Here is a 57671-nt window from a genome sequence, read left to right as displayed (position 1 = left end):
GCTTCATTGTACGTTTTATCGTATGGGTATTTGTAGCCGGCTTACTTTTCCATTTCATTATGGGTATTAAGCATTTACTTGCTGACCTTGGTTTTGCTGAAGAACTGCAAAGTGGTCGTGTAGCAGCTACTATTTCATTGATCTTGGCTGCGATTTCAATTGTCGCATCATTTGTATGGATTGTTCTCTAATGAAAAGTGCTACAGGTTTAACGGGTTCAGGTTCTCGCGATTGGTATATCCAACGTGTAAGTGCTGTTGTATTAGCTGTTTATACTGTTGTGGTATTGGGTTGGATCCTTTTTCATGGTGGATTCAATTACGAACAATGGTACGGCTTCATGATGACATTACCAATGAAGATTTTATCTTTATTGGCAGTCTTATCTCTTGTCACACACGCTTGGATCGGCATGTGGCAGGTATTCACTGACTATGTGACTACTCGTCAAATGGGTCCTTCAGCTTCAGGCTTGCGTTTGGTGCTGACTTCAGCAGTGATCATTGCTGTATTTGCATATGCAATCTGGGCGATCCAGATTTTTTGGGCGAATTGATAGGAAACAATCATGGGCGCTATAACCCCTAAAGAAGATTACACAAATATTCCACATCAAACTTTCGATGCAGTCATCGTAGGTGGTGGTGGTTCAGGCATGCGCGCTTCTTACCAACTTGCTCAAGCGGGTTTGAAAGTTGCGGTACTGACTAAAGTATTCCCAACACGTTCACACACTGTTGCGGCACAGGGTGGTATTGGTGCATCTCTTGGTAATATGCAAGAAGATAACTGGCACTATCACTTCTATGACACAGTGAAAGGTTCTGACTGGTTAGGTGACCAAGACGCGATCGAATTCATGACGCGTGAAGCGCCTCAAGTTGTTTATGAACTTGAACACCTGGGTATGCCATTTGACCGTAATGCGGACGGTACAATTTATCAACGTCCATTCGGTGGTCACTCTGCGAACTACGGTGAAAAAGCTGTTCCTCGCGCATGTGCTGCTGCCGACCGTACCGGTCACGCGCTTCTTCACACGCTTTATCAAAGCAACGTGAAAATGGGTACTCAATTCTTCGTTGAATGGATCGCGCTTGATCTAATCCGTAATGAAGCAGGCGATGTACTTGGTGTAACTGCAATTGACCAGGAAACTGGTAAAATCGCAGTATTCCAAGCCAAAGCAACATTATTCGCTACTGGTGGTGCTGGTCGTGTTTACCGTGCATCTACCAACGCATATATCAACACTGGTGACGGTCTTGGTATGGCAGCTCGTGCAGGTATTCCATTACAAGATATGGAATTCTGGCAGTTCCACCCTACAGGTGTTGCGGGCGCAGGCGTATTGTTGACTGAAGGTTGTCGTGGTGAAGGTGCGATCCTTCGTAACAAAGACGGCGAACCGTTCATGGAACGTTATGCTCCAACTTTGAAAGACTTGGCGCCACGTGACTTCGTATCACGTTCTATGGACCAAGAAATCAAAGAAGGTCGCGGTTGTGGTCCTAAAGGTGATTATATCCTTCTTGATATGACTCACTTAGGTGCTGATACGATCATGAAACGTCTTCCATCTGTATTCGAGATTGGTAAGAAATTCGCGAACGTTGACATCACTAAAGAGCCAATTCCTGTAGTACCAACAATCCATTACCAAATGGGTGGTATTCCAACGAATATTCATGGTCAGGTTGTTGTACCTGAAAGCCGCGAAACTGCGCCGCTTGAAGCACATTACAACAAAGAAACCGATGTTTATTCTACCAATGCTGAAGGTCGTAACTTCACTAAACCTGTAAAAGGTTTCTATGCAATTGGTGAATGTTCATGTGTATCTGTACACGGTGCAAACCGTTTAGGTACCAACTCACTGCTTGACTTGGTTGTATTTGGTAAGGCTGCTGGTGAACACATCATCGACTACGTGACTAAACACCACGGTGATGAATATGCACCGCTTCCAACGACTGTACTTGAGCAAACTGTTGCCCGTATTCGTAAACTTGACGATTCTGCTACAGGTGAAAACGCTCAAGAAGTTGCTGATGCAATCCGTGATATCGTTCAAGACCATGCTGGTGTATTCCGTACATCTGCGCTTCTTGATGAAGGTGTTAAGCAAATTCTTGCGATCGAGCCACGTGTTCGTAACATTCATTTGAAAGACAAATCTAAAGTATTCAACACTGCGCGTATTGAAGCTCTAGAAGTTGAAAACTTGTATGAAGTTGCTAAAGCGACCTTGATTTCAGCCGCTGCTCGTAAAGAGTGTCGTGGTGCGCATACGGTGGTAGACTTTGAATTGTCACCTGACCATGCTGACTACCCATATGGTCGTCGTGATGATGAGTGGATGAAGCACACATTATGGTTCTCAACAGATAACCATCTTGAGTACAAGCCAGTGCGTTACCGTCCATTGTCGGTTGATGCTATTCCACCTAAACCACGTACGTTCTAATTAGGAGAAGTAAGATGAGTAGAGGTACTCGTACATTTAATATCTACCGCTACGATCCTGATAAGGATAAAGCACCGTACATGCAAACTTTTAAACTTGAGTTGACTGACAAGCACCGTATGTTGCTTGATGCTCTTCTTGCGTTGAAAGTACAAGACGAATCTTTGACATTCCGTCGTTCTTGCCGCGAAGGTATTTGTGGTTCTGATGGCGTGAACATCAATGGTAAAAATGGTTTAGCGTGTCTTTGGAACCTGAACGATTTACCGGAAGTGATTACCGTTCGTCCTTTACCTGGTTTACCAGTGGTAAAAGATTTAGTTGTGGATATGAATCAGTTCTACGATCAGTACAACAAGATTCATCCGTTCTTGATCAACAACCAGCCTGCGCCAGCGAAAGAGCGTTTACAATCTCCTGAAGAACGTGAACACTTAGATGGTTTGTATGAATGTATTCTTTGTGCATGTTGTTCAACTGCATGCCCATCATTCTGGTGGAACCCGGACAAGTTCTTGGGGCCTTCAGCATTGTTGAATGCATACCGCTTCATCATTGACTCTCGCGATACCGCAACTCAAGATCGTTTGGCTCGTCTTGACGACCCATTCAGCTTGTTCCGTTGTAAAGGTATCATGAACTGTGTATCGGTTTGTCCTAAAGGTCTTAACCCAACTAAAGCAATCGGTCATATCCGTAGCATGTTGTTAGACCAAGCAGGTTAATCTGTACCTAGTAAAAAAAGCACACCTTTGGGTGTGCTTTTTTTATGCTGATCATTGTTGCATGGTATGAATGCAATATGAAATATCTATGTAAATAACTTGGGGAGGGCTGATAATGCTTTTCTTAAAGCGATATGGCTGATTAAAATAAAAGCGAAAATGTACTTAAGAATGATCTGTTTGTTGTGAGATTGTTTTATTCGACGATTAAAGCGCTAATTGCAAGTTTGAATCTGCAAAGTTGAGATTAAGATGTTATCATATAACGTATATAAAGAGGGCCAGTGTAAAAATTGTGCTCTCTTTTGTTATATGTGGTGGTGAGGCTAGGACTATGGTCTAGATTGAATCTAATTTTTAGATAAAGCACCATATATTAGAGGAAAATGATGTCTATGTATTTCGCTAAGTTATGGGAGGTATATGTCAAAAAAATCAATTGTAACTGGAGAACATGTTACGATTTGACACAAAGCTATATTTAAAAAAAGCCCTGTATTTACGTACATTTTTTCAACATTTGAAATTATGTATAAGGTTTATAAATAGATATAAATCGCTTTAGAAAAATTAAGTCGCGCAGTTATTTTTTCTAAGTCGATTTGCAAAAAATTGCTCGGTTTTGGTCGAGTATTTAAATGAGTGATGATGCCAAAGGGCGTTATGATTCATTATTCACATTGGGTTATTCCTAATGTAGTGATAACGCCTCATGGCTTATGCCTGATGGGGACTAATGTCATGTTACCAATTTGGCATTATTAATCATGGGTTCGCTTAAAAAGCATCCTGAAAATGTTTTTGCAATAGGAAATGGGTCCACAAATGCAAGAAGTTGCTGACGCACTGCGTCTTGACACTGAACTAAGCGCTGACAGTGCAGCGTATATTGAAGAACTTTATGAGCAGTATTTAACGTCACCAGACTCAGTTGGAGCTGACTGGCAGGAATACTTCGGTAAATTCCCTAAAGGTGATCAACCCCACAGCAATGTACGTGAGCAATTCCTTTTATTAGGTCGCAATTCAAGTCGCGTGCAACCTGTTGTGCAAAGTGCTGTAAGTTCTGAGCATGAACGTCGTCAAATTGGCGTTTTACAACTGATTGCTGCTTATCGTAACCGTGGTCACCAAAAAGCAAAATTAGATCCACTTGGTTTGGCTAAGCGTGAAATCGTGCCTGATCTAGATCTTGCTGCGCATGGTTTGACTCAATCTGACCTAGACACAGTATTTAACACGGGTAACCTTGCAATCGGTAAGACTGAAGCGACTTTAGGTGAAATGGTCAATGCCATGGAAGCAACTTATTGTGCTTCTATTGGTGCGGAATACATGCACATTGTTGATACCAAAGAAAAACGCTGGATTCAACAACGTCTAGAAGGCGCTAAAGGCCAATTCGGTTTCTCTGCTGAGCAAAAGAAACACGTATTAGAGCGTTTAACTGCAGCTGAAGGCCTAGAAAAATTCCTCGGTAACAAATATGTAGGTGCAAAACGCTTTGGTGTTGAAGGTGGTGAATCTTTCATTCCGATGGTAAACGAACTGATTCAACGTGCAGGTTCTGTAGGTTGTAAAGAAGTTGTGATCGGTATGCCTCACCGCGGCCGTTTAAACCTTCTTGTCAACATCATGGGTAAAAACCCGGCTGACCTGTTCGGTGAGTTTGAAGGTAAATCACTGACCAAAAAAGGTTCTGGCGACGTTAAATATCACCAAGGTTTCTCATCTAACGTGATGACTCCGGGTGGCGAAGTTCACTTGGCATTGGCATTTAACCCATCGCACCTGGAAATTGTTGGACCTGTAGTAGAAGGTTCGGTACGTGCTCGTCAAGTACGTCGTCGCGATATTGGTGGTGATGATGTATTGCCAGTCATCGTTCACGGTGATGCTGCATTTGCAGGTCAAGGTGTAAACCAAGAAACCTTCCAGATGTCACAAACTCGTGGTTATACCGTGGGTGGTACGGTTCATATCGTTGTCAACAACCAGGTAGGTTTCACAACATCTGATCCTCGTGATGCGCGTTCTACAGAATACTGTACTGACATTGCGAAAATGATTCAGGCACCAATCTTCCATGTGAATGGTGATGATCCTGAAGCTGTATTATTTGTTTCTCAATTGGCTCATGATTTCCGTCATACATTCCGTAAGGATGTTGTGATTGACATGTTCTGCTACCGTCGTCGTGGTCATAACGAAGCGGATGAGCCAGCTGCAACTCAACCAATGATGTACCAAGTCATCAACAAGAAAGCGACAACGCGTACGCTTTATGCTGATCAACTTGTACAACAAAATGTGTTGGATCGTGCTGCTGCAGATGCAATGGTTGAACAGTACCGTTCAGACCTTGAAGCGGGTAAACACGTTGCCAATGCACTTGTATTGGAACCAAACACCAAAATGTTTGTAGACTGGACTCCATACTTGGGCCATGACTACACTGACATTTGGGATACGACTTTCCCTATCGAGCGTTTAAAAGAACTTGGCACTAAAATGCGCGAGCTTCCAGAAGGCTTCGTAATGCAACGCCAAGTGGCTAAAGTGATTGATGATCGCTTGAAAATGCAAACTGGTGAAATGCCGCTGAACTGGGGTGCTGCAGAAACTTTAGCCTATGCAACCATTCTTGATGAAGGCTTCCTGGTACGTTTAACGGGTGAAGACGTGGGTCGTGGTACTTTCTCACACCGTCACGCGAAACTACATAACCAGGTAGATGGTTCAACTTACATTCCATTATGTAACTTGAAAGAAAACCAGCCGCGGACTGCAATTTATGACTCCTTATTGTCAGAAATGGCGGTGCTTGCGTTTGAATACGGTTATGCAACCACATTACCGAAAAGCTTGGTGATTTGGGAAGCTCAGTTCGGTGACTTCGCAAACTGTGCGCAAGTGGTGATTGACCAGTTCATCTCATCTGGTGAAACCAAATGGGAACGTGTATGTGGTTTAACACTGCTTCTTCCACACGGTTTTGAAGGTCAGGGTCCAGAGCATTCATCTGCACGTTTAGAACGTTTCTTGCAGCTATGTGCTGAAGACAACATGCAAGTGATTACGCCAACTACACCGGCTCAGATTTTCCATGCGATGCGTCGTCAGGCAATCCGTCCAATTCGTAAACCAATGATCGTGACTTCACCGAAGTCATTGCTTCGTCACAAACTTGCAACTTCTACATTAGAAGAACTTGCAACTGGTACATTCCAGACTGTGATTGATGAAATCGATCAAATCAATAAAGCAGACGTTACTCGTCTGGTACTTTGTGGTGGTAAGGTTTATTACGATTTGCTTGAAAAACGTCGCGAGCAAGAATTAAACAATACTGCAATCGTTCGTATTGAACAATTGTATCCATATCCAGAACAACGTATTGCTGAAGTACTTGCTTCTTATCCAAATGTTAAAGAAGTAGTTTGGACTCAAGAAGAACCGAAAAACCAAGGTGCTTGGTTGTTCATTGCGCCTCGTTTGTATGACGATGTAATGAAGACAGGTAAACAAGTACGTATTAGCTTCGCAGGCCGTCCAGCTTCTGCTGCGCCAGCTTGTGGTTCACCATATTTGCATGCAAAACAACAAGCTCAGCTGGTAAATGACGCATTAGCGATTGCAGCTGAACAATCAGGAGATTCTAAATAATGGCAACCGAAATTAAAGCACCGGTATTCCCAGAGTCAGTTGCAGACGGTACGATCGCAACTTGGCACAAACAACCAGGTGAAGCTGTATCACGCGATGAAGTGATCTGCGATATCGAAACTGATAAAGTTGTTTTAGAGGTTGTTGCTCCTGCTGACGGTACAATTGCGTCAATTATCAAAAATGAAGGCGAGACTGTTCTTTCTAGCGAAGTGATTGCACAGTTTGAAGAGGGTGCTGTTTCTGGCGCTGCTCAAACTCAAGCAGTTCAATCTGAAGGTCAGGTAGAACAAGCCGCTGCTCAAACTGAAGCGGGTGCTGCACCTGTAGTTGAACGTAGCCAACCTGTTCAAGATCAAGCGCCTGCAGTTCGTAAGGCGTTGGCTGAAACTGGTATTGCTGCAAGCGATGTTGCTGGTACAGGCCGTGGTGGTCGCATCACTAAAGAAGATGTTGCAAGTCATCAAGCTAAACCAGCTGCTCCTGCTGCTGCGCCTTTAAGCGTTGCTGTAGGTGAGCGTATTGAAAAACGCGTTCCAATGACTCGTTTACGTAAACGTGTTGCTGAACGTCTACTTGCTGCTACTCAATCAACAGCAATGTTAACGACGTTCAACGAAGTGAACATGAAACCAATCATGGAAATGCGTGCTCAATACAAAGACGCATTCGAGAAACGTCATGGTGCACGTCTTGGCTTTATGTCATTCTTCGTTAAAGCAGCGACTGAAGCACTTAAACGCTACCCAGCTGTAAACGCTTCTATCGATGGCGACGATATCGTGTATCACGGTTACTATGACATCGGTGTAGCTGTATCAAGCGACCGTGGTCTTGTAGTACCTGTATTACGTGATACAGACCGTATGAACTACGCTGAAGTAGAAAACGGCATTCGCGCTTATGCGGGTAAAGCACGTGACGGTAAGTTAGGTATTGAAGACATGACTGGTGGTACTTTCACCATTACCAACGGTGGTACTTTCGGTTCATTGCTTTCTACTCCAATCTTGAACACACCACAAACTGCAATTTTGGGTATGCACAAAATCCAAGAGCGTCCGATGGCTGTAAATGGTCAAGTAGAAATCTTGCCAATGATGTATTTAGCGCTTTCTTATGACCATCGTTTAATCGACGGTAAAGAAGCGGTAGGTTTCCTTGTAGCGATCAAAGAATTGTTAGAAGAACCTGCTCGTCTTATCCTTGATCTTTAATTCTAAAGAATAAATCCATGGGCTTAGGGCAAAACTCTAAGCCCATTTTTTGGAGATAAACATGTCTCAACAGTTTGACTTAGTTGTTATTGGTGGTGGACCAGGTGGTTATGAAGCGGCGATTCGTGCGGCTCAACTTGGTTTTAAAGTTGCTTGTATCGAAAAACGTATTCATAAAGGTAAACCATCTTTAGGTGGTACTTGCTTAAACGTGGGTTGTATCCCATCTAAAGCACTTTTAGATTCTTCACACCGTTATGAAGATACTGTTCATCATTTAGATGATCACGGTATTGCAACTGGTGAAGTGAAATTCGACCTTGCAAAAATGCTTGCTCGTAAAGACAAAATTGTAAACCAATTAACAATGGGTATTGATGGCCTTCTAAAAGGTAACGGTATCGAATGGTTAAAAGGTACTGGTAAATTACTTGCTGGTAAAAAAGTTGAATTTGTATCTCACGAAGGTGAAACTCAAATTCTTGAACCTAAATATGTCATTCTTGCGACAGGTTCAGTACCTGTAAACATTCCAGTAGCTCCTGTTGATCAAGACATCATTGTTGATTCAACTGGCGCACTTGAATTCCAAGAAGTACCTAAACGTCTAGGCGTAATTGGTGCAGGCGTAATCGGTCTTGAACTTGGTTCAGTATGGCGTCGTCTTGGTGCAGAAGTTGTTGTATTTGAAGCAATGGATGCATTCTTACCAATGGCTGATAAAGCTTTGGCGAAAGACTACCAAAAACTTTTAACCAAGCAAGGTATGGATATCCGTATCGGTGCGAAAGTTTCTGGTACTGAAATTAACGGTTCTGAAGTGACTGTTAAATATAGCCAAGGCGGCGAAGACAAAACTCAAACTTTCGACAAGTTGATCGTTTGTGTAGGCCGTCGTGCTTATGCTGAAGGTTTATTGGCGGAAGATTCAGGCATTAAGTTAACTGAACGCGGTCTGGTTGAAGTAAATGACTGGTGTGCGACTTCTGTTGAAGGCGTATATGCAATTGGTGACTTGGTACGTGGTCCAATGCTTGCTCATAAAGCAATGGAAGAAGGCGTAATGGCAGTTGAACGTATTCACGGTCATGCTTCTCAAGTGAACTATGACACCATTATTTCTGTAATTTACACACACCCTGAAGCGGCGTGGGTAGGTTTAACAGAAGAGCAAGCGAAAGAAAAAGGCGTTGAGGTAAAAACTGGTCAATTTGGCTTCGCTGCAAATGGTCGTGCAATGGCAGCTGGTGAAAACGCTGGTTTCGTGAAGTTTGTTGCTGATGCAAAAACTGATCGTCTTCTTGGTATGCACGTGATCGGACCTGCTGCGTCTGATATCGTACACCAAGGTATGATTGCACTTGAGTTTGTATCTTCAGTTGAAGATCTTCAGTTGATGACATTTGGTCATCCAACATTCTCTGAAGTGGTTCATGAAGCTGCACTTGCAGTGGATGGACGTGCGATTCACGCGATTCAGCGTAAGCGTAAGTAAGATAAAAAGAGCGGCTTAAGCCGCTCTTTTTGTATTTGATGGTTGTTTTTGTATGAATAATCATCTAAAAATAAAGATAAGAAAGATTTTAAAAAATGCCAATGCTGCATTGACGGATGTCTGGGTATTGGTTGGCTATAACAAAGTAAAAAGTAGTAAAAGGTTGTTCAATGAATTTACATGAGTATCAAGCAAAAACGTTACTAAAAAAATATGGTATGCCGGTTCAAGAGGGCATCCTGGCAACAAATGCAGAAGAAACCGTAAAAGCTTTTGAGCAGCTTGGAGGGAAGTTTGCAGTACTCAAAGCCCAAGTACATGCAGGGGGACGCGGTAAAGCCGGTGGGGTAAAAGTGGTCAAGTCTGCGCAAGAAGCCGCAGATTATGCAAATCAAATCATTGGTACTCGTTTAGTTACTTATCAAACTGATGCCAATGGACAGCCAGTCAACAGCATTTTAGTTTCTGAAGATGTTTATCCGGTTGAACGTGAGTTGTATCTCGGTGCAGTAGTTGATCGTTCTAGCCGTCGAGTGACTTTTATGGCATCCACAGAAGGTGGTGTCGAAATTGAAAAAGTGGCTGAAGAAACCCCGGAAAAAATTATAAAAGTTGAAGTTGATCCACTGGTGGGGCTATTGCCATTTCAGGCGCGTGAAGTTGCTTTCGCACTTAATTTGAAAGATGGACAGATTAATCAGTTTGTCAAAATCATGACTGCAGCTTATCAGGCATTCATTGAAAATGATTTTGCCCTATTTGAGATTAACCCGCTTTCGGTTCGTGAAAATGGTGACATCTTATGTGTTGATGCCAAAGTAGGGATCGACTCTAACGCATTGTACCGTTTACCAGAGATTGCAGCGATGCGCGACAAGTCTCAGGAAAATGAACGTGAATTGAAAGCTTCAGAACATGACCTGAATTATGTAGCCCTAGAAGGTAACATCGGTTGTATGGTCAATGGAGCCGGTCTTGCGATGGCAACCATGGACATTATCAAACTGTATGGTGGTCAGCCTGCAAACTTCCTGGATGTGGGCGGTGGTGCCACCAAGGAACGTGTGATTGAAGCCTTTAAAATTATTTTGGCAGACAGTTCGGTACAAGGGGTTTTAATTAATATTTTTGGTGGAATTGTACGTTGTGACATGATTGCTGAAGCCATTATTGCAGCGGTTCAGGAAGTTCACGTAGCTGTGCCGGTTGTTGTGCGTTTGGAAGGAAATAATGCAGAACTGGGCGCCAAGCTATTGGATGAATCTGGACTAACGTTAATTTCTGCATCAGGTTTGGCTGATGCTGCAGAAAAAATTGTTGCTGCTGTAAAAGCTTAAGGGAGTATCAAACATGAGCGTATTAATCAATAAAGACACCACTGTATTGGTACAAGGCTTTACCGGTAAAAATGGTACTTTCCATTCAGAACAATCCATTGCTTATGGCACCAAAGTAGTCGGTGGCGTAACGCCAGGTAAAGGTGGGCAGCAGCATTTAGGGCTTCCGGTTTTTAATACCATGAAAGAAGCTGTTAAAGAAACAGGTGCAACAGCAACTTCCATTTATGTGCCTGCACCTTTTGTTTTAGATTCGATTATTGAATCAATTGATTCAGGAATTGAGTTAATTGTGGTGATTACTGAAGGTGTCCCAACCTTGGACATGCTGAAAGCAAAACGCTATCTTGAGACCTATGGTAATAATGCACGTTTAATTGGGCCAAACTGTCCAGGCATTATTACACCGGGTGAATGTAAGATCGGCATTATGCCAGGGCATATTCATCAACCCGGTAAAATTGGCATTATTTCTCGTTCAGGCACATTGACCTATGAAGCAGTCGCGCAAACGACTAAATTAGGTTTGGGCCAGTCAACCTGTATTGGTATTGGGGGTGACCCGATTCCAGGCATGAACCAGATTGATTGCTTGAAGTTATTCCAGGAAGATCCGCAAACCGAAGCCATTATCATGATTGGTGAGATTGGTGGTACCGCAGAAGAAGAAGCAGCTGAATATATTCAGTCGCATGTGACTAAGCCGGTTGTGGGCTATATTGCAGGCGTGACTGCGCCGAAAGGCAAGCGTATGGGACATGCGGGTGCGATTATTTCTGGCGGTAAAGGCACAGCAGAAGAAAAATTCGCAGCCTTTGAAAAAGCGGGTATGGCATATACCCGTAGCCCGGCAGAACTTGGCTCAACCATGTTCGAAGTATTAAAGAGTAAAGGTCTGGCTTAACACAAACCTAGCAGATGTAATAAGAAGCCCTCGATAGAGGTAATGCCAGTCAGTTAAGAAATTGACTGGCATTTTCTTTTTTAAATTCATGACTGTAGTTGATATGTGGAAAAGTCATCCGCAACTGTTTGAGGCAAGACTACATAAAAAAATGATTGTTTCTGCGACAAATTTGCTAGTTGATAGTGGCTGACGAGTTTTGCGGATGACAAATGCCTTTGGTTACTTTGGGCGAAACCAAAGTAACAACTGAGCTGCAAGGGTTTGATTAAAAAGGTAAGACTCCGCCATGAATTACTAAAAAGTTAAAGAGTCTATTTCGAAACCCCTTAACTGATCAGCATTACTCAATAGAGAGTTTTTTATTGAGTGCTATTGGATGGCTTGGCCATGATTGGCCATTAAAAAATTCAATATTGAAAAATGATCGAGTGTAATAGATAAATTTGTGTGGTAAAAATTAAAAAAATGAACAAAAAATATACATATTAAATAAAGAAAATATCATAATTAAAGTAAAGCAATAAGATAAAAACAATATAGTTTATTATTAAAATAACGTGATATATATCACATAAAATAATAAAAATACAAAACGAAACACAATATTGTGTTAATCCGGTCTTTTATGCAGATATTGTAGATTACAATATGACCATTAATAACAATGAATAAAGAATATTTTAATTATGAACTTTAAGCTAACTCTACTCTCGCTATCTTGTGGAACTTTACTGTTTTCTACATTGTCATATGCAGAATTGATCTATAAGGACGTTGTCGATCAACAACGTGAAAAGATTGTACCTTTAATTAAACAGGGCCAGGTGGATAGTGGCTTACAAAAACTCAGACAATTATTGGTCCGTTATCCCAATAATCAGAAATTGATCGCTGATTTTGTGGTGCTAGCCTATGAAAATAAAAAATTTACAGCATCAGATATTCAGTACCTTAAGGGTATAAAAAGCCAACAATTTCCAGATTATGCAAAGGTGAATGTGCTTAAGGCCTTGCGTGATTTAAAAAAATTTGAATTAGGAGAATTTTGGGCAAAAAAATTCGCCCAAACAGATCAAAATCAGATGTGGACAGTATGGACGGGTGTCTTGCAAGCGGAAGCAGGCAAAACTGCTCAAGCAAAAAATACTCTAAAGTCGATTGATATCAACTATGTAGAAGCCGATTATTTGGCACAACTTGCATATACCTATCGACTTTTAAACATGCCGATCGAGGCAATCAATGCAGCGACTCTGGCCATTGAGAAAAATAAAGATTTAAGTACCGATGAACAATATGTACTGGCACTTATGGCAAATTCAAATTATGCCAAAGCTGAACAGTACCTGAGCCGTAATGAAATAAGTCAAAAACAGCCGCAACTGGGAACCACGGTAAAAATCAGTGAATTTACCCAACGTATTCAAAATGCGGAGCAATATATTAAATCAGCAAATTATCGTGCTCGTGGCAGTAACCCTTATCAACCTCTAGATCGTGTTCTTGCGGATATGGAAAGCTATGAAGGCCAGATCCCAAATAATGACATCAATTTAAAACGTCAATTTTACTATGAATATATATATGCATTAAATATAAGAAATCGATCAAAAAAAGTTATTGAGCAGATACCCAAAGTTGGTTTGCCGGTTGAGCAAATGCCAGCTTATGTACGTCAAGCGATTGCAGAAGCATATTTGAGTGATCATCAACCTAAAGTGGCTGAAGTGTATTATAAAAATTTGCTCAAGGATAAAAAGAATGCAAATTATAAAATTTATGCAGGTTTATATTACGCTTTAATTGAACAGGAAAAATATAAGGAAGCGGATCAATACCTTAAGAGTTTGGATAAATTGTTGCCGACTTTTTTCTATAGTAATGCCAAAGGGGTAGATAAAGTTACCCATGATGACCGCGCTGAATATTTGGGGCTTGTTGGGCTCAATTATCTGTATCGCAATGAAGATGCGAAAGCAGAAAAATATTTTGATGAGTTAGTGGCGAAAGCACCCAATAACGTAGTGTATCAAGCTAATCGTGCACAAGTGCAACGCGCGCGTGAAAATCCTCAGCGAGCTGAAATGATATTGTCGCAGTGGGATAGTATGACCCCAGTAGATAGTAGTGTAAAAATCAATCATATGCTGAATATGCAGGCCTTGGGTGATATTCAACAATGGCGTGCTCAAAATGCTGAGCTCATGCGAACCTTACCTGAAGATACCGGGGTGGTAAAAAGTAAAAAAGAACTTGATGATCGTGATCGTGCATCTATTCAGCACCAAAGTCTTTTTTCAAAAAGTGAATCAGACAATGCAGCTTTGCTGGATCGTTTGAAGGGTAGTCGTGAGCAGGAAAACTGGACACGTATAAATGCGCCTTGGTTTTATGACAATTTCCGTGCTTATGTCGATCATAGTATTCGATCTGCTGATTACGATGACGGCAAGGTAGATGATCAACGCGTAGGCTTGGGCCTGGAATGGGAGTCGCGTCGTAAAGCCGCAAATATCATGCTGTCCCAAAGCATAGATGATGCACTGGGAAATGACCGCTTTGGCGTACTGGTGAATTGGTCACAATGGTTAAACGATCATTGGCAGTACGCTTTAGGCTATAACAGTCAAGCCAATATTCCCTTGCAAGCGGTGAAAAATGGTAATGAAGGTCAGTCTTATAGTTTAGGCCTAAATTGGCAGCAGCATGAATCTCGCGAAGCTGGGATGAACTATCAACTGACCGATATCGATGATAACAATACCCGTCATGAAGCGACGGCCTATTTCAAACAGCGGATTTTAAAAGGCCCTCACCATATTACCAGTTTGTCTTTAGGTGGCTATTACAGTCAAAACGATCAGGTGGCGGTGAATTATTTTAATCCTAAAGAAAGCTATAGTGCGGAACTGACCTTACAGCATGACTGGAATACATGGCGTAACTATGATGCATATTTCAACCAGCACTTTGAAGTCAGTGGTGGAGCTTTTGGGCAATCCGGATTTTCCTCAAAGGCTATATATAACGTTTTTTATCAACATAATTGGCAGTTTTCTCGTACTTGGAGTTTGAACTATGGCATAGGCTGGGGAGTCCATCCTTATGACGGGGAAGATGAAAAAAGAACTTATGGATCAGTCGGTCTAAAGGGGAGTTTTTAATGAATAAAATTGTAAAATTTTTACTTGCTATCTTGTTTATTACTGCTTGGTCTATACCCACGATGAGCATGGCACAAAATGCGACAAACACTAAAACTGAACTACCCGATAATTTATTTGTAACGATTACCTTTCATGATGTGCGCGATGATGTCATTAATGGCGACCGCGATCTTTATGCAATTAGTACTAAAAATTTGGCCCAATATTTTGCATGGTTACAGCAAGAAGGATGGGTGCCCATCCGTTTACAAGATGTCTGGCTGGCACGGCAAAAGAAAAAACGCTTACCGCCAAAATCGGTATTGTTGACCTTCGATGATGGTGCACTCAGCAGTTATACCCGGGTTTTCCCTTTATTGAAACAATATAACTTTCCTGCGGTATTTGCTATTCCTACGAGCTGGATTAATGGGAATACCAAAGATGCCTATGAAGCTTATGGCGAAAACAATTTGATGAATTGGGATCAGATGCGTGAAATGCAACAATCTGGCTTAGCCGAGTTTGGTTCCCATTCAGATAATATGCACAAAGGTATAGTTGCCAACCCTCAACAGAGTATGCAACCCGCTGCAATTACCCGTACATATTTACCCAAATTAAAACGTTATGAAACAGATGCAGCCTATCAAAAACGGATCATAGAAGATTTAAAGAAATCGAAGGAAACTTTAGATTTTCAATTGGGTATAAAAACTTTAGCTGTTTTTTGGCCTTATGGGGCAGTGACCAAAGAAAGTGAAGAGCTTGCATTGAAGGCAGGATTACCTATGTCATTTAGTTTAGGTAGCATGTCGACTCTTGCAGATGCGGGTACCACATATCAACGTGCGTTAGTCATGGGTAATCCTACCCCTGAAATGCTACATACAGAAATGCTGGATTTTTTAACTTTCGCCAATGAACAATACAAAAAACGTAAGAACTTTGTCGGTTTTGATCTGACTGAAATGGTTAGTGCCAATAATAAAATTTTTAACCAGAAACTTGGGCAGTTGCTGGACCAAATTAATGCATTAAAAAGTAATACACTGCTATTAAAAGTTGTAGCTGATGAGAATGGTGATGGAAAAATAGATGTTGCTTATTTTCCGAACTCGCAATTAGCTATGCGACGAGATTTGCTCAACCGTACGGTTTGGCAAGCGCGTACCCGCATTGATAACCGCGTATATGCAGAGCTGCCGATTAGTATAGAAACGAAACAAGGCTTGAATCTGGCTACATTAACCGGAGAACTGGTTAAGAACAATACTTCTATTGAAGGCTTGATGATTGAAGTTGGAGATGAATTCTCGTGTGCTGTAGAAAATACAAGCTGGGATACGGCATGTGCTCAAAAAGTGAAGCGCGTTTTACAAATCAAAGAACGGACTAAACAACAAGCAAAGTATTACGCCAATATTAGTAATAATTATCAAACTGCTTTGAAAATAGGTTTAAAGAATAAACATATTGGGGGGCTAAAACCTTTAATTGAGCAGAGTTTGGCGTACAGCGACTTCCTTTATATTGAATTTGATCCTGTTGAACATCCTGAAATATTTAGGGCTGTGCAAAAACAGTTGAAAAAATTAAATGCTGAACAAAAGCAGCGTCTGATTTTTAGTTTTACCGTTAATCCAAATTCCAGTAAACGTGAATGGAAACATTATCAAGAAAATTATGAAACTTTACAAAATCTAGCGATACAAAAAGTTGGAATTAATAACTATCAATTAAAAGCAGGACAGCAGATTCAGGAACATCTTTATAAGGAATTAAGCAGCAATGATAGTCCTTTAACTTATCGCAATCCTTATGACAATAATACTGCGAAAAGGAGGTAATAATGGGGGAATTCAGTTTGATGAGTGTGAGTGATTTATACTTTGGTTTTGCTTTTTTCTATCCATTATTTATGGCTTGGATTTGGATTGCAGGAGGAATCTGGTTTTATCTAAAACATGAATACAAGAAACCGTCATTGCCTCATCCTAGTGAACACGGATGCAGTATCGTTATTCCTTGTTTTAATGAGGCAGCACAGGTTAGAGATACTATAAAATTTGTCATGCAAACTCAGTATCCGGATTTTGAAGTCATTGCAGTGAATGACGGTAGTCAGGATAAAACTGCTGAAATTCTGGATGAGCTTTTGCAAAAATATCCGAAACTCAGAGTTGTCCATTTGGCTGAAAACCAAGGTAAGGCCTATGCCTTACGTGCCGGGGCAATGGTGAGTCAAAATGAATATCTGGTTTGTATAGATGGGGATGCTTTAATACATCCACATGCAGTTTTATGGATGATCCATCATTTAACCCGTTATCCACGGGTTGGGGCAGTCACCGGGAATCCACGTATTTTGAACCGTTCCAGTATGCTGGGCAAAATTCAGGTCGGCGAATTCTCTTCTATTATTGGATTAATTAAACGTGCACAACGCACCTATGGACGAATCTTTACTGTTTCAGGCGCAATAGTCGGTTTTCGTAAAACGGCACTCGACCGGATTGGATATTGGCGTGATGACATGATCACAGAGGATATCGATGTATCATGGCGTTTACAGTTCGATCATTGGGATTTGCAATATGTCCCACAAGCATTGTGTTACATCTATATGCCTGAAACCTTCAAAGGCTTGTGGAAACAGCGTTTACGTTGGGCACAAGGAGGAGTAGAGGTTTTATTTGCTTATTTACCGAGCTTATTTAAGTGGAATCGACGCCGTATGTGGCCTATTGCACTGGAGTCTATTGTCAGTGTGGTTTGGGCATATGTGATGTTTGGTATTATTATCTTATATCTATATGGTCTGTTTTTTTCTTTACCAGGAGAGTGGGCGATTCAATCTCTCTTTCCACAATGGTACGGGATTATTTTGGGTTTAACTTGCCTGATCCAATTCTTTGTCAGTTTATGTATCGATAAACCCTATGATAAAGCCCGAATCTTCAGGAACTATTTTTGGGTCATTTGGTATCCACTGTTCTTCTGGATTCTGACCATGTTGACGACAGTGGTTGCATTACCTAAAACGATTTTCAAGACTCAAAAACGTGCGCGATGGGTAAGCCCAGATCGTGGATTTAGAGGAGAGCCAGAAAATGACTAAAGTATATAAATTTTATTTAATTGAAGATGAGTCAAAATTGGAGCTGCCAGAATATATTGATCAACCTGAATATGTACGTAATAAAAGCATGGGTTACAGTTTGCAAATCGTAGGTTGGTTTATGTTTATGTGGTTATTTATGCCAGCATTGACCGTGCTGTTTTGGTGGTTTGAAGGTGAAACCATTTATCAGCAACTGGTCACAGAGGCTCAACCAGATAGCCAATTAAGTTTAATGAATATTATTGTAATGATTTTAAGCTTTATTAGTGTGCTATTTCTTTGGGCAACGTATAACTGGGTCCGTTTTTCAGGTAAGGAGCGTAGAAATACCCCATTAGCAATTGCGGTACCCCAACTTGCCAGTAGCTTTAAGGTGAATACGGCAGATATTATCAATATGCAACAAGCCAGGAATTTAACCCTTTATTATAACAATAAAGGGCTACTGGAGTTTTTTGAGACTAATCACCAGTTAAAAAAGCGGATTTCAGCTTAGAAGGCTGAGGATGTTCATGGACAAAATCATCGGGGTAATAACCAATATGTTTTACCCCGTTTTTTTCTAAAAACTTGATGGTATCCACAATTTCTTCGGTGGAAAGCTTCTGATCGTTTATCCAATTCAATGCTTGAAGTTCAAAGATCGTATGACTCAAATCTGGGTCGTATTTTTTTGACTGTCGTATCAGGTCTAAATAAAACTGTTGATGGTCATCCGCTTCTTCCATATAAGGCATGGCCATAATGGCATTGTAGTCATAATATTGATAAGTACTAGGCATGGATTGGCTAAACCAGTTTTCACTATGTGGCTCTAATACTACCGGTGCATACATATTGCGTGCAGTTAGCAAATTAGGCTGTTGCTGTTTAATGATTTTGGTAATGCCTGCAGCAAACTGATCCAGATAGGCTGTTTTGAATTTTGCAAATTCCAACTGTTTAGATTGCCGAGGTTGTTTTAATAATTGATCTGCACCGAATCCCCAAGTTCGGTACATACTTTGTGCCGGAGCAGAGCTATCTTCATAATCGTTGAGCGTGACATCATCGTGATAGAGCACGCCATCCACCGCATTTGATTTTATAAAGTCTAAATAAATTTCGGAAACATATTTGAGATTTTTAGGATCAAAGGGTGAAACCCGAATATAGCCTTGTTTTCCGCCTTGGTTGTGTGAAACATAGGTCAGTTTGTAACTTTTGGGAAACTCCCAAGCCATTAACGGTAGCCAGGCATAAATATGCTTAACCTGGGTCTTGCTACGAATCTGGCTGACCAGAACAGGGAAAAGATTATCTCTGGTCGGGATATGGCGGTTTTTAAAGTACACCTGATCGGTTGAACCATTGGCATCGGGGTCGGCAAAGGCTTGCAAGAAAATGGTATTCGGTTGTATCTGGATAATCCGTTGGATTAAATCTTGAAGATTTCGTTGCTGCTGTTTCTTATCTTTATCATAAACGTAGTCAATATCGATATGCATGATACGCATCTGATCGATTTTTCCGGTTTTTTTTAAGGGCGGCGCGACTGATTTTTGCGTCATATTTTGCTGCACAATTGCATCAATAGGATGTTGTTTGATTTGCACAATATCGGCAGAATATGCAGACAAGGGTAGACAGCTTAAGCTCCAATAAAGACAATGGCTCAACCTGTTCTGGTATAAATTTTTAAAATTATTCATTGTTATACTCGCTTTATCATTTATTGAATTTTTCAAAAATCTCAATTCATTCATCATTGTTTTATTATGCTGTGGCCTGGTTGTAGAACGATCAGGCATGAAGTAAATCATCAATCAACAGTTTTTTCATTTTAAACACCGCTGCCTGCGCACGAGGGTTTTGCCTGAGTATTTCACTCAAATTTTCAGGATGAATTTGCCAGCTCACTCCAAACTGGTCCTTACACCAACTACATTGGCCCTCAAAACCTTTTAGCGTGATGCTATTCCAGTAATAATCAATTTCGGCTTGGTCTTCGCATTCAATGATCAAGGATACAGCCTCATTAAATTCAAACGGTTGCGGAACGCCACTGTCCATGGCCATCAGGGTGAAGTGATTGGCGATCACCTGGGCATGTTTTATTTGTCCGGCATATTCGCCCTCGCTATATTTTAAAATGCCTTGGGTGCGAAAATGATGAAATAGGCTTTGGTAAAAATTTAACGCAGCCAGGCATTGTCCCTGATATGCGCCACAATACATCAGCGTTGGGACAATTTTTTGCTGATTGGTATCGGATAATTTTCCCAAATAAAGTTGCCAGCTAAAACCGTATTGATCTTGCAGCCAGCCATAATAATCACTCCATGCATATTGTCCCAATGCCATTTGTGCAGAACCCCCTTCAATCAATTGATTCCAATAGCAATCTATCTCGGTTCGATTTTCACAAATCACCATAAAAGAAATTGAAGGATTGGGATGAAAAGTAGGTCCGTCATTAATTGCTAAAAACCGTATGCCCGCCAATTGTGCTTTTACCGCATATTGATTTTCTTCGATCAGGTGGCTATTTGGAAAAATAGAGCAATACCATTCAAATGCAGCTTTGGCATTTTTTTCAAACCACAGGCAAGGGTAGATAGAGTGAGTCATTATTATGTGCTCTATGTCTGCAATATCAGCAGATAATGCAGTCTTCTAGAGCCGTAACACAAGTAAGTTTATAGAGCGTAATTGTATAAAAATTATTCGGCTGAAAATGAAAAATACTGCCTTAACATGGCATCTTTCCAGCATTTAAAAACCCATTCAAATACTGTAACTTCAGCCTATATTTGTTGGCATCAACAACAGCACTTTCCGTATACGGTTGTGGGTGGAGTGGGAGAATAGGGGATGATAAATAGACCTTAAAAATGATCAGGGCGATGTCTTGATCACTTCCGACGACCCACTTAAAACATAACCCGTTGCTCAATGCCCAACAGCTGCATTGGGCAACGGGTCATGCAGAAAATCCGCTAGGTGATGAATAACGACTTCCTACTTTGGTTTTTTATCTAAATGAACGCTATCCCTAGCTAAAATCATCAATACAGACAGGTTTGAATACGGACTTTCATCTCTAGGGCTTGTTGCACAATAAAGTTCTTCATCCAGTTCACCTGTTGTCCCATGGGATTCGTCTTAATGGCTGTACTCAAGAAGTCTAATTGCGGCTGGCTGAACAACTGAGTTTCAATGGCATCTGCAAGCTGAGCGCTATTGGCGGTCAGTGGCAGGCTTACCAGATAAAATGCCTTGGGATAGTTATAAAAGGCATAGAGCAAGTTAAAGGCTTTCTGATCGGCCTTTAAGTTTCCTGCACCAATTTCATAGCTGCGATCCTGATTGCTATGGGTGACCCCAATCAAAAAGTCTAAATGCTTATCCGAAAGTCTTAGTCCGAATTGCAGCCCAATCTGGTCGGCACTCAGTTCATGTTGCACAAAATTATTCAGGATCGAGCCATCATCATTCAAGGGTTCTTGCAATACCAGTAACTGTGCATTGTGCTGATAGATATGACCTGCAAGCTGCGCCTGTTCCAGGCGGGATTTAACGGATTCAAGAGTACGGTCTAGCGTATGCATAATTCAAAAAATACAGGAGATGGGAGAAAGTCTAAGTACTCTATGCAATTTTCAGCAAGAATGACATAGATGTGTTAGATGAATTAACAATCAGATTAGATTTTGTACATTTTAATGTTGGCTTGTGGTAAAGGGCGCATCTGGATAAAATAATAGAACATCATTTAAGTGAATCATTAATAAAAACTTATACTCTTTATTAGTTAAGCTTTATATGACAAATATGCATATCAATATAATAAAACAAGCAATAGATGTGATAACTAAATCTCTATAATGAATATATATATTTTTAAAAGTGTAATAAGTACACGTTGATCTGAGCTGGTGTTGTCAATGTCCATAACTGAGGAAAGACTTACTCATCTTAAACAGCTTGAAGCTGAGAGTATTCACATTATCCGTGAAGTGGCTGCCGAATTTGAAAATCCGGTCATGTTGTATTCTATTGGTAAAGATTCTGCAGTAATGCTGCATCTTGCTTTAAAAGCATTCTATCCTGCAAAACTTCCATTCCCGCTACTGCATGTAGACACGGGCTGGAAGTTCAAAGATATGATCAAATTCCGCGACAATATGGCGAAAACCCATGGTTTCGATTTGATCGTGCATCAAAACAAAGAAGGTAAAGACGCTGGAATCAACCCGTTTGATCACGGTAGTTCTAAATATACCGACATCATGAAAACCCAGGGCTTAAAACAGGCTTTGGATAAATACAAGTTCGATGCCGCTTTTGGTGGCGCGCGCCGTGATGAAGAAAAGTCACGTGCCAAAGAACGTGTATATTCATTCCGTGATACGAAGCACCGTTGGGATCCTAAAAACCAGCGTCCTGAACTTTGGAATCTTTACAACGGTAAAGTGAACAAAGGCGAAAGTATTCGTGTATTCCCGTTGTCAAACTGGACTGAGCTTGATATCTGGCAATATATCTACTTGGAAAGTATTCCATTAGTACCACTGTATTTGGCTGCAGAACGTCCTGTGGTTGAACGTAGTGGCACACTGATTATGGTTGATGATGAACGTATGCCTTTAAAAGAAGGTGAAGTTCCACAAATGAAATCGGTACGTTTCCGTACTTTAGGTTGTTACCCATTAACGGGTGCGGTTGAATCAACTGCCAATACCTTGCCGGAAATTATCCAGGAAATGCTTTTAGCCACCAGTTCTGAACGTCAAGGTCGTATGATTGACCATGATGAAGCAGGCTCGATGGAAAAGAAAAAGCAGGAAGGTTACTTCTAATTTAATCTCCCCCTAAAAATCTCCTTGCGTAGCAGTGCTACTCACCCTCTTTTCCAAAGAGGGGCTTAATAAAGGCGGAGCAAAGTCTCCCTTAACAAAGGGAGATTTAGAGGGATTAAGAAAGATTAAAAACCGATTTCAACGAATTTGTGGAGCTTTGAGCGATGTCTCATCAATCAGAATTGATTAGCCAGGATATCCTGGCGTATTTAAAACAACATGAAAATAAAGACCTGCTACGTTTTCTGACTTGCGGTAACGTGGATGACGGTAAATCGACTTTAATTGGTCGTTTGCTTTACGATTCAAAATTGATTTATGAAGATCAATTGCAAGCGGTAACCCGTGACTCTAAAAAAGTGGGTACAACAGGTGATGCGCCTGACTTGGCGCTTCTTGTAGATGGTTTGCAAGCTGAACGTGAGCAGGGGATTACCATTGATGTAGCTTACCGTTATTTCTCTACGGAAAAACGCAAGTTCATCATTGCCGATACTCCGGGACATGAGCAATATACCCGTAACATGGCGACAGGTGCTTCAACTTGTGACCTTGCGATCATCCTGATTGATGCGCGTTATGGTGTGCAAACTCAGACTCGTCGTCATACCTATATTGCAAGCTTGCTGGGTATTAAGAACATTATTGTTGCGATCAACAAAATGGACCTGGTTGAATTCTCTGAAGCGCGCTTCAATGAAATTCAAGCGGATTATGCTAACTTCGTGAGCCAATTGGGCGACCGTAAGCCAAGCAACATCATCTTTACGCCTATTTCTGCATTGAATGGCGATAACGTGGTGAACAAGTCTGAGAATACGCCTTGGTACACTGGCGAAACCTTAATGGGTACGCTTGAGTCTGTTGAAATTAACCGTGATACCGCGAAACGTGATTTCCGTTTCCCTGTGCAGTATGTCAACCGTCCTAACCTCGACTTCCGTGGTTTCGCAGGTACGATTGCGCTGGGTGAAATTAACGTAGGCGATAAAGTTGTTGCGTTACCATCGGGTAAATCTTCAACCGTTAAAGAAATCGTCACTTTTGATGGCAACCTTGAACATGCATTTGCGGGTCAAGCGGTGACATTAACGCTGAACGATGAAATTGACGTATCACGCGGTAATATGTTGATCCGTGCAGATCAGGGTATTCCTGCTATTTCACGTTCGGTTAAAGCGACTGTGGTCTGGATGGCGGATCAACCGCTAGTGATTGGCAAGCTGTATAATATCAAGATTGGTACGCAAACGGTGCCTGCCAAAGTGACTGGTATTAACTTCCGTACCAATGTGAATACGCTTGAGCAAATGCAAGTGGATCACCTTGAGTTGAATGCGATTGCCAATGTGACTGTTGAATTTGATGCGCCAGTGGTATTTGACCGTTATCAAGACAGCCGTTACACAGGTTCGTTTATCTTCATTGATCGTTTGAACAACGTAACGATTGGTGCTGGTATGGTGGAAGAGTCAGTTGAATGGACTGCACATAGCAACCCTGTAACTGCGGAAGACCGTGCGGCACGTTTGGGTCAAAAACCTGCGTCAATTACTGTGTCTGCTAAAGCATTGGAAAATGCGCAAGCGCTTGAAAACTTGTTATTGCAACAAGGTATTGTGGCGATTGCGAAAGCTGATCTTGATGCTGCTCAAGTTGCACTTCTTCGTGAAACTGGTATTGCAGTTATTACTACTGTTGCGGAAGGTACAGATGTAAGCTTCGCGCAAGAGTCGGTTGAAGAATTGGCTGAGAAAATTGTGGAATTGGTTCGTCTTTAATAGATTAAACTGATTTAAAAAACCTGCCGAAAGGCGGGTTTTTTATGTAGAATATTAAAATTAAATTTTTGATAATCATAATAATGAATGAATTCTTAGTCTTTTTGAAAACTAATCAAAGTTTAATTGCATTATGCACAGTATTAGTGACTATAGTATTCAGTTTATTAACGGTCAGACATAATAGAAAAAGTCGAGAACTCCAGCTTAAACTTAATATTTTCATGAATTTGGCAGAGAATATTGATTCAGCATTGTATAAGTTGAAACATCCAATTTATGTAGCAATTAATGAAAATATTGAATTACCTATTGAATTTTTTCAGAGTCTTACAAAAGTAAAAATGGTTTTGCATCTTGACTCTTTGGAGATAGTGAATAGATGGGAGAATACCTATATATCTATTTATTTCCAAATGATTGAGTTGGGTTACGCAATTATTGATATAAAAAGTGAGATTTCTGCAATTGACCCTATAATTAATAATTTTGAAAATGAAATAATTTTTTTACAGCAAAAATATTATGATGCATTTGTTAAAGGGGACATGAATGCTACACAACGAGCTTTGGAACACAAAAAAGCTGTTAGTAATTTAAAAAAAGAATATGTAGATGAAAGGCTAAAGTTAATTTTAAAAAGATGTGAATTGGAAGATATAGCAAATATTAAACTTTTTGAATTAAAAGGAGAGATGGCCAAAGTTAATATAGATTTACTTAATGCTTTTCGTTCAGAATTAGGATTAAAAAGTGTGAAGTTCAATGAAGCAGAACATAATAAGGTTATCAATGAATGGAGAGATAAGCTTAAAGATTTGATAAAGCTTAGTAAAGAAGCATTATAAATATGAAAGTTCTTCTTTAATGTAAAACTTTTCTAAAATTCTTAAATGGAATGGAAGGATCAAAACACTTTGAGTTTATATAATTAATATTAACTGAATTCTTAAAATAGCTTCATAACAATTTAAAAAATTCAAAATTGAAATATTAAACATAAATTTTTTTTAATAATTTTGATATGTTATTAGAAAATATACATAAAAAGTCTCATTATTATATTGGAGTAGGATAAAAATTGAAGGAATTTAGAGGTCATCTAAATCTAAAATAATTAAAAAATAGAGGTGACTAAAATTTTAAAAATATATTAAGATATATCTTAATGGTTTTTGAGGTATGTCTTAGCTATGCCAAATTCAGACCTTCTCGCAGTTAGCGAAAGTCCTGTTAAAATCCGAAAACGCCTGTTTGAAGCAGGCGAAATGAAGCTCTTGGTGCTGCACTTTATTGCCCAATCCCCAAAGTTTAGCTATGACATTATTAAAGATGTGGCATCACTGGTCGGGGGGAACTATAAGCCGAGTACAGGTACCATCTGCCCGACCATCAACTATCTTGAAGAACATCACTACGCAGAAGTAAAGCTGAGTGTGGATGATCGTAAGCAATACCGTATTACGACTACAGGTCTTCAATATCTTGAAGAGAATCAAGAAACAGTAAAAAAAATTCTCGACCGCTTTAACACACGAAAAAAAATCCAGAACGATGAACAGTATGTCGATATCAAACGTGCGATGGAAAATCTAAAAACTTCCTTACGCCTGAAAATTCAGCATAGTGAAATCACGTCTGAACAGGTCCGCGAAATTGCAGAAAAGATCGATCAGGCCGCTGTAAACATCGCTCGAATGTAATCACCGACATTTGAAAAGACTCCAATCATCTGTAAAAAAGCCAACCTCAGAACGAAGTATATAGGTCAATTATGCAAAACCATCTTCCAAAATTTCACCCCAAACATTTAGCGTGGCTGATGCCTCTGTTTTTATCTGGCATCATGAGCGGCGCGATTTCATGCTTTAACATGATTATTAATAAAGGTTTGGTGGATGGCTTCTTTTCCCTGTGGCTACATGCATGGAGCTTGTCATGGCTAATGGCATTTCCACTGATTCTGGTCGTGTTGCCATTAGTACGTAAATTTCTGATGCAATTTGTAGAAATGCCAAACCAATCTTCCGATTAAGATGTATTTATTGCTGTGATGGTACAAGTTCAGACATAAGTTTGAGTTGGCTTCAAACCATGAATTATCTATGTTCAAATAGAGCGGTAAATTTAAAAAGTAATGAATTAGATCAGGAAGAAACTATGTCACAAGCGACTATGCAACAAGTCATCATCACAGAACCGGGCGGCGTGGATAAACTCGCTTACGAAACTGTTGCAGTACCTGAAGCTAAAGCAGATGAAGTCTTGGTAAAAGTGCATGCCTTTGGCATTAACCGTCCCGACATTTTGCAGCGCCAAGGTTTATATCCAATGCCTAAAGGGGTAACGCCTGTGCCGGGTCTGGAAGTGGCAGGTGAAGTGGTAGCCATTGGTGCCGATGTTACCCAGTTTAAAGTCGGCGACAAGGTTTGCGGTTTAACCAATGGCGGTGGATATGCGGAATATTGTGTGGTGCCAGAAAGCCAGACTTTGAATATCCCAGATGGCGTGAGCTTTGTGCAGGCTGCGGCCATTCCTGAAACTTTCTTTACCGTATGGGCGAATGTATTCCAGATGGGTCAAGCTAAAGCAGGGGAAACTGTACTGGTACATGGCGGAACCAGCGGGATCGGGACTACTGCTTTAATGCTGTGTAAATCGCTTGGCATCAAAACTTTTGCCACTGTGGGTTCAGATGAAAAAGTTGCAGCGATTTCTGATTTAACCACGGCTATTAATTATAAAACTCAAGATTTCGAGCAAGTGATTAACGAGCAAACCGACAATGGCGGTGTCGATGTGATTTTAGATATGGTGGGTGCGCCATATCTGGAAAAAAACCTGAACTTGTTGCGTCGTGATGGTCGTCTGGTCTATATCGCTTTCTTGGGTGGGGCAAAAGCCAAAGAGGTGAAACTGGGTCAAATTATGATGAAACGTTTGACCATTACCGGTTCAACCATGCGTGCGCGTAACACTGCGGAAAAAGCTGAAATTGCTCAAGGCTTACAAGCAACGGTTGCGCCGCTATGGGCAAAAGGTGAATGCTTGCCTATGATTTATAAAACTTTCAAGTTTGACCAGATTCAGGATGCACATGCGCTGATGGATACTGGTGAACATATCGGTAAAGTCGTGGTGGAAATCATCTAACCATTCCAGCTTCAAATAAAATAAAAGCCAACAGATGTTGGCTTTTATTTTGCATGTAATAAAAAATGATAAGTAATTTAAATTAATGTATAGAAAAAACGTCATAAAGTTTAAAAAATGGTAAAAAATGTCGATTGTTCGACACAACCTGTCAGAACCAGAAGGTAGATTAAACTTTAAAATAATCCGACTGAAGTGATTGGTATTAATTTAAATGTCATGTAATAAAAGGAAGTCTATTATGAAAATAGTTTCAGCTCCTTATACATCTGAACATGGTTTACGTGCCTTGAAAAGATTGCATAAGGCCATTATTTGCAATCAGGTATTGCCTTCTAATTTGCATCAGTTTTATAAAGCTATGCTGCATCTGGAACGTTATGTTGAACGCCTAAATGGTAAAGGCAAAAAAAGCCGTCGGAGACGTGCGGTTAAATAACCGTTTCAAGCAAATCTATTAGCCTTAAGTTGGAGAAAATAGCCAGAAACACGTTTTTAATTGACGGTATAATTTTTTCATAATTGAATAATTTTACGCGATTTAAGCGTTGTGCTGCAAAGTACAAAGAGGGGTTTTATGAAGGGTAATCCTTCAACACATGAGCGTCTTGCAGAACGTTTGGCCCGTATATTGACGAAGCTTAATGTAGGACATCAGCTGAGCGTACACGAATTGGCGCTTGAATTTCGGGTCAGTAGCCGAACCATAGAGCGTGATTTTGATCGTTTAAATTCTTATCTTCCACTTATTCATGACACTAAAACCAAAAAGTTTTACCTGGATTCTTCCTATTTAGGACGCTTTAAATTACAGGATATTCAAAATTTTGCCCAGTTGTCTGGCATTCAGAATCTTTATCCCTCTTTAGATATCTCTTTTTTAAGAGAACTGTTCGATAATCGGTCCAGTCTGGTTTTTTCTGCCAAAGGCTACAATTTTGAAGATAACACGCAGTATGCGGAACATTTCAAGTTGCTCACTGGCAGTATTCAAAAAAGACAGCAAATTGCTTTGTTTTACAGGGATCAAATGCGGGTGGTAAAACCGTATCGCTTAATTCATCACATGGGCAACTGGTATCTGGCGGCTGTACGCAAGCAGGAACTGCGTGTTTACCGTCTAGGACGTATTGAAAAAATTATCTGTAGTCATCAACTTGCACGGTTTGAACATGATCAGGCTGTACTACAGCAATTAAAAGATGAGGATGGTATTTGGTTTCAGCACCAAAAACAGGAAGTGGTTTTATCTGTGCATCCAGATGCTGCGATTTATTTTAAGCAACGCCGAATTTTTCCGGAACAAATGATTTTAGAGGAATCGCAAACAGGGGAATTGCTGATTAGCTGTCAGATTCGGCATCAGAAAGAATTGCATCCATTGGTGCGTTATTGGGTGCCCTATCTGAAAATTTTACAGCCGGCACATTTGCAACAAGAGCTGGATGCAGGTTTGCAAGGCTATTTGCAACGCAATGCTTAAACTGAGGCAAGGATGATTTTTTTGATCATTCTGAGAGGGTTGTCTGCCTAAACTAAATTTCAGGCATAAAAAAACCAGCTTAACGCTGGGTTCTTTATTGCACCATTTCAAGAAGTATTAAAATGGTGCCCGAGGCCAGACTCGAACTGGCACGCTTTGTGGGCGGGGGATTTTAAATCCCCTGTGTCTACCGATTTCACCACTCGGGCTTTACAAGATTGGAGGCGGAGGTCGGAATCGAACCGGCGTACACGGAGTTGCAGTCCGCTGCATGACCACTCTGCCACCCCGCCATCTCTTGTTGCTGCGTATATTATCAAGCCCTGAAAAAAAAACAATAGTAGATTTATGCAGATGTGCAGAAAAGCAGCATATAACGGAAAATATTTAAAATATTCATGTAGAATGTGCGAAATTGATTCATATCAACACTTGGGAGAAGTGCCGTGGCATTAGTTTTAGATGGTCGTGCATTGGCAAAGCAAATTGAAGCTGATTTGTTAACTCGCGTAGAAGCGTTAAAGGCAAAATCAGGTCGTACTCCAATCCTTGCGACTATTTTGGTGGGTGACGATGGCGCATCTGCAACTTATGTACGTATGAAAGGAAATGCTTGCCGTCGTGTCGGTATGGATTCATTAAAAGTTGAGTTAGGCAAAGAAACCACAACTGAACAGCTGCTGGCTGAAATTGAAAAATTAAATGCCAATCCTGATGTTCACGGTATTTTGCTTCAGCACCCAGTTCCAGCGCAAATTGATGAGCGTGCATGCTTTGATGCCATTTCACTGGCAAAAGACGTTGATGGCGTAACTTGCTTAGGTTTCGGCCGTATGGCAATGGGCGAAGCAGCATATGGTTCTGCGACTCCTGCAGGCATCATGACTATTTTGAAAGAAAACAACATCGAAATCGCAGGTAAAAATGCGGTAGTTGTGGGTCGTTCTGCGATTTTGGGTAAACCAATGGCTGCAATGCTGCTTGAAGCAAATGCGACTGTGACCATCTGTCATTCACGTACACAAGATCTTGCAAGCTTTGTTAAACAAGCAGACATTATTGTCGGTGCAGTAGGTAAAGCTGAACTGATTCAAAAAGACTGGATTAAACCAGGTGCTGTGGTTGTTGATGCTGGTTTCCACCCACGTGATGGCGGCGGTGTCGGTGATATCCAATTGGTAGGTATTGAAGAAGTGGCTTCTGCGTATACACCTGTTCCAGGTGGTGTAGGCCCTATGACCATTACCACTTTGATTCGTCAAACGGTTGAAGCTGCTGAGAAGGCTTTAGGTTAATGCCTATATCTCCTTCTCTTGCGCCGTATACGGCTCAGGGAGAAGGCTGGGATGAGGGGCTTTTTAACCTCTCCCTAACCCTCTCCTTGAAGGAGAGGGGATTTTCACTGTGAATTAATATTTATGTTTGAAAAAAAAGTATTTCTTCACTTCAGAAATCTAAAACGAATAAAAATTCAATGAGCTGTACTTTCCAATTTCCCAAAGCGCCAGAACATCTTATTCAAGCCTTACATGAGGTGATCCCCGGTTGTGACTTAATGGCGCAGCAATTGCCTGAAACCCCAATTTCACTGTGGCTGATTCCTCCTGTATTTCCCACCGATCGCTTGGATGATGAGGTGATTCGCCGTATCTGGAACGATACGCCATACTGGATTTTCTGCTGGGCCTCTGGTTTGGCGATGGCACAGTGGCTCTTAGCTGAACCGCATCATGTTAAAGACAAGGTTGTTCTGGACTTTGGTGCTGGATCGGGCGTGGTCGCAATTGCCGCAAAAATGGCAGGCGCTAAGCGGGTGATCTGTTGTGATATAGATCAAGTCAGTCTGGATGCCTGTCGTGCCAATGCAGAATTGAATGATGTCGAACTGGAATATCTGGATGATCTGTATAAAGCAGAACAGGTTGATGTACTGTTAGCTGCAGATGTTTTATATGACCAATGTAATCGTTTTTTTCTGGATGAATTCCTAAAATTTGCACCAGAAGTGTGGGTGGCAGACAGCCGGGTGAAAAACTTTAGTCATCCAAAATATGAAAAACTGGATGAACGTAGTGCCACGACTTGGCCAGACTTAGATGAGTCGCCAGAATTCCGTAATGTCAGTTTCTATAAGACGCTATAAATAGCGTCTTATTTATTTTTAGCGGTAGTTTTAAATTTTAAGAACAGGTGTAGCGAACCACACTTAATGTACTTGGACGTGCATCTAAAGATTGACGCATTGCCATATTTTCACTGTTATATAAATCTGGGGTATTGCTGAGACTCACGCTGGTACGGCTTTGTCCCAGTTGTCGACCATATTGGGGTGTTTGTATTTCCGGATTGGCGATTTCACTAATGCTTAAAATAGTTAATTTATATTGTTTATTTAAGCCCAATACTTTTTGGCAGGCGCGTTGTAATTTCTGCTCATCGATTTTCTGGTTTTGACGAACAGCCAAAGTATAAGCCAGTGTTGCACGATCCGCCGACTGGCTTTCAATCTGATAGCCGACACTACCATTGTATTGGCGCGGAGTACTTTGACAAGCACTAAGTCCAAGTGCGATCAAACCTAAACCTAGCAATTTATATCTCTTGTTCATCTTCAAAAGTTCCCGGCGTTATTATTCCATTCAGTATGCCATAAGCCCGTTTTTTTAACGATCTTGGCGTGCTGTATATCCCATAAAAAAGCTTTCCAAATGTGACCATCTGAAAAGCTTGTGAGCTGCTGCTTGAACTGGATTAAATCGACTTAATCATCGGTAATCATGCTGTGTTTTTTGGTGTCTTTCATAAAGATATAAGTAATTAAAGACAAGCCAATCATGAAGGTAATGTAGTAGAAGAAGTAGTTTTCATGACCTGCATTTTTAAAGCTGAGCGCAACCAGTTCTGCAGTACCACCAAACAATGTATTGGCAATCGCATAAGGAAGCGCTACACCCAAGGCACGAATATGTGGCGGGAACAATTCGGCTTTGACTACAGCATTAATTGCAGTATAGCCAGTCACAATCACCATACCACTCATACATAGCATGAAGGCTGTAGTTGGATTGGTAGTCGAACCTAAACCATTGAAGATTGGAATGGTGAACAATACGCCCAGAATACCAAAAGTAATCATAATTGGCTTACGGCCAATTTTATCTGACAATGCACCAACAGCCGGTTGTAACAGCATAAAGATAAAGATCGCTGCTGTGGTAATTTCAGTGGCTGTAGTTTTTTCGAAGCCTGAAGTATTGACCAGATATTTTTGCAAATAGGTGGTAAATGTATTGAAAGCAAGCGTACCACCAGCAGTCAACATAATCACGGTAAAGGCTTGTTTAGGATATTTGGTAAATAATGCTAAAGCACTCGATTTAGGACCACCTGTTTTCGCCTGTTCTTGAGCCTGTTTGGAAGATTGAGTTTCAACCAGACCGCGACGAATCCAGAATACCACAACGGCAAGCAATGCGCCAATCAAAAAGGGAATACGCCAGCCCCATTCAGTCAGCTGGGCTTCAGTTAAAGTGCGTTGCAGAATGATCAGTACGCAAAGCGCAATCAGCTGACCTGAAATTAAAGTTACATACTGGAAACTTGAGAAGAAACCACGGTGATTTTTACCTGCCATTTCGGTGAGGTAAGTTGCACTTGAACCATATTCACCACCGACACTTAAACCTTGCAATAAGCGAGCGAATAACAGTAAAGCTGGAGCCAGCATGCCTACAGACGAGTATGTGGGTGCACAGGCAATGATCAGTGAGCCTACACACATTAAAGATACAGACAGGGTTAAACCTGCTTTACGGCCTTTGCGGTCAGCGTAAATCCCCATAATCCATGCGCCAATGGGACGCATAAGAAAACCCAGCGCAAATACTGCAGCTGCCTGTAGCAGTTTTACAGTGTCATCACCTTCGGGGAAGAACTGAGAAGCAAAATATAAAGTGAATGCGGCATAGACATACCAGTCATACCATTCAACCAGGTTACCTGCAGAGCCACCGAGGATAGATTTAAAACGAGTTTTTCTATCAAGTTGCGAAGCTGCAACCTGAGGAGATGAATCTGTCACAACAATTCTCCAAAAATTGTTGGCAAAACACATCCTTTTAAATTCTTCGAGGTGAAAAATTTAAAAACATATATTTTAATGTGGAAGATAGAAATAAATTTTTACAAGTACGTTATACGCTGATGTTTGCGCTTCTTCATTCGACTTTAGTCGAGTGGGTGTTTTGATTTTGACCGTTTAGTACTAACTAACTGCTTATTTTTATTCAAAAGTATAGGTAAATAAAAAAGCCTTTCTGTCTAGGAAAGGCTTTTAAAAAATGACTTTGGATTAGTGTTCCTTAATTTCGGAATGGTGTTTGGTATCTTTCATAAAGATATAAACCATCAATGAGATCGAAATTAAAATGGTCACATAAATAAAGAACCAGGACTCATGTCCTGCTTCCTTAAAGCTGAGTGCGAAAAATTCGGCTGTACCCCCAAACAGTGTATTGGCAAGGGCATAGGGCAGTGCTACCCCTAAGGCACGAATATGCGCAGGAAATAATTCTGCTTTGACGACTGCATTAATAGAGGTATAACCAGTGACAATAATTAGCCCTGCCAGACACAGCCAAAAGGCTGTCCAGTAGTCATGGGTCTGGCCTAATCGATCAAATAAAAAGTAGGTAAATAAGACACCCAATACCCCAAAGGCAATCATCAGCGGTTTGCGTCCAATTTTATCCGATAAAGCTCCGGCAAAAGGTTGTAAACACATGAAAATAAACAGGGCGAGGGTGGTAATCTGAGTGGCTTCAGGTTTGCTAAAGCCAGAAGTATTTACCAGGTATTTTTGCAGATAGGTGGTATAGGTATAGAAGGCCACCGTACCGCCTGCAGTTAAAAATAGCACCGTAAAGGCCTGTTTGGGATAATGTTTGAACAGGGCAAACATACTGGATTGGGGCTGGTTTTGATCTTTTTGTGCATTTTTAAAAGATTGGGTCTCTAACAGCCCGCGGCGGATATAAAACACCACAATGGCCAAGCAGGCACCAATAAAGAAAGGAATACGCCAGCCCCAGTCATGCAGCTGTTCTTCAGTCAGTACAAACTGCAAAATCAGCAGTACGCAGAGTGCTGTCAGCTGACCTGCAATCAGGGTCACATACTGAAAACTGGAGAAAAAACCGCGCCGGTTTCTTTCAGCCATTTCACTTAAATAAGTGGCGCTGGCACCGTATTCGCCACCCACACTCAGGCCTTGAATTAAGCGTGCCACCACTAGAATGATAGGGGCAAATATTCCAATCTGGTCATGGGTGGGAGATATCGCAATCATCAGAGAACCAATACACATCAGGGTCACAGAAAGCGTCAGACCGGATTTTCGTCCTTTTTTATCCGAGTAAATCCCCATAATCCAGGCACCAATCGGCCGCATTAAAAAGCCGACTGCGAAGATGGCCGCGGCTTGGAGGAGTTGTGCTGTTTGACTGCCTTTGGGGAAGAATGCATGGGCAAAATATAAGGTAAACGCGGCATAGACATACCAGTCATACCATTCCACCAGATTACCCGCTGAACCGCCAAGAATGGATTTGACCCGGGTTTTGGTATCTAAATTTACTTGAGCAATATTTGGTTCAATCATGTCTGCAAGTCCATTTTGTTATTGTTTTTTAATATTAGAACAATTGTGTTAGCGACATAAGCCGATGATTTTTTTGTTTTGTATGAAAAGTGTGCGGAATTTAAGTACTTGAAAATGAAGTAGTTGATGGGGATGGCTAAATTGAGGATTTATGGGCGTAGTTTATTTTTTGATATGACAACCCCATTGTTATTTTATATTCATGCTCTTGATCAGGGATTTCTAAGTGTCATTTCAGTTTAAATGGTGTTAAGTTGCTTGGAACAAGAAGAACTTTAAGTATGCTGTTTTAACCAGATTAGAGGAGGTGATCATGCAAAATAATCATCCGGTCTATGATGTTGTTGTGGTGGGTGGTGGTATCAATGGTGTGGGTATTGCTGTGGATGCTGCCGGACGAGGATTGTCTGTCTTTTTATGTGAAAAAGATGATTTAGCCAGCCATACTTCCTCTGCAAGCAGTAAGCTTATTCATGGCGGTTTACGTTATCTTGAACATAAAGAATTTCGTCTGGTACATGAGGCTTTAGCTGAACGGGAAATTCTGTTGGCCAAAGCACCGCATATTATTCGTCCCTTGCGTTTTATCATGCCCCATCAACCGCATTTACGTCCTGCATGGCTGATTCGGACCGGTTTATTTTTTTATGATCATCTGGGAAAAAGACAAAAATTAGCCAGTTCCCGGCATATTCATTTTGATCCGGTCAGCAGTCCTCTAAAAGATGAGATGATGCAGGGTTTTGAATATTCTGATTGTGCGGTGGATGATGCACGTCTGGTGGTTTTAAATGCCGTGCAGGCCCATGAGCTGGGTGCCAAGATTGCCACACAAACACGCTGCATCGCAGCGTACCGTGAACAAGGATTATGGAATGTTCACCTGGAAAATGCGCAGGGTAATTATCAGGTACAGGCAAAAGCCTTGGTCAATGCAGCCGGACCTTGGGTGACTCAGTTTATTGAACACAATTTAAAACAAAAATCGCCGCATGGTCTTCGCCTTATTCAAGGCAGTCACATTATTGTGCCAAGAATTTATGATGGTGATAAAGCTTTTATCCTGCAAAATGATGATCACCGCATTGTTTTTGCCATTCCTTATCTGGAGCAATATACCTTAATTGGTACCACAGATCATGAATACAAAGGTGATCTGGATCAGGTCAAAATTACCCAGCCAGAAGCAGATTATTTGCTGGATGTTTATAATGATCACTTTAAGCATCAGTTAGGACCTGAAGATATTTTGCATACCTATTCAGGTGTACGGTCGTTGTGTGATGACGAGTCGGATAATCCATCGGCCATTACCCGCGATTATACTTTGGCAATATCCCATCAGCAGCAAAACGACGTGCCTTTACTTTCAGTGTTTGGTGGCAAGCTCACCACGTATAGAAAACTGGCTGAGTCGGCAATGCAGCATTTGGCTCCGAACTTCCCCGACATGAACAAGCCTTGGACTGAAAAAGCGTTATTACCGGGAGCGGAAAACCTGGTTTCAGTCGAGTTTTTAATTCAGCAGATTATGCAAAATATTGAAAATATTCCTTTAAACTTAGCCTCTCGATGGGCGCATGCCTATGGTTCACGGGTCTGGCGGTTTTTAAATCACATTTCAAACCTGTATGATCTTGGAGAAAATTTTGGCCATGACTTGTATAGCAAAGAAGTGGATTATCTGGTCGACCAGGAGTGGGCAAGAACCAGTCAGGATATTTTATGGCGTAGAACCAAACTGGGTTTTCAATTTAGCGCCAATGAAATAGGGCGCTTGGATCAATATCTTTTAAAGTTACTGCTTAAAAGATCAAGTGACACTGCGGCTTAAACCGTTAAACAAAAAAAGACCGCTTGAGCGGTCTTTTTTTGAATCCAATTGCAAAGTTGATCTGCAATAAAATTACAGCCTAGATTGCAACTATGTGTCTATTTATAGGTTTAAATTTCAACGCCGCCCAATGATGCACAGTTCACAGGTGTATTCCATTGAACTGCGGTTCCATAAATTACAGGGCGTACAATACGCCAAGGCCAGAAACCGAATCTTTGACTTGCATTATAGTTGATCACCACATTACCACCTACTTGATGAGCACGCTCAGCAAAGCGTGGATATAGTTCTTCTACGCTGCCGTAAGTACCTTTAGCCACTTTAATGCGTTTTTTGATCTGGAACTGGCTGGAATCTGGTGTGCCTTTGATGGCGCATATATGAAGACCACGTTGTTCTGTGGTCGCTTGAGCCATGGCTAGACCAGATAAACCAAACAGGCAAGTTGTAAGTGTTAATGTTTTTAACATGAAATTTCCTTTTTTTATTAGTAGTGAAATAATTAGCGCCGTTATTCTAATATAAAAAGGCCACCGTAGTGACCTTTTTATGACTTAATTACTGATTATAAACATCAGAGTTAAGCAGATTTTTTCACAGCTTCTATAAGCTCAGCTTGACGTTTTTTCAACGCTTCTGGTAAACGATCACCAAGTTTGTTGAACAATTCAGTATGGCTTTCAAGCTCTTTGATCCATTGATCTTTGTCTTGAGAAGTTACCAGGTCAAATTGTTCTTTAGTGAAGTCAGAACCAGTCCAGTTCAACTGTTCGTAAGTTGGAACGCGGCCAATTGGTGTATCAATAGCAGTTGCACGACCTTCACAACGGTCAATGATCCACTCAAGAACACGCATGTTTTGACCGAAACCAGGCCATACGAAGTTACCTTCAGCATCACGACGGAACCAGTTCACGTTGTAGATACCAGGGAGCTTGTTGCCAGCAGCAGCAGCTTTCGCACCAACTTCTTCGCCCATTTCTAACCAGTGAGAGAAGTAGTCAGCCATGTTGTAACCAGCAAATGGAAGCATCGCAAATGGGTCGCGACGTACAACACCTTGTTGACCAACAGCAGCAGCAGTGGTTTCAGAGCCCATAGTCGCAGCTTTATAAACACCGTCAACCCAGTCAAATGCTTCTGAAATAAGAGGCACTGTGTCTGCACGGCGACCACCAAAGATGAACGCAGAAATTGGAACACCTGCTGGATTTTCCCAGTCAGCGTCAATAGAAGGGCATTGACCAGCAGCAACAGTGAAACGTGCGTTTGGATGCGCAGCTTTTTCACCAGCAACGTGTGGTTGACCTTTCCAGTTAGTCAGGTTGGCAGGCGCTTCTTTAGTCAGACCTTCCCACCAAACTTCACCGTTGTCAGTTACAGCAACGTTTGTATAAATTACATCTTTAGTTAATGTCGCCATACAGTTCGGGTTGGTCTTGGTATTTGTACCAGGCGCTACACCGAAGAAACCAGCTTCAGGGTTGATTGCATATAAGCGGCCATCTTCACCTGGTTTGATCCAGGCAATATCGTCACCTACAGTTTCAATTTTCCAACCTTCGTAACCTGCTGGTGGAATCAACATCGCGAAGTTTGTTTTACCACAAGCAGATGGGAATGCAGCTGCGATGTAGTGTTTTTCGCCTTGTGGGTTAGTCACGCCAAGGATCAGCATGTGTTCAGCTAACCAGCCTTGTTGACGACCCATATATGATGCAATACGTAAAGCCAGGCATTTTTTACCAAGCAATGCGTTACCGCCGTAACCAGAACCGTAAGACCAGATTTCACGCGTTTCTGGGTAATGCACGATGTATTTTTCAGGGTTGCAAGGCCAAGCAACGTCTTTTTGACCTTCTTCCAATGGTGCACCTACAGTGTGTACACATGGAACAAATTCGCCATCAGTGCCAAGAACGTCATAAACAGCTTTACCCATACGAGCCATTTTAGACATGCTGACTGCTACATAAGGAGAGTCAGTCAATTCGATACCGATGTGTGCAATATGAGAACCTAAAGGACCCATAGAGAAAGGAACCACGTACAAAGTACGGCCTTTCATTGAACCGTCGAATAAACCGTTCAAGCGAGCACGCATTTCAGCAGGCGCTTCCCAGTTATTTGTCGCACCAGCGTCTTCTTTGTTTTCTGAACAGATATAAGTACGACCTTCAACACGAGCAACGTCAGAAGGATCAGAATTTGCAAGGTAAGAACCAGGATGAGTTTCTTGGTTAAGCGCTTGCATTGTGCCGTTAGCGATCATCAAGTCGATATAACGTTGATATTCTTCTGCGCTACCGTCACACCATTCAATTTTTGCCGGTTTTGTTAATTTAGCAATTTCTTCCACCCAAGCAATAAGCTTAGGGTGACGAACGAATTCTGGTGCGTTCACTTGGGTCATGGTGAGGCCTATCTCAAATGTGTACAAATTAGATGTACAAAGTACAATCCGAACAATAAATTTACTGCTCAGATGAAATATGAAAAAAAGTGGCTGTATTAAAGCATAAAATCATAAAAAAAATAAGACTAAAGAAGTACCTGAATTAGTTTGGAATATTCTATGTTTTCATTTTTTAATTAATAAAAAACAATAGGTTAAAATTTAATAAGTTTTCCATTTAATTCATTTATTAAATTTATGAGTAATATTTATTTAATTTATTATTTTTAGAAACAATATCTTATTAATAATATTTTGATGGGAATCATTATTGATTTAATAAATGCTGGTAATTCGAATTTTACATAAAGATGCTTTCAATTGTCGATAATTTGGACAAAATTAGAGCAATTACTTCAAAAAAGTATAGAAAATGTCAGTCTCTGTAAAGCCTTTGTCGCTTATTTATAATGAAAAATCAGGATTTCATGCAGCCAATAAAGATGAAATCTATGAACAACTTATGACAAATTTAACGGCTTATGGCTATGAAATTCAGACCTTTGAAATCAGTGCTGAGTCAGATTTTAACAGTTTGATGGAGAAAATTATTTCACGCCATCAACAGGCTGAAGAGATTGGCATTGTGGTGGCAGCGGGTGGAGACGGTACTTTGAATACGGTGGCAACCAAATTGATGACTACCGATATTCCGATAGGAATTTTACCATTGGGAACCTTTAATTATGTCGCTCGCTTGCTGCATATTCCGCTTGATCTGCTCGAAGCCGCTGAAGTTATTGCCAAAGGGCAGATCCGTAAAGTGCACGTGGCTCAAATTAATGATCATATCTACTTAAACAATGCCAGCTTGGGACTGTATCCTTTATTTATACAAAGACGTGAACTCTATAACCGGCGTTTTGGCCGCTTTACTTTACATGCCTACACTTCAGCATTAGATGTGCTGATTCGTGATCGTAAAGAACTGAAACTTGAAGTGCAGATTGATGGTAAAAAATATCCGGTCAAAACCCCGCTAATTTTCTTTGGCAATAATCAGCTGCAACTTGCAGAGATGAATTTGCGCATTGCCAAATGTGCTGAATTGGGAAAGGTCGCAGGGGTAGTGGTGGCGAAAAGCGATAAACGCACCTTATTTAAAATTTTATGGCAATTGATTCGAGGCAAGCTTGATCATGCGCCAGATGTGTATAGCTTTTCTGCTGACAATGTGCAAATACATTCCAAAGCCAAAAAACTGACGCTGGCACTGGATGGTGAAATTGTAGAAATGCAGCCCCCGCTTCATATTTCCGTGCGTAAGCATGCACTCAAAATAATGGTCCCTCATGATTCTACATCTGTCTGATTTGCATTTTGGTACGGAAAAATTAGCCTGCATGGCTGCAATCCGTCTATTTTGTCAGCAACACCCTTTAGAAGCTGTAGTTGTCAGTGGGGATTTAACTCAACGTGCCCGTTATACGCAGTTTTATGACTGCAAACAGTTTCTGGAAAGTTTGAATCTGCCTTATCTGGTGGTGCCCGGGAATCATGATATTCCACTGTATCATGTCTGGAATCGAATCTTCAGTCCTTTTACCCGCTATAAAATTTTCTTCGGTCATATGGAAACCGTGCTGGAAACTGCGCATTTTTATTTGATTGGCGTGAATAGTATAAGGCGGCGTTATCATACCCGAGGGCACATTTCTTTAGAGCAAATTCAGCAAATTGATCAAAGGCTGATGATGGCACCCAAGCATAAAATCAAACTTATCGTTGCACACCAGCCATTTTATACCCCGCCAAATGATCCACATGGCATCAAGGACTGTCCAATGCTGGGACGTATTGCCCTGGAATCATGGAGTCAAAGTGGTTTAAACGGCCTGTTACATGGTCATCTGCATCAATCGGCCGTATATGACCTGAACCAGATTTATCATTTGGGAGCAGCCCATCCTGTGCTGGACATTCATGCCGGAACAGCTACTTCTTACCGCTTACATCGTGGCTTACCCAACAGCTTTAATGTGATTGATTGCAATGCCGATGTGCAACATTATTATTTTGATGAGCAACGTAAAGAATTTGTTTTAGATGAAAAAAATGCCGATTAAATGCGGAAACACACAGGTTTGAATAAAAAAAATACAAAAAACAGGACTTTTTTTTGGCTTGCCCCTTGAAGCGTTTTTTTCCATCCCCACAAAAGTGTCATCGAAATTATTTGATGATGACCGAGGGAATAACAAAGTCATCATTACTTCACTATAAAAGACTTAGTCTGATGGAGTTTCCAATGAGCAACATTCGTCCATTACATGATCGCGTAGTTATTCGTCGTGTTGAAGAAGAAACTAAAACTGCTGGCGGTATTTTACTTCCAGGTTCTGCTGCTGAAAAACCTGCTCAAGGTGAAATCATTGCAGTGGGTAATGGTCAAATCACTGATAACGGTGTACGTGCGTTAGACGTAAAAGTTGGCGACAAAGTATTGTTCGGTACTTATGCAGGTACGACTGTGAAAGTACAAGGCGAAGAACTTCTAATTATGAAAGAGTCTGACATTTTAGCTGTTTTAGAAGGCTAATTCAGACCTGTTTCATTCAGTCAGATTTTTGAAAATTAAAAATATTTGGAGTAAACCATGTCAGCTAAAGACGTAAAATTTGGTGATTCAGCGCGCAGTAAAATGATTGCAGGCGTAAACGTACTTGCAGATGCTGTAAAAGTAACTTTAGGTCCTAAAGGCCGTAACGTGGTGATCGACCGTTCTTTCGGTGCACCACACATTACTAAAGATGGTGTAACTGTAGCGAAAGAAATTTCACTTGCAGACAAATTTGAAAACATGGGCGCACAACTGGTTCGTGAAGTATCTTCAAAAACCAATGACATCGCAGGTGACGGTACAACAACTGCAACTGTACTTGCTCAAGCAATTTTGAACGAAGGGATCAAATCAGTGACTGCGGGTATGAACCCAATGGACTTGAAACGCGGTATCGACCTTGCGGTTCGTGCTGTAGTTGAAAACATTAAAGCCACTGCTAAACCTGCTTCTGATACGAAAGCGATTGAACAAGTCGGTTCAATCTCTGCAAACTCTGATACCACTGTAGGTAAACTGATTGCGCAAGCCATGGAACGTGTGGGTAAAGAAGGCGTAATTACTGTAGAAGAAGGTTCAGGCTTTGAAGATGCTTTGGACGTTGTTGAAGGTATGCAGTTTGACCGTGGTTATATCAGCCCTTACTTTGCAAACAAACAAGACACTTTAACGGCTGAACTTGAAAATCCGTTCATTCTGCTTGTTGATAAAAAAATCAGCAACATCCGTGAATTGATTACTGTGCTTGAAGCAGTGGCTAAAACAGGTAAACCGCTTCTCATCATCGCTGAAGATGTTGAAGGCGAAGCGTTGGCTACGCTTGTAGTAAACAACATGCGCGGCATCATTAAAGTATGTGCAGTGAAAGCGCCTGGTTTTGGTGACCGTCGTAAAGCAATGCTTCAAGATATCGCAATCTTGACTGGCGGTACTGTAATTTCTGAAGAAGTGGGTATGTCTTTAGAACAAGCAACGCTTCAAGATTTAGGTACTGCGCATAAAATCACGGTTTCTAAAGAAAACACAGTAATTGTGGATGGTGCTGGCGATGCAAACCAAATTGCTGAACGTGTTCAACAAATCCGTGCGCAAATTGAAGAATCTACTTCTGAATACGACAAAGAAAAACTTCAAGAACGTGTAGCTAAATTGGCTGGCGGTGTGGCAGTGATCAAAATTGGTGCTGCAACTGAAGTTGAAATGAAAGAGAAGAAAGACCGTGTGGATGATGCGCTTCACGCAACTCGTGCTGCGGTTGAAGAGGGTGTAGTTGCGGGTGGTGGTGTTGCGCTTGTACGTGCAGCTTCTGCGCTTAATGGTGTTACTGGTGCAAACGATGACCAAAATGTAGGTATCAACATTTTACGTCGTGCGATTGAAGCGCCACTTCGTCAAATCGTAGCCAATGCGGGCGATGAGCCTTCAGTTGTGATCAATGCGGTGAAGAATGGCGAAGGTAACTTTGGTTACAATGCTGCAACTGGCGAATATGGCGATATGCTTGAAATGGGTATTCTTGACCCTGCAAAAGTAACTCGTTCTGCACTTGAACATGCTGCTTCTGTTGCTGCCTTGATGCTTACAACTGAGTGCATGATCACTGATATCCCTGAAGACAAAGCTGCTATGCCTGACATGGGCGGCATGGGTGGTATGGGCGGTATGATGTAATTCATACAGCTCTCCGATCTTAAAAAATCCCCGCTTTTTGCGGGGATTTTTTTAACGCTTTTTCATATTATTTATACCCTTTGTTTGACTAATCACCTCAGTTCTCTATGCTTTAAGGTAAATAATTACTCAGTTTTTATCTGTTTAGGACCGGTGAAAATGATGCAAGAGGAGCTGGAAAATAAAATTATTGGACAAATCTATGATGCTGCCTTGAATGCCAGTTTATGGCCTAAAGTGATTCAGCAAATTGTTCAATACACTGAAAGTCAGGCAGCCATGTTCACTGCTTTAGATCAATTGAACCCTGCCTATAACTTTGTGCACACGTATAATATTCCAGCCTGCAGTTTAGAAACCTATCAGCAGGAAAAAATAAAAACGATGAATCAGAAGTTGCATTTGCCATTCTGGCTTGAAGTAGGTGTGGGAAATGCACTATGTCAGAATTTATCGCAATATGGTCAGCTATTTGCTACAGATGAATATGTTTTTTATGAAAAATGTTTAAAAGCGACTGGCGTGGGTTTTATTGCCAGTCTATTACTGGATCATGGTGATCATCAATGGTCGGTACTTGGGATTCATCGCGGCAAGCAAGATCAACCCTTTACCCAATATGAACTGGATATTCTAAAAAGATTGGGTCTGCATTTACGCAGGGCATTACAGATTCACAAACAATTAAGTTTAGCCCGATTCAAAAACAGGAATTTATACCGAATTCTAAATGCCATTAAAACAGGCATTTTACTCATTGATATGAATCGAGAATTGTATTATATCAACCAAAAAGCACAGTATTTTTTTGAACAATCCAAGTTATTTGAACTCGATAAAAATAACCAGATTAATATAAGCAAGCCATATCAATCAGATTTAGAACAATTAATATCCAGCATCAAGCCAGAGGCTAATTATGCTAAAAAACAGGTAGGAGGAGTGTTGGCCCTAGAAGATCAGCATGGACAAAAATTTATGCTGACTATTGCACCTTTTAGCAGTCCACGACATTTTACCGATTTAAAAGATCATCTAAAACCGTATGTCATGCTATTTATTACTGAAACTGAACAGCATTATAAGCTGGCTTCGTCTTATTTAAAACAAGTGTATGGTTTATCCAACAGGGAATGTGAATTGTGTGAATTATTTGTGAATGGTTATAACCTGGAACAGATTGCTGCCCATTACCAATTAGCATTAAGTTCTGTACGAACCTATCTGAAAAATATTTATGCAAAAATGCAATGTAAATCACAGGCAGAATTTTTGTATAAACTTATGGGCGTTACCATCGATTTTGAGCATGTGAGTTAATCTATCCAGAACCCAATTCTGGATAGATTAATTTTGATCATTATTGAGTAGCACCTGTACCTGTAGTACCAGTACCAGTATCGGTATCAGTAGAAGCGGTTAGGAAATTTTTATTGAAAGTATATGAAATCTCACCGCTGACAAGAGTTAAAGATCCAGTAGCAAGAGTGTAGGTGAACGCAGGATAAAGTGTTGTTCCATTTACAAGTCCTGAACAGCCAGTTGTATCTACTATAATTTGACTGGCAACCACAGTTCCATTGGTCGTGGTGTATTTACCGTATTCAACCCCAGGTGTTGGTGTTTCACAATCATCACTTGCTAAACTGTCAATATACATATAATAACCGTCACTAAAGAATGTAAGTGCATTCGTATCATTGAACCAGTTATCCTGAATATTGTTTGTAGTGGTGCTAATCCGTTTTAATTTATTTACACCATTAGTTACCCCAGATTCGGTCAAAGTTACATTGGTTCGATCATAACTTAGGGTAAATGGTACTCCTCCGTTCGGATTAGACAGACCCAGATCGCCATTGGTGTCAACCTCAATCACTGGATTAATTTGTCCCGTACCTGGATTCCATTCCAAGCTACCAGTTTCCACACCGCTACCAGTTAGGTTAGCTGAATCTACTTCACCTAATATATATTGTCCGGTAGGACTTATATGAATCACAATGGCACCTTGTCCTGTACGGTTTAATTCCCAACTTCCTGCAATATCTTTATAGAAGGCATTTTTGGAATTAGTGAGTGCAGTTTCTAATGCAATTGGAGTTTTATTAAGTTCGGTAAAAGCAGGATCGGTAATAAATTGAGCATAAGTCTGGTTAAAGTTGATGGTATTGTCAGCCAATGCCGTGAAAACGGCATTACTAATCTGAATGCCGTCATCGTGATTTGCATTGTCATCCAGTGTTTGCAAGAAAACGATAATATTTTCACGAACATTTTGAAGTGTAGATAATTCCAGTGGAGTGATGCGAGCAGAAGCTGGAACTGAGTCACCTATTTGTACACCGCCAATAAAAAATTTAATGGTGTCGCCAGCCTTATAATCAAAATAACCCTCTGCATCTGTTTTAGCTTTGATCCCACTACTGGTTTGATATTCAACCCCAGATACTGGGCCATCAACCAGTTGTCCGCGTTGAGTGGTGGTGGTTGGTGGTGGGGTAAAATCATCATCGTCGTCATCGTTACATGCTGTAAGTAAGCCTGCAATTGCAAATGCCAAGAGCAATTTTTTCATTTTCGACTCCATTATCATCTTTGATTATAGTGACTAAAAGCATAGTCAAGCCTGTACTCAGGAAATATCCTCAAATGAGGATAAACAGGTAAATTTGAGACTTTATTTGTTATTTTTTATAACAGTGTATTGGACCATAACCCTGTCATGAGTAGGGCTGGGTTTTGATGAAAAAAAGAAGTGTACGCTTTGGTAAATAGGAAAGAAAAAAGAAGGGGATATAAAAAATTCCCATATTTCATGAAGATTCTTTTTATAGATCAAGATGCTTGCTATTTAATTTTGATATAAAGCGGTGACGATGATTCAGAGTGAATAAATGAGACCAGATGGTAATCGGTTTTATTGGGCTGAATTGGGGGAACTGGACTGTTGTCAATGCTGGCCGGATATTCATTGTTTTTATCATCGACCAGCACAATATCACTGTCACGTATTTTTAGGGCACGGTCTGATTGATTATTAATTTCAAAAAAATAAGTCAGCTTTGTGCTTTCTAGCTTATTGGACTGTATTTTTTCAGTTTTAAATAGATCTGCCTGTATATCTACATGTTTCAGGGCATTATTCACTTCTATCTTTTGTATTTTAGGAATTTGATATTTTTCAAAATCATTGCGTTGATTTTTATGTCGATCCCGAAGTTCTAAAAATTGATCATGCCATGAAAGATAACGCATTTTATTGCTTTTATCTTCTGTAAGCTGAATTAGTCTAGAATCTTGAGGATCAAAATTGAATGTACCAGAAGACTGTTTTTGTCTGGTTTTCTGTTTAAAGAACTGAATTTCTTTGAGGGTATAAGTTTGGTTGGGATGAAGCTGTATTGAAAAAAGTTTCTTATCGCAGTCCTTACAGGGAATAAAGGCTTTGTAATGTCCTGTCCAGTCCGGAATCTGCTGGTTCTGAGGCTTGGACAGATGATCCTTGGGTTTAGCATGGTCTTGAATTAAAGGAGAATTGGGCTTATCGCAGCCACTTAAACAGAGTAAGGAGCAAAAACTGAGGGTTATCATTGTTTTTTTCATTATGATCATCAAATGAGAAAAATATTATTTAACCATAATCATAACGGCATGATCAGGCTAGTAGGGCAAGATGAAATAGGTCATTTATTTGTTGCAAATCATGACGATTACGCAAAGCAATGCAAATAAAAAAAGTCAGATTTTAGTCTTTTTAATGAATTAAGAGTGATATTCAAACAGGGCAATTAATTAGCATCTTTCTGTAATTTGTAATTCATTTTGGAATCAATCACTTTTCCTGATGTTATATTGCGTGCTTCAACAAAATTTTCACCAATAAAGAATTTACGATTTTCTCCTGCTTGGTCTAGGCTAATCATGGCGGGATTGTCTGCATCAAAACTAAAAGTTCCCTTGACCCTGAATTCACTGTTTTTTCCCTTACCTAGGTATTCCTGTTTCAACTCATAGGTTTTATCAGCTTTTAATTCCAGTTCGGTCTCAATACCCTGGCAGTCAGCACAGGGGAAAACCCCTTTATATTCACCTGGCCAATCCAGTGAGGTTTCGGCAGTATCGCCCAAAATTGCTGCTGGTTGAGCTGTGGTGGCTTGTGTCATGGGTTGACCAGGGGCTGTATTGCTTTCATGAGTATTGGTATCTGGTTTGCTACACGCAGTGAAAACCAAGCTGCTCAGTGACAGGATGAATATTATTTTTTTCACGATATTGTTCCTTTTAGCCAAATATAGCTTTAAAAACTACGTAAAAATGCAGCTGGGTTAAATATCGATCTTGTTGGTGCTTTGTTATGCCTTTTTTTGTGCGAATTTTAATGTGAAATTAGAAAGTCTAAGCTAATGAGGAAGAAATTTCGAAAAAACCAAACTGCAGCTTTACATATTTTATTTGAACTCTAAAGTTATACATTTATATATTAATTGATTATTTATTGGGCGTATTGCACTTTTATATTTCAGCAACGTTGTTAAAATCTGCGCACTTTATATAGGTGTCGGTGCGGCAAGTGTTTGAAAAATTAGCTGAACAAAGTTTAAAAATGATGGGCTGGGAAATCGATAATCATTGGCCGCTTGATTTGGATCAATGCGTGATGATTGCAGCGCCACACACCAGTAATTGGGATGCCTTATATGCACGCCTGGCACTCAAGGCATTAGGGGTGCATGTTCGTTTAACCATTAAAGACAGTTATATGAAATTTCCTTTTGGCCCATTTGTACGGGCAATGGGCGGAATTGGAATTGACCGTACAGCGAAGAAGGCAGGAGAGCCACGCCCAAGTATGGTTCAGCTAATGTCAGATTTATTTAAAACCCATCCAAAACTGGTGATGTTGGTGACTCCAGAAGCAACCCGTGCCAAACAGGAACAATGGAAAACCGGGTTCTATCATGTGGCGATCAATGCAGATGTGCCAATTGCATTGGCTTATATGGATTATGCCAAGAAGAAAACCGGGGTCGGTAAAATTGTTTATCCGAGCGGTGACTATGAAAAAGATATGGCTGAAATTATGGCTTTTTATGCACAAATTCATGCCAAATTTCCAGAACAGTTTAGCGTAGATACACGTTATTGCCAGGAACCGAACTAAGAAATACAGGCATTCTTGTCTGTATGCAAGCGAAGCCAAGAGGGAAAATGACAAAATCTTGGCTCGCTGAGCATAATTTATGGGGCAGCATAGGGCTGTCCTTTACTTAATGGAACTATGGCGCTTGCGTTGGACGAATGCCGCCTAAATGCTGACACGCTTCCTGATAAATAAAATATTGTTCCTCAATCACTTCCGTTAACGGCACATCAAATAACTTGTCCCCATCTTTATAGCTTTGTACATAAGATTCGGCTTTTTGGCGGCTAGAAGCCAGTGATTGTTCATGATATGACGTAATAGAACTATGTGCCATTTGCGCGGTTTCAATATTATTGCATTGAAAATAGCTGAGCATTTTTTCTGCATGTTTGATATCGCGGGAAGTGCTTAGGGAACAGCCAGTCAGGACAATTATTGCTGCTAGCAAAATCAAGGTTTTCATTGCTGAGGAAAGATTAAATGGGGGATAAGCTATTGTATAAAGTTTTTCCTCGGATAAATTTGATCAGCCTCACTGATTGGATATTTTTTGTTTAAATGAGACTTATGGTAGTTTTGTTTGGCGCTGATAGAAAAATAAAGCTGTAATATTTCAATATATGAATTTTCTTGCTTTCAACAAGCAATAAGAATTACAGCACCGTATTGAAAACCAAGAAACAGCCGGAAGCAAATAAAAGGCTTAATACCGTATGTTTAAATTGTTTTTCCGAAATTTTATAAAATAATTTTGCCCCTAAAATGGCGGGAAAACTGACACTGATCAGCAAGATAACGATATAAGGCCAGAGCTGGATTTCAAGCGTGCCTTGCAGTAAATAGGCCAGTAGTGTAAACAGCTGAATGCCAAAATTAAAATGCCGTAAAATATAACGCTGTTGCTGTTTTGATAGATTTTTCAGCATGACCCAGGCAGATGGCAATGAACCACAAAACCCGCCTAATCCCCCTAGGATTCCACCGATAAATCCAATCAGGCTATCGGCCAGTTTTCCCGATTGTTGCAGTCGTGGAAATGCCGGATTGAAAAACATCACCGGACACCACAACAGCAAAAATACGCCTAAAACGATCTTAAAGGTTTCGGGTTGAATAATATGCAGTAAATAGGTGCCCAAAGGCACGCCAATCAGCCCGGCAATTAAATAAGGTAATACCAGTGTTTTGTTCAGGTGGGGATGCTTTTGTTCATTGGATAATGAAATGATATGGCTCCATACCGAAGCAAAAACCACCAAGGGTGCAGCAATTTTCGGGGGCAGTGCCCAGACCCAGAATGACATGGCAATTAATGCAAAGGCAAAGCCGGTGAGTCCTTGTACAAAACCTGCGACCATTGCCCCAAGAATAAATAACAACCAAGTCATAGAGATAAGTACAGATGGAAAGGCAGTAGTATTCAAAAAATACCTAAAAAAGCCAAGCTTATATTTAGCAGTAATTCTGCAAATCTAAGGAGAACTTTGTATAAAACTGCTTTGGAGTCCGCTATTGGCGTTCTGCTTATGAATAAAAAATGGATAAATGACTACAAGAATTCAACACAGACTCCCATCGCTCTTCATTAAATCATTTGATACTGATGCTATGCGGTAAAAGAGGTGATGAACATGATGAAAAAAGTGATCTTACTTTCTATATTGGCAGTGTCATTAACGGGCTGTGTGCTTGATCCTTTTTATGATGACGATTATCGTGATCATCGGGACCGCAACGGACATTATGACCGAGACCATGGCGACCGAGACTGGAAAAATAAAGACCATCGGGACTGGAAGCATGACAGAAGTGATCGGGATTGGCGCTATGGGCGTTAACAGATCTATCCCCCCGATCTTAAATTGATAGACTACATTTGACAAAAAGGATTCCATATAGGAATCCTTTTTTTATTGTCTTTTATCAATAGAAGGTAGAATAGGGATTAGCAGACATTGTTCTGATATAGCCCGGCTCGAACTGTACCGGCTTTGGTCTGTTTAACCTGATGCCAGGAAGCGGGAAGTTTAAGCTGATTTAAATCACGATCGGCTTCTACATAAATAAAAGCATTGTCCTTGATTAAAGGATCGGCAAGCTGGGCCAGTTCTTCCCATAAATCCAGGCTGTAAGGGGGATCTAAAAACACCAGATCAAAGCTTTGTTTCAGGGTGGGGAGCGTTTGTTGAGCCGTGGCTACTTTCAGTTTGGCGTGTTGACTGGTGACTTTCAGCAATTGCAAATTATCGGTTAAAAAAGCAGCTTGCGTGCAATTCGGTTCAATCATCACCACCTGTGCTGCACCACGTGATAAAGCTTCAAAACTTAAAGCACCTGAACCGGCACAAATGTCCAGAACCTGTGCGTTTTGAATATCCCACATCAGCCAGTTAAACAGGGTTTCACGTACCCGGTCTGGTGTAGGGCGTAAGCCTTCAATACTGGCAAAAGGAAGCTGGCGGCGTTTCCATTCACCGCCAATAATACGGAGTTGGTTTTTCATAGATCAGTCACCTTCAACTTCTGCGGGTTGTGCGCCTGATGCGGCTTGAGTAGCGTGCTGTGTCGTTGCTGCTGTTGTATTGGCCTGAGTATTGTCAGTCGTGTTTACAGGTGTCGAACCACTTGGCAATTCACCCGGTTTGATGCCTGCGGTCATGAGGCCGCCACTAATTTGATGGCCTGCAGGACGGATCGGATTCTTTTTACGGGTGTATAGCCAATAGTCAAACAGAGGACGAGCCAGCTGTGCTGCCGAACCACCGTGTTTACCATTTTCCCAAACAATCGCAACTGCAATCTCAGGATTTTCAGCTGGGGCAAAACCAATAAATAAACCATGGTCAAGCTGACGTTCACTTAATAACGCTTCGTTGTATTTCTTACCCTGGGCAATACTTTTGACCTGTGCAGTTCCGGTTTTCCCTGCAATATGATACAGCGGGGTACGGATACCACGACCTGTACCGGTCTCAATGACATCGATCATGGCATCACGCATTTTGATCCAGTCTTCAGGTTTGCCATTAAACTGAATTTTGCCATCTGGCGCATTATGGGCTGTATAAGGTTTGGCACCATGACTTTCACGCAGTACATGAGGAGTAATGTGCGCACCCTGGTTTGCAGTAATTGCAGTGGCCATCGCCAGTTGTAGCGGTGTTGCAGTAAAGGCACCTTGTCCAATACTTACGGAAATGGTTTCACCTTTCAGCCATTTACTTTTGCGGGTCCGCATTTTCCAGTCCGGGCTTGGATACAAGCCGGTACTTTCACTCGGTAAATCGACGCCAGTTTTTTGACTAAAGCCGAATTGGCGCATCCAGGCATTCATTTTTTCAATACCCATGCGGTAAGACAGGATATAAAAATAAGTATCGCAAGATATCACCTGAGCTTTATGCAGGTTTACCACACCATGGCCGGATTTGCGCCAATCACGGAATCTATGCGAATCGCCAGGTAAAGAGAAATAACCGGGATCTAAAATAGCGGTGTTCCAATCGACAATATTATAGTGTAAACCGCCTAAGCCAAACATCGGTTTAATGGTTGAACCTGGAGGATAGGCACCTTGTACAGCCCGGTTATAAAGTGGCTGGTCAATATTGTCACGAAGTGCACTATAGTCGGTACTGCTAATACCGGTCACAAATAAATTCGGGTTAAAACTCGGGCTGGAAACCAGAGCTAAAATTTCACCAGTTTTAGGATTTAGCGCAACAATGGCACCACGACGACCTGCCAATTGCTCAGTGGCTGTGACCTGTAAGCCATAGTCAATTGAAAGGTATAAATCATTTCCACGAACAGGCTCTTTACGGCCTAAATTACGTAATACATTACCGTGAGCATCGGCTTCTACCGACTCATTGCCGGGCAAGCCGTGTAACAGGTCTTCATAGGATTTCTCCACCCCGATTTTTCCAATCAGGTTGGTGCCGGCATACAAGTCTTTGTCAATCGATTTTAATTCTTTGTCGTTAATACGCCCCACATAACCAATCACATGGGCAAACAGCTCGCCATGCGGATAGTAGCGGGTCATCTGGGTTTCTATATTTACCCCGGGAAACTGGAATTTGACTTCGCTAAATTTGGCAATATCGGTTTCGGTTAAATTTAATTTTAATGATACGCGTTCGGTTTTTTTAGACGTTTTAATCCGGCTGCTAAAACGGTCGATGTCTTCTTGGGTCAGGCTTAAGATGGGAGTTAAACGCTGTACGGTTCCATCAATATCTTGCACATCGGCCCGTGACATAGTTGCGGAAAATACCGGATAGTTATCTGCCAGCAAAATGCCGTTACGGTCATAAATATAGCCACGCGCAGGTGCCAAAGGTTGTAGCCGAATACGGTTCTGGTCTGAGGCGGTTGAAAATTCATTAAAATGCGCGAGTTGCAAATAGGCATAACGGGCAACAAGCAGGAGCAGAAAGAACGCCACAATCCCGATGGAGATAAAAACCCGATTGCGATAAATGCGCTTTTCTTGTTGAACGTTTTTTAAAGGAAAGTGCTGCTTCATACGCGATCGACTTACATCATACAGGGGAGTGAAAAATCCAGTGGCACATTCTAACGCAAGTCAGCTTTTTTTGATATTTGTTCTGGAGAACAGTTGAATCGGTTTAGCTTAAACTTTGACTTTACAGACATTAAAATTGTAAAGTGCAGTATATAAGAGTTCTAATAATTCTGCTAAAGTCAAAATTCAAAAAAGGACTGTATTAAAAAATAAAATTTAGGGACAACGATGAAAATAATCACAAAAGTGTATCCTTTGCTGGCTTTTTTTGCGCTGGCAAATGTTGCTCATGCACAAGACAACCCATATTTACCTGAAGCGAAATTGACATCAGACAGTGCTAAAACATGGAATGTTGGGGCGGGATTTACCAAAAAACTCCTTCATTTAAATGCAGAATGGGTTAATCCTTATGGAATCGCCTATGCGAAAGCAGGGGTGTTTTATAATGATGACTATAATGCCGGTGCTCAGGTCGGGTTCCGCTATCCCTACTACCTCACCGGTAAAGATAAAAATGGTTACTATATTGGTGTCTATGCCGGGCATCTTGAAAGTAAACGGATTGATAATGAATATGAAGCCAGACTGGGTGCTGGTGTAGATTTATCTTATGTATTGCTCAGTAAAGAACGGATCAGCAGTTTTAGTATCGGGATCGGCGCTGGTGAAGAGATGAAGAATCAATATGGCAAAGTGGTTGAAGAAACAGAACCGATGCTACAATTTTCCTATACTCTAAGTATCGGTTTATAGTGAAAATAGTTGGTTTTTACCATTTAGTATACTGTGATTAAAAAATTAAATATGGATATCGTGCATGTTTGAGTACGTCAACGAATTGTGGCAAACCTTCTTGAATCGCCCTGATTTCTGGGCAGTACTTAGCATCATTCCTGTGACAGCTTTTGTAACTTGGGCGCATGTGTGGATGGCGCTAAAAATGGTATTTTATCCCCTGACGTTTTGGGGATTTCATTTAGGACCATTACCTGTCGGTTGGCAGGGGATTGTGCCACGTAAAGCTGGTCGCATTTCAGGAATTATTACAGATAATACCTTGTCGAAACTGGGTTCATTGCGTGAATTTTTAGACGCCATGGATCCAGAAGATATGGCACGGATCATCGGTGAACAGGTCGGTTTTGAACTTGAACATCTGATTGATGAAATGATGATTGACCGTAATGCGGTACTTTGGGAAAACTTGCCCTATTCAATTAAACGCCGTATCTATTCGCAAGCGCATAAACAGCTGCCAGGTATTTTAAGAGAATTGGTGACCGAGCTGACCATGAACGTCGAGTCACTTGTGGATATGCGTGAAATGGTGGTTCGCCAGATGGAAGGTGATCGCCGTTTAATGGTGAATATGTTTCTGAAAGTGGGTCAGAAAGAAATCAACTTTATTTGGCATATTAGTGCGTTAATCGGGATGTTTTTTGGGGTATTCCAGATGATCGTCTGGTTTGTCGTGCCTTGGCACTGGACGGTTCCTTTCTGGGCGTCTGTCTGGGGTTTCCTGACCAACTGGATTGCCATCTGGATGGTATTCAATCCGCTTGAACCACACTATATTCGCTATCCACAGTTTTTTGCACGCACAGACAGTCGCAAGTTTCCATGGCTAAAACCGGTCATTCCGCGTATAGGTACCTATAATATTCAGGGTGCGTTTATGAAACGTCAGGATGAAGTTTCCGATGTTTTTGCGCGAGTAGTCACAGAAGACCTAATTACGTTAAAATCCATCATGACTGAAATGATGTATGGCGGGAAGAAAGATAAAACTCGCCGTATCGTTAAACGCCATATTAATGAAATTATGGAAACTCCGATTGTTCGGACCTCTTTGCAGTTGTCTTTAGGTCCAAAAGAGTATGCAAAACTCAAGACGGACTTGATCGATCGCTCGATTGAAATTACGATGGTGCCTGTATGCGACCCGGCCTTCAATGCGAGCCGTGCACAGAAAATCTATCAAATGTTTAGAGACCGTATTCGCGAGTTGACGCCAAGAGAGTTTCAGAATTTATTACGTCCTGCCTTTCAGGAAGATGAATGGATTTTGATTGTCTTGGGTGGCGTAACCGGATTTATAGCGGGTACAATACATTTGTTTGTGGCTTTCTTATAATTAGATGCTGGACTACATGGTGAATAGATCGGTTCGCCATGCCAACGCATCACATATATTTGTTAAATGAGGATGTTTTTTTATGCGCATTATATTACTCGGACCACCTGGAGCAGGTAAAGGTACACAAGCTCAGTTGATCTGTAAGCGCTACAATGTCCCACAAATTTCAACCGGTGATATGCTCCGTGCTGCAATTCGTGAAGGTACTGAATTAGGTCTTAAAGCTAAAAGCGTGATGGAAAGTGGTGGTCTCGTATCTGACGAGTTAATCATCGGCTTGGTAAAAGAACGTATTGCTCAACCTGATTGTGTAAACGGTTGCATTTTTGATGGTTTCCCTCGCACAATTCCACAAGCGGAAGCTTTGGAAAATGAAGGTATCAACATTGATCACGTGATTGAAATTGATGTTCCAGACGAAGAAATCGTTAAACGTCTTTCTGGTCGCCGTCAGCATCCAGCTTCTGGCCGTGTTTATCATGTGGTTTACAATCCACCTAAAGTGGAAGGTAAAGATGATGAAACGGGTGAAGACCTGGTTCAACGTCCAGATGACCTAGAAGAAACCATTCGTAAACGTTTGGGTTCATATCACACTGAAACTGAACAATTGGTAGGTTTCTACCAAGGCCGTGCAGCATCAGGTGAAAATGCACCGACTTATGACAAGTTGAACGGTCTTCGTCCAATTGACGAAGTTCAAACTGATTTGTTTGCCATTTTAGATCAAGCAAAATAATTCATATGCCCGCATAAGGCTGAATGTTTTGACATTAAAAGAGTCCTAAGTCATATTAGGGCTCTTTTTTATTTGTCTTGTTGACGGGAACTGCCACTGTGAAAATGGGTGTTTTGGTTTTAATGCTGCTGTTTCTGGTAGTTTTGATCGCTTTGTTCTATATGAGCTTTAAAATACTGGGCAAAGTGCGCCAACAAGAACGTGCAGAAAATGCAGCTAAAGCCCCACAGCGTCAATTGCATCCGAAGTTACAGGCGCAACGCGATCAACAAAAACGCGACCAAGAAAAAGCTGAGCAAGAAAAAAAATAGGGTCTGTTGACATTTCATAAATGGCTTGCGTTGTAGGCTAAAATTGAGCAGACAAGGAACGAAATGCAAAGAATGGTGGTTCCATTTTTAAATTTCATGACGCAGTCTGAGATAATTTTAGCCACAACCTGAGCCAGAACAAAGCACTGCTTTGTTTGCAGCGCAAGGCGCAGCTGGGGACTAGAGTATTTTTGACGCTACATCGTTGTGAACTACGCATTTAGAATGACTAAATTTTATAGTTCTCGCCTCGTATCGCCTAAAAAATACTCACAGTCGCAAACATAGACGAATTGTCAACAGACCCTAAACTGCGTATAAAAAAGCTGAACTTAAAGTTCAGCTTCAATATTTTTTACAGCAATGCTACGTGCTGCACCGAATTCGAAACGGTCTGGCCAGTTGCAGACATCTGAGACCACACATTCATAACATTTGGGCTTGCGGGCAATACAACAATAACGACCGTGCAAGATCAGCCAGTGATGGGCATCGACAATAAATTCCTTTGGAATGACTTTCACTAGTCGATATTCAACCTCAAGCACATTTTTACCCACCGCCAGACCGGTTCGATTGCCTACGCGAAAAATATGGGTATCGACCGCCATGGTCGGATGGCCAAAGGCGGTATTAAGTACTACATTTGCAGTTTTACGTCCCACACCGGGTAATGCTTCCAGATCGGCACGATTATTGGGTACCACGCTGTTGTGTTTCTCAATCAGCATCTTGCAGGCTTTAATCACGTTCTCGGCTTTGGCATTATATAAGCCAATGGTCTTGATATATTCTTTTAATCCCTCAACGCCCAAGGCATAAATGGCTTTAGGAGTATTTGCCACCGGAAACAGCTTATCCGTAGCTTTGTTGACACTGACATCTGTAGCTTGGGCTGATAAGGTCACGGCCACTAAAAGTTCAAAAGGGTTGTTATAATTCAGTTCGGTTTTGGGGCTGGGCCTTTGCTCACGTAAACGCTCAAAAAACACCTGAATCTGCTTTCTGGTCATGTTTTTAACCGCCATCATGATGCTCCCAAAGCACTCAGCTGCTGTTGTAAATCATCAAGCAGGGCACGTTTTTTTATGTCTTCCCGAACATTAAGCTGTTTTTCTAATTTTTTGATTTGTGTGCGAATTTTGGCAAGCTGAATGGTTGTTGCCGCATCCTGGCTAATGACAGGTTTATCTATTTTCGCTACCAACTGGATTTCTTGAACCACATCGCTTTGCGCTGAAAATTGGGCAAATAATGCGGTGTCAATATTGGCACGCACC

Annotated in this window: 52 protein-coding genes and 2 tRNA genes (2 of these 54 cut by a window edge); 35 read left to right on the top strand and 19 right to left on the bottom strand. The window is 41.0% G+C overall.

Annotated features, from left to right (window positions below; genetic code table 11):
* The 13 genes from sdhC to pgaD all read left to right on the top strand — a co-directional run.
* A protein-coding gene (gene sdhC / locus B9T26_RS05480; RefSeq protein ID WP_143002188.1) for a succinate dehydrogenase, cytochrome b556 subunit crosses the window boundary here: on the top strand, positions 1-191 show its final stretch. It extends 208 nt beyond the left edge of the window; only the last 191 of its 399 coding nucleotides appear in the window; its start codon lies beyond the left edge, outside the window; its stop codon occupies positions 189-191.
* Positions 191-556, top strand: coding sequence for a succinate dehydrogenase, hydrophobic membrane anchor protein (gene sdhD, locus B9T26_RS05475; RefSeq protein WP_086176256.1), 366 nt, complete (start codon positions 191-193; stop codon positions 554-556). The genes sdhC and sdhD overlap by 1 nt, the downstream gene beginning before the upstream one ends.
* A 12-nt stretch (positions 557-568) precedes the next feature.
* Entirely contained in the window at positions 569-2467 is a 1899-nt protein-coding gene (sdhA, locus tag B9T26_RS05470) for a succinate dehydrogenase flavoprotein subunit (RefSeq protein WP_086198735.1), read from the top strand.
* 14 nt (positions 2468-2481) lie between these two features.
* The gene (locus tag B9T26_RS05465; protein ID WP_086198734.1) at positions 2482-3192 is read left to right on the top strand and encodes a succinate dehydrogenase iron-sulfur subunit; all 711 of its coding nucleotides are present in this window, start codon (positions 2482-2484) and stop codon (positions 3190-3192) included.
* Between the two features lie 825 nt (positions 3193-4017).
* A complete protein-coding gene (locus tag B9T26_RS05460) occupies positions 4018-6858 on the top strand; it encodes a 2-oxoglutarate dehydrogenase E1 component (protein ID WP_086198733.1) in 2841 nt (946 codons plus the stop codon).
* The gene (gene odhB, locus B9T26_RS05455) at positions 6858-8075 is read left to right on the top strand and encodes a 2-oxoglutarate dehydrogenase complex dihydrolipoyllysine-residue succinyltransferase (protein ID WP_086198732.1); all 1218 of its coding nucleotides are present in this window, start codon (positions 6858-6860) and stop codon (positions 8073-8075) included. Before B9T26_RS05460 ends, odhB begins: the two co-directional genes overlap by 1 nt.
* Positions 8076-8136: 61 nt before the next feature.
* The gene (gene lpdA / locus B9T26_RS05450) at positions 8137-9570 is read left to right on the top strand and encodes a dihydrolipoyl dehydrogenase (RefSeq protein WP_086198731.1); all 1434 of its coding nucleotides are present in this window, start codon (positions 8137-8139) and stop codon (positions 9568-9570) included.
* Positions 9571-9740: 170 nt separating this feature from the next.
* Positions 9741-10907, top strand: a complete 1167-nt coding sequence (gene sucC, locus B9T26_RS05445; protein ID WP_086198730.1) for an ADP-forming succinate--CoA ligase subunit beta — start codon at positions 9741-9743, stop codon at positions 10905-10907.
* Positions 10908-10920: 13 nt separating this feature from the next.
* On the top strand, positions 10921-11811 hold the full coding sequence (sucD, locus tag B9T26_RS05440; protein ID WP_086198729.1) for a succinate--CoA ligase subunit alpha: 891 nt from the start codon (positions 10921-10923) through the stop codon (positions 11809-11811).
* Between the two features lie 689 nt (positions 11812-12500).
* A complete protein-coding gene (gene pgaA / locus B9T26_RS05435; protein WP_227518775.1) occupies positions 12501-14978 on the top strand; it encodes a poly-beta-1,6 N-acetyl-D-glucosamine export porin PgaA in 2478 nt (825 codons plus the stop codon).
* Positions 14978-16810, top strand: coding sequence for a poly-beta-1,6-N-acetyl-D-glucosamine N-deacetylase PgaB (gene pgaB / locus B9T26_RS05430; RefSeq protein WP_086198727.1), 1833 nt, complete (start codon positions 14978-14980; stop codon positions 16808-16810). Before pgaA ends, pgaB (B9T26_RS05430) begins: the two co-directional genes overlap by 1 nt.
* Positions 16811-16812: 2 nt before the next feature.
* Positions 16813-18081, top strand: a complete 1269-nt coding sequence (gene pgaC / locus B9T26_RS05425; RefSeq protein ID WP_086198726.1) for a poly-beta-1,6-N-acetyl-D-glucosamine synthase — start codon at positions 16813-16815, stop codon at positions 18079-18081.
* Positions 18074-18580 (top strand): poly-beta-1,6-N-acetyl-D-glucosamine biosynthesis protein PgaD, encoded by a 507-nt coding sequence (pgaD, locus tag B9T26_RS05420; RefSeq protein WP_086198725.1) that lies wholly within the window; start codon positions 18074-18076, stop codon positions 18578-18580. The genes pgaC and pgaD overlap by 8 nt, the downstream gene beginning before the upstream one ends.
* On the opposite strand, the gene pgaB (B9T26_RS05415) is transcribed toward pgaD, so the two are convergent.
* The 3 genes from pgaB (B9T26_RS05415) to B9T26_RS05405 form a co-directional block, all read right to left on the bottom strand.
* Complete coding sequence (pgaB, locus tag B9T26_RS05415) at positions 18546-19703, bottom strand: poly-beta-1,6-N-acetyl-D-glucosamine N-deacetylase PgaB (protein ID WP_227518774.1); 1158 nt, start codon at positions 19701-19703, stop codon at positions 18546-18548. The two genes, pgaD and pgaB (B9T26_RS05415), sit on opposite strands and share 35 nt — an antisense overlap.
* A 163-nt stretch (positions 19704-19866) precedes the next feature.
* Entirely contained in the window at positions 19867-20694 is an 828-nt protein-coding gene (locus tag B9T26_RS05410; protein WP_086198723.1) for a VOC family protein, read from the bottom strand.
* A gap of 437 nt (positions 20695-21131) precedes the next feature.
* Positions 21132-21674 carry a hypothetical protein gene (locus B9T26_RS05405; RefSeq protein WP_086198722.1) on the bottom strand — a complete coding sequence of 181 codons (543 nt, stop codon included), beginning with the start codon at positions 21672-21674 and terminating at the stop codon, positions 21132-21134.
* Positions 21675-22016: 342 nt separating this feature from the next.
* On the opposite strand from B9T26_RS05405, the gene cysD reads away from it, so the two are divergent.
* The 8 genes from cysD to B9T26_RS05365 all read left to right on the top strand — a co-directional run bounded on the left by cysD (position 22017) and on the right by B9T26_RS05365 (position 29342).
* Positions 22017-22925 (top strand): sulfate adenylyltransferase subunit CysD, encoded by a 909-nt coding sequence (gene cysD, locus B9T26_RS05400; RefSeq protein WP_171262945.1) that lies wholly within the window; start codon positions 22017-22019, stop codon positions 22923-22925.
* Between the two features lie 164 nt (positions 22926-23089).
* On the top strand, positions 23090-24706 hold the full coding sequence (gene cysN, locus B9T26_RS05395; RefSeq protein ID WP_086198720.1) for a sulfate adenylyltransferase subunit CysN: 1617 nt from the start codon (positions 23090-23092) through the stop codon (positions 24704-24706).
* A gap of 224 nt (positions 24707-24930) precedes the next feature.
* Complete coding sequence (locus B9T26_RS05390) at positions 24931-25554, top strand: hypothetical protein (RefSeq protein WP_143222993.1); 624 nt, start codon at positions 24931-24933, stop codon at positions 25552-25554.
* 345 nt (positions 25555-25899) lie between these two features.
* Complete coding sequence (locus B9T26_RS05385; protein WP_086198718.1) at positions 25900-26409, top strand: PadR family transcriptional regulator; 510 nt, start codon at positions 25900-25902, stop codon at positions 26407-26409.
* Between the two features lie 71 nt (positions 26410-26480).
* The gene (locus B9T26_RS05380) at positions 26481-26741 is read left to right on the top strand and encodes a DUF2798 domain-containing protein (protein WP_086198717.1); all 261 of its coding nucleotides are present in this window, start codon (positions 26481-26483) and stop codon (positions 26739-26741) included.
* A 125-nt stretch (positions 26742-26866) separates the two neighbouring features.
* Entirely contained in the window at positions 26867-27859 is a 993-nt protein-coding gene (locus tag B9T26_RS05375; protein WP_086198716.1) for an NAD(P)H-quinone oxidoreductase, read from the top strand.
* A 241-nt stretch (positions 27860-28100) separates the two neighbouring features.
* On the top strand, positions 28101-28298 hold the full coding sequence (locus tag B9T26_RS05370; protein WP_086198715.1) for a hypothetical protein: 198 nt from the start codon (positions 28101-28103) through the stop codon (positions 28296-28298).
* Positions 28299-28436: 138 nt separating this feature from the next.
* Positions 28437-29342 (top strand): helix-turn-helix transcriptional regulator, encoded by a 906-nt coding sequence (locus B9T26_RS05365; protein WP_086198714.1) that lies wholly within the window; start codon positions 28437-28439, stop codon positions 29340-29342.
* 123 nt (positions 29343-29465) lie between these two features.
* On the opposite strand, the gene B9T26_RS05360 is transcribed toward B9T26_RS05365, so the two are convergent.
* A tRNA-Leu gene (locus B9T26_RS05360) sits at positions 29466-29551 on the bottom strand.
* A gap of 10 nt (positions 29552-29561) precedes the next feature.
* Positions 29562-29635, bottom strand: a tRNA-Cys gene (locus tag B9T26_RS05355).
* A 153-nt stretch (positions 29636-29788) separates the two neighbouring features.
* Between B9T26_RS05355 and folD the strand changes: the two genes are divergently transcribed.
* Together folD and B9T26_RS05345 are read left to right on the top strand one after the other, a co-directional pair.
* Complete coding sequence (folD, locus tag B9T26_RS05350; RefSeq protein ID WP_086198713.1) at positions 29789-30637, top strand: bifunctional methylenetetrahydrofolate dehydrogenase/methenyltetrahydrofolate cyclohydrolase FolD; 849 nt, start codon at positions 29789-29791, stop codon at positions 30635-30637.
* Between the two features lie 179 nt (positions 30638-30816).
* A complete protein-coding gene (locus tag B9T26_RS05345) occupies positions 30817-31485 on the top strand; it encodes a class I SAM-dependent methyltransferase (protein WP_086198712.1) in 669 nt (222 codons plus the stop codon).
* 37 nt (positions 31486-31522) lie between these two features.
* Here B9T26_RS05345 and B9T26_RS05340 read toward each other — a convergent pair whose 3' ends face one another.
* The 3 genes from B9T26_RS05340 to B9T26_RS05330 all read right to left on the bottom strand — a co-directional run bounded on the left by B9T26_RS05340 (position 31523) and on the right by B9T26_RS05330 (position 35001).
* A complete protein-coding gene (locus tag B9T26_RS05340) occupies positions 31523-31951 on the bottom strand; it encodes a hypothetical protein (RefSeq protein ID WP_086198711.1) in 429 nt (142 codons plus the stop codon).
* A gap of 152 nt (positions 31952-32103) precedes the next feature.
* Positions 32104-33423 carry an MFS transporter gene (locus B9T26_RS05335; protein WP_086198710.1) on the bottom strand — a complete coding sequence of 440 codons (1320 nt, stop codon included), beginning with the start codon at positions 33421-33423 and terminating at the stop codon, positions 32104-32106.
* Positions 33424-33693: 270 nt separating this feature from the next.
* The gene (locus tag B9T26_RS05330; RefSeq protein WP_086198709.1) at positions 33694-35001 is read right to left on the bottom strand and encodes an MFS transporter; all 1308 of its coding nucleotides are present in this window, start codon (positions 34999-35001) and stop codon (positions 33694-33696) included.
* Positions 35002-35314: 313 nt separating this feature from the next.
* On the opposite strand from B9T26_RS05330, the gene glpD reads away from it, so the two are divergent.
* Positions 35315-36835 carry a glycerol-3-phosphate dehydrogenase gene (gene glpD / locus B9T26_RS05325; RefSeq protein WP_086198708.1) on the top strand — a complete coding sequence of 507 codons (1521 nt, stop codon included), beginning with the start codon at positions 35315-35317 and terminating at the stop codon, positions 36833-36835.
* 110 nt (positions 36836-36945) lie between these two features.
* Here the strand turns inward: glpD and B9T26_RS05320 are convergent, their stop codons facing one another.
* Together B9T26_RS05320 and B9T26_RS05315 are read right to left on the bottom strand one after the other, a co-directional pair.
* Positions 36946-37308 (bottom strand): hypothetical protein, encoded by a 363-nt coding sequence (locus B9T26_RS05320; RefSeq protein WP_086198707.1) that lies wholly within the window; start codon positions 37306-37308, stop codon positions 36946-36948.
* 110 nt (positions 37309-37418) lie between these two features.
* Positions 37419-39251: a phosphoenolpyruvate carboxykinase (GTP) gene (locus tag B9T26_RS05315; RefSeq protein ID WP_086198706.1), complete on the bottom strand. Its 1833-nt coding sequence runs from the start codon at positions 39249-39251 to the stop codon at positions 37419-37421.
* A 415-nt stretch (positions 39252-39666) separates the two neighbouring features.
* Between B9T26_RS05315 and B9T26_RS05310 the strand changes: the two genes are divergently transcribed.
* The 5 genes from B9T26_RS05310 to B9T26_RS05290 all read left to right on the top strand — a co-directional run bounded on the left by B9T26_RS05310 (position 39667) and on the right by B9T26_RS05290 (position 44844).
* The gene (locus B9T26_RS05310) at positions 39667-40605 is read left to right on the top strand and encodes a diacylglycerol/lipid kinase family protein (RefSeq protein WP_086198705.1); all 939 of its coding nucleotides are present in this window, start codon (positions 39667-39669) and stop codon (positions 40603-40605) included.
* Positions 40586-41359 carry a metallophosphoesterase family protein gene (locus B9T26_RS05305; RefSeq protein ID WP_086198704.1) on the top strand — a complete coding sequence of 258 codons (774 nt, stop codon included), beginning with the start codon at positions 40586-40588 and terminating at the stop codon, positions 41357-41359. Before B9T26_RS05310 ends, B9T26_RS05305 begins: the two co-directional genes overlap by 20 nt.
* A gap of 182 nt (positions 41360-41541) precedes the next feature.
* Positions 41542-41832, top strand: coding sequence for a co-chaperone GroES (groES, locus tag B9T26_RS05300; protein WP_016167026.1), 291 nt, complete (start codon positions 41542-41544; stop codon positions 41830-41832).
* Positions 41833-41889: 57 nt separating this feature from the next.
* Complete coding sequence (gene groL, locus B9T26_RS05295) at positions 41890-43524, top strand: chaperonin GroEL (protein ID WP_086198703.1); 1635 nt, start codon at positions 41890-41892, stop codon at positions 43522-43524.
* 159 nt (positions 43525-43683) lie between these two features.
* Complete coding sequence (locus B9T26_RS05290; protein WP_227518773.1) at positions 43684-44844, top strand: helix-turn-helix transcriptional regulator; 1161 nt, start codon at positions 43684-43686, stop codon at positions 44842-44844.
* A 40-nt stretch (positions 44845-44884) separates the two neighbouring features.
* Here B9T26_RS05290 and B9T26_RS05285 read toward each other — a convergent pair whose 3' ends face one another.
* The 3 genes from B9T26_RS05285 to B9T26_RS05275 form a co-directional block, all read right to left on the bottom strand.
* Positions 44885-46102: a hypothetical protein gene (locus tag B9T26_RS05285; protein ID WP_086198702.1), complete on the bottom strand. Its 1218-nt coding sequence runs from the start codon at positions 46100-46102 to the stop codon at positions 44885-44887.
* A gap of 272 nt (positions 46103-46374) precedes the next feature.
* Positions 46375-47118, bottom strand: a complete 744-nt coding sequence (locus B9T26_RS05280) for a copper resistance protein NlpE N-terminal domain-containing protein (RefSeq protein ID WP_171262941.1) — start codon at positions 47116-47118, stop codon at positions 46375-46377.
* Positions 47119-47315: 197 nt separating this feature from the next.
* A complete protein-coding gene (locus B9T26_RS05275) occupies positions 47316-47795 on the bottom strand; it encodes a copper resistance protein NlpE (RefSeq protein WP_086198700.1) in 480 nt (159 codons plus the stop codon).
* A 302-nt stretch (positions 47796-48097) separates the two neighbouring features.
* Between B9T26_RS05275 and B9T26_RS05270 the strand changes: the two genes are divergently transcribed.
* Positions 48098-48688: a 1-acyl-sn-glycerol-3-phosphate acyltransferase gene (locus tag B9T26_RS05270; protein WP_171262940.1), complete on the top strand. Its 591-nt coding sequence runs from the start codon at positions 48098-48100 to the stop codon at positions 48686-48688.
* 115 nt (positions 48689-48803) lie between these two features.
* Here B9T26_RS05270 and B9T26_RS05265 read toward each other — a convergent pair whose 3' ends face one another.
* Positions 48804-49133, bottom strand: a complete 330-nt coding sequence (locus B9T26_RS05265) for a hypothetical protein (protein WP_086198699.1) — start codon at positions 49131-49133, stop codon at positions 48804-48806.
* 190 nt (positions 49134-49323) lie between these two features.
* Positions 49324-50058 (bottom strand): sulfite exporter TauE/SafE family protein, encoded by a 735-nt coding sequence (locus B9T26_RS05260; protein ID WP_086198698.1) that lies wholly within the window; start codon positions 50056-50058, stop codon positions 49324-49326.
* Between the two features lie 243 nt (positions 50059-50301).
* On the opposite strand from B9T26_RS05260, the gene B9T26_RS05255 reads away from it, so the two are divergent.
* Positions 50302-50508 carry a hypothetical protein gene (locus tag B9T26_RS05255; protein WP_086198697.1) on the top strand — a complete coding sequence of 69 codons (207 nt, stop codon included), beginning with the start codon at positions 50302-50304 and terminating at the stop codon, positions 50506-50508.
* 107 nt (positions 50509-50615) lie between these two features.
* Here the strand turns inward: B9T26_RS05255 and rsmD are convergent, their stop codons facing one another.
* Positions 50616-51173 (bottom strand): 16S rRNA (guanine(966)-N(2))-methyltransferase RsmD, encoded by a 558-nt coding sequence (gene rsmD, locus B9T26_RS05250; protein WP_086198696.1) that lies wholly within the window; start codon positions 51171-51173, stop codon positions 50616-50618.
* Positions 51174-51176: 3 nt separating this feature from the next.
* Complete coding sequence (gene mrdA, locus B9T26_RS05245) at positions 51177-53201, bottom strand: penicillin-binding protein 2 (RefSeq protein WP_086198695.1); 2025 nt, start codon at positions 53199-53201, stop codon at positions 51177-51179.
* A 237-nt stretch (positions 53202-53438) separates the two neighbouring features.
* Here mrdA and B9T26_RS05240 point away from each other — a divergent pair, with 237 nt between their 5' ends.
* The 4 genes from B9T26_RS05240 to B9T26_RS05225 all read left to right on the top strand — a co-directional run bounded on the left by B9T26_RS05240 (position 53439) and on the right by B9T26_RS05225 (position 56391).
* Positions 53439-53957: a hypothetical protein gene (locus B9T26_RS05240; protein WP_086198795.1), complete on the top strand. Its 519-nt coding sequence runs from the start codon at positions 53439-53441 to the stop codon at positions 53955-53957.
* A gap of 64 nt (positions 53958-54021) precedes the next feature.
* Positions 54022-55338, top strand: a complete 1317-nt coding sequence (locus B9T26_RS05235) for a hypothetical protein (protein ID WP_086198694.1) — start codon at positions 54022-54024, stop codon at positions 55336-55338.
* An 82-nt stretch (positions 55339-55420) separates the two neighbouring features.
* Entirely contained in the window at positions 55421-56080 is a 660-nt protein-coding gene (gene adk / locus B9T26_RS05230) for an adenylate kinase (RefSeq protein ID WP_086175228.1), read from the top strand.
* A gap of 98 nt (positions 56081-56178) precedes the next feature.
* Positions 56179-56391 carry a hypothetical protein gene (locus tag B9T26_RS05225; protein ID WP_086198794.1) on the top strand — a complete coding sequence of 71 codons (213 nt, stop codon included), beginning with the start codon at positions 56179-56181 and terminating at the stop codon, positions 56389-56391.
* A 332-nt stretch (positions 56392-56723) separates the two neighbouring features.
* On the opposite strand, the gene nth is transcribed toward B9T26_RS05225, so the two are convergent.
* Both nth and B9T26_RS05215 read right to left on the bottom strand, forming a co-directional pair.
* Positions 56724-57419, bottom strand: a complete 696-nt coding sequence (nth, locus tag B9T26_RS05220) for an endonuclease III (protein WP_086198793.1) — start codon at positions 57417-57419, stop codon at positions 56724-56726.
* Positions 57419-57671, bottom strand: partial view of an RnfABCDGE type electron transport complex subunit B gene (locus B9T26_RS05215; RefSeq protein WP_227518779.1) — the final stretch only. Its footprint extends 569 nt past the window's final position; the window shows 253 of its 822 coding nt (coding positions 570-822); the start codon falls outside the window, past its right edge; the stop codon is at positions 57419-57421. Before B9T26_RS05215 ends, nth begins: the two co-directional genes overlap by 1 nt.

This window comes from Acinetobacter sp. ANC 4169, assembly GCF_002135355.1.
In the GTDB taxonomy this organism is placed as follows: Bacteria; Pseudomonadota; Gammaproteobacteria; order Pseudomonadales; family Moraxellaceae; genus Acinetobacter.
This window is presented reverse-complemented; position numbering and strand designations above follow the sequence as displayed.

Coding starts and splice junctions, on each gene's coding strand:
- sdhD (WP_086176256.1), top strand. CDS start 191: ATGAAAAGTGCTACAGGTTTAACGGGTTCAGGTTCTCGCGATTGGTAT.
- sdhA (WP_086198735.1), top strand. CDS start 569: ATGGGCGCTATAACCCCTAAAGAAGATTACACAAATATTCCACATCAA.
- B9T26_RS05465 (WP_086198734.1), top strand. CDS start 2,482: ATGAGTAGAGGTACTCGTACATTTAATATCTACCGCTACGATCCTGAT.
- B9T26_RS05460 (WP_086198733.1), top strand. CDS start 4,018: ATGCAAGAAGTTGCTGACGCACTGCGTCTTGACACTGAACTAAGCGCT.
- odhB (WP_086198732.1), top strand. CDS start 6,858: ATGGCAACCGAAATTAAAGCACCGGTATTCCCAGAGTCAGTTGCAGAC.
- lpdA (WP_086198731.1), top strand. CDS start 8,137: ATGTCTCAACAGTTTGACTTAGTTGTTATTGGTGGTGGACCAGGTGGT.
- sucC (WP_086198730.1), top strand. CDS start 9,741: ATGAATTTACATGAGTATCAAGCAAAAACGTTACTAAAAAAATATGGT.
- sucD (WP_086198729.1), top strand. CDS start 10,921: ATGAGCGTATTAATCAATAAAGACACCACTGTATTGGTACAAGGCTTT.
- pgaA (WP_227518775.1), top strand. CDS start 12,501: ATGAACTTTAAGCTAACTCTACTCTCGCTATCTTGTGGAACTTTACTG.
- pgaB (WP_086198727.1), top strand. CDS start 14,978: ATGAATAAAATTGTAAAATTTTTACTTGCTATCTTGTTTATTACTGCT.
- pgaC (WP_086198726.1), top strand. CDS start 16,813: ATGGGGGAATTCAGTTTGATGAGTGTGAGTGATTTATACTTTGGTTTT.
- pgaD (WP_086198725.1), top strand. CDS start 18,074: ATGACTAAAGTATATAAATTTTATTTAATTGAAGATGAGTCAAAATTG.
- B9T26_RS05410 (WP_086198723.1), bottom strand. CDS start 20,694: ATGACTCACTCTATCTACCCTTGCCTGTGGTTTGAAAAAAATGCCAAA.
- B9T26_RS05405 (WP_086198722.1), bottom strand. CDS start 21,674: ATGCATACGCTAGACCGTACTCTTGAATCCGTTAAATCCCGCCTGGAA.
- cysN (WP_086198720.1), top strand. CDS start 23,090: ATGTCTCATCAATCAGAATTGATTAGCCAGGATATCCTGGCGTATTTA.
- B9T26_RS05390 (WP_143222993.1), top strand. CDS start 24,931: ATGAATTTGGCAGAGAATATTGATTCAGCATTGTATAAGTTGAAACAT.
- B9T26_RS05385 (WP_086198718.1), top strand. CDS start 25,900: ATGCCAAATTCAGACCTTCTCGCAGTTAGCGAAAGTCCTGTTAAAATC.
- B9T26_RS05380 (WP_086198717.1), top strand. CDS start 26,481: ATGCAAAACCATCTTCCAAAATTTCACCCCAAACATTTAGCGTGGCTG.
- B9T26_RS05375 (WP_086198716.1), top strand. CDS start 26,867: ATGTCACAAGCGACTATGCAACAAGTCATCATCACAGAACCGGGCGGC.
- B9T26_RS05370 (WP_086198715.1), top strand. CDS start 28,101: ATGAAAATAGTTTCAGCTCCTTATACATCTGAACATGGTTTACGTGCC.
- B9T26_RS05365 (WP_086198714.1), top strand. CDS start 28,437: ATGAAGGGTAATCCTTCAACACATGAGCGTCTTGCAGAACGTTTGGCC.
- B9T26_RS05345 (WP_086198712.1), top strand. CDS start 30,817: ATGAGCTGTACTTTCCAATTTCCCAAAGCGCCAGAACATCTTATTCAA.
- B9T26_RS05340 (WP_086198711.1), bottom strand. CDS start 31,951: ATGAACAAGAGATATAAATTGCTAGGTTTAGGTTTGATCGCACTTGGA.
- B9T26_RS05330 (WP_086198709.1), bottom strand. CDS start 35,001: ATGATTGAACCAAATATTGCTCAAGTAAATTTAGATACCAAAACCCGG.
- glpD (WP_086198708.1), top strand. CDS start 35,315: ATGCAAAATAATCATCCGGTCTATGATGTTGTTGTGGTGGGTGGTGGT.
- B9T26_RS05320 (WP_086198707.1), bottom strand. CDS start 37,308: ATGTTAAAAACATTAACACTTACAACTTGCCTGTTTGGTTTATCTGGT.
- B9T26_RS05315 (WP_086198706.1), bottom strand. CDS start 39,251: ATGACCCAAGTGAACGCACCAGAATTCGTTCGTCACCCTAAGCTTATT.
- B9T26_RS05310 (WP_086198705.1), top strand. CDS start 39,667: ATGTCAGTCTCTGTAAAGCCTTTGTCGCTTATTTATAATGAAAAATCA.
- B9T26_RS05305 (WP_086198704.1), top strand. CDS start 40,586: ATGATTCTACATCTGTCTGATTTGCATTTTGGTACGGAAAAATTAGCC.
- groES (WP_016167026.1), top strand. CDS start 41,542: ATGAGCAACATTCGTCCATTACATGATCGCGTAGTTATTCGTCGTGTT.
- groL (WP_086198703.1), top strand. CDS start 41,890: ATGTCAGCTAAAGACGTAAAATTTGGTGATTCAGCGCGCAGTAAAATG.
- B9T26_RS05290 (WP_227518773.1), top strand. CDS start 43,684: ATGATGCAAGAGGAGCTGGAAAATAAAATTATTGGACAAATCTATGAT.
- B9T26_RS05285 (WP_086198702.1), bottom strand. CDS start 46,102: ATGAAAAAATTGCTCTTGGCATTTGCAATTGCAGGCTTACTTACAGCA.
- B9T26_RS05280 (WP_171262941.1), bottom strand. CDS start 47,118: ATGATAACCCTCAGTTTTTGCTCCTTACTCTGTTTAAGTGGCTGCGAT.
- B9T26_RS05265 (WP_086198699.1), bottom strand. CDS start 49,133: ATGAAAACCTTGATTTTGCTAGCAGCAATAATTGTCCTGACTGGCTGT.
- B9T26_RS05260 (WP_086198698.1), bottom strand. CDS start 50,058: ATGACTTGGTTGTTATTTATTCTTGGGGCAATGGTCGCAGGTTTTGTA.
- B9T26_RS05255 (WP_086198697.1), top strand. CDS start 50,302: ATGATGAAAAAAGTGATCTTACTTTCTATATTGGCAGTGTCATTAACG.
- rsmD (WP_086198696.1), bottom strand. CDS start 51,173: ATGAAAAACCAACTCCGTATTATTGGCGGTGAATGGAAACGCCGCCAG.
- mrdA (WP_086198695.1), bottom strand. CDS start 53,201: ATGAAGCAGCACTTTCCTTTAAAAAACGTTCAACAAGAAAAGCGCATT.
- B9T26_RS05235 (WP_086198694.1), top strand. CDS start 54,022: ATGTTTGAGTACGTCAACGAATTGTGGCAAACCTTCTTGAATCGCCCT.
- adk (WP_086175228.1), top strand. CDS start 55,421: ATGCGCATTATATTACTCGGACCACCTGGAGCAGGTAAAGGTACACAA.
- nth (WP_086198793.1), bottom strand. CDS start 57,419: ATGGCGGTTAAAAACATGACCAGAAAGCAGATTCAGGTGTTTTTTGAG.